Annotated in this window: 35 protein-coding genes (1 of these 35 cut by a window edge); 19 read left to right on the top strand and 16 right to left on the bottom strand. The window is 53.5% G+C overall.

Features of this window, described 5'->3' with window-relative positions; all coding sequences use genetic code 11:
- A partial coding sequence (lgt, locus tag QQ91_RS01090; RefSeq protein ID WP_166278945.1) for a prolipoprotein diacylglyceryl transferase occupies nucleotides 1-561 on the bottom strand: 561 nt, incomplete at its 3' end.
- Between the two features lie 83 nt (nucleotides 562-644).
- Between lgt and QQ91_RS01085 the strand changes: the two genes are divergently transcribed.
- The 3 genes from QQ91_RS01085 to QQ91_RS01075 all read left to right on the top strand — a co-directional run bounded on the left by QQ91_RS01085 (nucleotide 645) and on the right by QQ91_RS01075 (nucleotide 4547).
- Nucleotides 645-1787, top strand: coding sequence for an esterase-like activity of phytase family protein (locus QQ91_RS01085; protein ID WP_166278942.1), 1143 nt, complete (start codon nucleotides 645-647; stop codon nucleotides 1785-1787).
- A gap of 151 nt (nucleotides 1788-1938) precedes the next feature.
- The gene (locus QQ91_RS01080) at nucleotides 1939-3312 is read left to right on the top strand and encodes a hypothetical protein (RefSeq protein ID WP_166278939.1); all 1374 of its coding nucleotides are present in this window, start codon (nucleotides 1939-1941) and stop codon (nucleotides 3310-3312) included.
- Nucleotides 3313-3476: 164 nt separating this feature from the next.
- Nucleotides 3477-4547, top strand: coding sequence for a DUF3474 domain-containing protein (locus tag QQ91_RS01075; RefSeq protein ID WP_166278936.1), 1071 nt, complete (start codon nucleotides 3477-3479; stop codon nucleotides 4545-4547).
- Nucleotides 4548-4796: 249 nt separating this feature from the next.
- Here the strand turns inward: QQ91_RS01075 and QQ91_RS01070 are convergent, their stop codons facing one another.
- The 4 genes from QQ91_RS01070 to QQ91_RS01055 all read right to left on the bottom strand — a co-directional run bounded on the left by QQ91_RS01070 (nucleotide 4797) and on the right by QQ91_RS01055 (nucleotide 8598).
- Nucleotides 4797-5012, bottom strand: coding sequence for a hypothetical protein (locus QQ91_RS01070; RefSeq protein ID WP_166278933.1), 216 nt, complete (start codon nucleotides 5010-5012; stop codon nucleotides 4797-4799).
- A gap of 345 nt (nucleotides 5013-5357) precedes the next feature.
- Nucleotides 5358-7049, bottom strand: a complete 1692-nt coding sequence (locus QQ91_RS01065) for a M48 family metallopeptidase (RefSeq protein WP_166278927.1) — start codon at nucleotides 7047-7049, stop codon at nucleotides 5358-5360.
- Between the two features lie 192 nt (nucleotides 7050-7241).
- Nucleotides 7242-8072 carry a ribonuclease HI gene (gene rnhA / locus QQ91_RS01060; protein ID WP_166278924.1) on the bottom strand — a complete coding sequence of 277 codons (831 nt, stop codon included), beginning with the start codon at nucleotides 8070-8072 and terminating at the stop codon, nucleotides 7242-7244.
- A gap of 1 nt (nucleotide 8073) precedes the next feature.
- Nucleotides 8074-8598: a sterol desaturase family protein gene (locus QQ91_RS01055; RefSeq protein WP_166278921.1), complete on the bottom strand. Its 525-nt coding sequence runs from the start codon at nucleotides 8596-8598 to the stop codon at nucleotides 8074-8076.
- Nucleotides 8599-9146: 548 nt separating this feature from the next.
- On the opposite strand from QQ91_RS01055, the gene QQ91_RS01050 reads away from it, so the two are divergent.
- Nucleotides 9147-10427 (top strand): aminotransferase class I/II-fold pyridoxal phosphate-dependent enzyme, encoded by a 1281-nt coding sequence (locus QQ91_RS01050; RefSeq protein ID WP_166278918.1) that lies wholly within the window; start codon nucleotides 9147-9149, stop codon nucleotides 10425-10427.
- A 75-nt stretch (nucleotides 10428-10502) separates the two neighbouring features.
- Here the strand turns inward: QQ91_RS01050 and QQ91_RS01045 are convergent, their stop codons facing one another.
- Complete coding sequence (locus tag QQ91_RS01045) at nucleotides 10503-11117, bottom strand: alpha/beta hydrolase (protein ID WP_166278915.1); 615 nt, start codon at nucleotides 11115-11117, stop codon at nucleotides 10503-10505.
- 108 nt (nucleotides 11118-11225) lie between these two features.
- Between QQ91_RS01045 and QQ91_RS01040 the strand changes: the two genes are divergently transcribed.
- From QQ91_RS01040 to QQ91_RS01030, 3 genes are read left to right on the top strand one after another with little or no spacing between them, the layout of a single operon-like run.
- Nucleotides 11226-13226 (top strand): protein kinase domain-containing protein, encoded by a 2001-nt coding sequence (locus QQ91_RS01040; RefSeq protein WP_166278913.1) that lies wholly within the window; start codon nucleotides 11226-11228, stop codon nucleotides 13224-13226.
- Nucleotides 13226-14644, top strand: a complete 1419-nt coding sequence (locus QQ91_RS01035) for a cytochrome c biogenesis protein (protein ID WP_166278911.1) — start codon at nucleotides 13226-13228, stop codon at nucleotides 14642-14644. The genes QQ91_RS01040 and QQ91_RS01035 overlap by 1 nt, the downstream gene beginning before the upstream one ends.
- Complete coding sequence (locus tag QQ91_RS01030; RefSeq protein ID WP_166278908.1) at nucleotides 14641-14916, top strand: DUF3493 domain-containing protein; 276 nt, start codon at nucleotides 14641-14643, stop codon at nucleotides 14914-14916. Before QQ91_RS01035 ends, QQ91_RS01030 begins: the two co-directional genes overlap by 4 nt.
- A gap of 116 nt (nucleotides 14917-15032) precedes the next feature.
- Here QQ91_RS01030 and QQ91_RS01025 read toward each other — a convergent pair whose 3' ends face one another.
- The 3 genes from QQ91_RS01025 to QQ91_RS01015 all read right to left on the bottom strand — a co-directional run bounded on the left by QQ91_RS01025 (nucleotide 15033) and on the right by QQ91_RS01015 (nucleotide 18353).
- Nucleotides 15033-15683 (bottom strand): response regulator transcription factor, encoded by a 651-nt coding sequence (locus tag QQ91_RS01025; protein WP_166278905.1) that lies wholly within the window; start codon nucleotides 15681-15683, stop codon nucleotides 15033-15035.
- 49 nt (nucleotides 15684-15732) lie between these two features.
- Nucleotides 15733-16737: a GTPase ObgE gene (obgE, locus tag QQ91_RS01020; RefSeq protein ID WP_166278902.1), complete on the bottom strand. Its 1005-nt coding sequence runs from the start codon at nucleotides 16735-16737 to the stop codon at nucleotides 15733-15735.
- Nucleotides 16738-16910: 173 nt separating this feature from the next.
- A complete protein-coding gene (locus QQ91_RS01015) occupies nucleotides 16911-18353 on the bottom strand; it encodes a serine hydrolase (protein WP_250833219.1) in 1443 nt (480 codons plus the stop codon).
- Between the two features lie 433 nt (nucleotides 18354-18786).
- Here QQ91_RS01015 and murC point away from each other — a divergent pair, with 433 nt between their 5' ends.
- The 12 genes from murC (at nucleotide 18787) to QQ91_RS00955 (ending at nucleotide 31458) form a co-directional block, all read left to right on the top strand.
- Nucleotides 18787-20166 carry a UDP-N-acetylmuramate--L-alanine ligase gene (murC, locus tag QQ91_RS01010; RefSeq protein ID WP_250833218.1) on the top strand — a complete coding sequence of 460 codons (1380 nt, stop codon included), beginning with the start codon at nucleotides 18787-18789 and terminating at the stop codon, nucleotides 20164-20166.
- A gap of 5 nt (nucleotides 20167-20171) precedes the next feature.
- Nucleotides 20172-21104: a UDP-N-acetylmuramate dehydrogenase gene (gene murB, locus QQ91_RS01005; RefSeq protein ID WP_166278896.1), complete on the top strand. Its 933-nt coding sequence runs from the start codon at nucleotides 20172-20174 to the stop codon at nucleotides 21102-21104.
- Between the two features lie 286 nt (nucleotides 21105-21390).
- Entirely contained in the window at nucleotides 21391-21741 is a 351-nt protein-coding gene (locus tag QQ91_RS01000; protein ID WP_166278893.1) for a YbaB/EbfC family nucleoid-associated protein, read from the top strand.
- A gap of 261 nt (nucleotides 21742-22002) precedes the next feature.
- Nucleotides 22003-22377 (top strand): 30S ribosomal protein S12, encoded by a 375-nt coding sequence (gene rpsL / locus QQ91_RS00995; protein ID WP_166278890.1) that lies wholly within the window; start codon nucleotides 22003-22005, stop codon nucleotides 22375-22377.
- Between the two features lie 188 nt (nucleotides 22378-22565).
- Nucleotides 22566-23036: a 30S ribosomal protein S7 gene (gene rpsG, locus QQ91_RS00990; RefSeq protein ID WP_166278887.1), complete on the top strand. Its 471-nt coding sequence runs from the start codon at nucleotides 22566-22568 to the stop codon at nucleotides 23034-23036.
- 62 nt (nucleotides 23037-23098) lie between these two features.
- Nucleotides 23099-25174, top strand: a complete 2076-nt coding sequence (fusA, locus tag QQ91_RS00985) for an elongation factor G (protein WP_166278884.1) — start codon at nucleotides 23099-23101, stop codon at nucleotides 25172-25174.
- Nucleotides 25175-25197: 23 nt separating this feature from the next.
- Nucleotides 25198-26427, top strand: coding sequence for an elongation factor Tu (gene tuf / locus QQ91_RS00980; RefSeq protein ID WP_166278881.1), 1230 nt, complete (start codon nucleotides 25198-25200; stop codon nucleotides 26425-26427).
- Nucleotides 26428-26580: 153 nt separating this feature from the next.
- Entirely contained in the window at nucleotides 26581-26901 is a 321-nt protein-coding gene (gene rpsJ / locus QQ91_RS00975) for a 30S ribosomal protein S10 (protein ID WP_166278878.1), read from the top strand.
- Nucleotides 26902-27091: 190 nt separating this feature from the next.
- Nucleotides 27092-27745: an LON peptidase substrate-binding domain-containing protein gene (locus QQ91_RS00970; protein ID WP_166278875.1), complete on the top strand. Its 654-nt coding sequence runs from the start codon at nucleotides 27092-27094 to the stop codon at nucleotides 27743-27745.
- Between the two features lie 33 nt (nucleotides 27746-27778).
- The gene (locus QQ91_RS00965; RefSeq protein WP_166278872.1) at nucleotides 27779-29806 is read left to right on the top strand and encodes a lasso peptide isopeptide bond-forming cyclase; all 2028 of its coding nucleotides are present in this window, start codon (nucleotides 27779-27781) and stop codon (nucleotides 29804-29806) included.
- Between the two features lie 301 nt (nucleotides 29807-30107).
- Nucleotides 30108-30308, top strand: coding sequence for a lasso peptide (locus QQ91_RS00960; RefSeq protein WP_166278869.1), 201 nt, complete (start codon nucleotides 30108-30110; stop codon nucleotides 30306-30308).
- A 196-nt stretch (nucleotides 30309-30504) separates the two neighbouring features.
- Complete coding sequence (locus tag QQ91_RS00955; RefSeq protein WP_166278866.1) at nucleotides 30505-31458, top strand: phosphoenolpyruvate carboxykinase (ATP); 954 nt, start codon at nucleotides 30505-30507, stop codon at nucleotides 31456-31458.
- 4 nt (nucleotides 31459-31462) lie between these two features.
- Here QQ91_RS00955 and hemF read toward each other — a convergent pair whose 3' ends face one another.
- From hemF to QQ91_RS00920, 7 genes are all read right to left on the bottom strand, one after another.
- Nucleotides 31463-32479 (bottom strand): oxygen-dependent coproporphyrinogen oxidase, encoded by a 1017-nt coding sequence (gene hemF, locus QQ91_RS00950; RefSeq protein WP_166278863.1) that lies wholly within the window; start codon nucleotides 32477-32479, stop codon nucleotides 31463-31465.
- A gap of 137 nt (nucleotides 32480-32616) precedes the next feature.
- On the bottom strand, nucleotides 32617-34284 hold the full coding sequence (locus tag QQ91_RS00945) for a DUF3352 domain-containing protein (protein ID WP_166278860.1): 1668 nt from the start codon (nucleotides 34282-34284) through the stop codon (nucleotides 32617-32619).
- A gap of 73 nt (nucleotides 34285-34357) precedes the next feature.
- On the bottom strand, nucleotides 34358-35530 hold the full coding sequence (cofH, locus tag QQ91_RS00940; protein ID WP_166278857.1) for a 7,8-didemethyl-8-hydroxy-5-deazariboflavin synthase subunit CofH: 1173 nt from the start codon (nucleotides 35528-35530) through the stop codon (nucleotides 34358-34360).
- A 14-nt stretch (nucleotides 35531-35544) separates the two neighbouring features.
- On the bottom strand, nucleotides 35545-36066 hold the full coding sequence (locus QQ91_RS00935) for a hypothetical protein (protein ID WP_166278854.1): 522 nt from the start codon (nucleotides 36064-36066) through the stop codon (nucleotides 35545-35547).
- Between the two features lie 67 nt (nucleotides 36067-36133).
- On the bottom strand, nucleotides 36134-37084 hold the full coding sequence (gene sppA, locus QQ91_RS00930) for a signal peptide peptidase SppA (protein WP_166278851.1): 951 nt from the start codon (nucleotides 37082-37084) through the stop codon (nucleotides 36134-36136).
- A gap of 88 nt (nucleotides 37085-37172) precedes the next feature.
- Nucleotides 37173-38783 (bottom strand): murein biosynthesis integral membrane protein MurJ, encoded by a 1611-nt coding sequence (murJ, locus tag QQ91_RS00925; protein ID WP_166278848.1) that lies wholly within the window; start codon nucleotides 38781-38783, stop codon nucleotides 37173-37175.
- Nucleotides 38784-38848: 65 nt separating this feature from the next.
- Nucleotides 38849-40960, bottom strand: the 3' portion of a protein-coding gene (locus QQ91_RS00920; RefSeq protein WP_166278845.1) for an EAL domain-containing protein. The gene runs 576 nt beyond the window's last position; 2112 of the gene's 2688 nt are visible here — the last part of the coding sequence; the start codon falls outside the window, past its right edge — the gene reads right to left on this strand; it ends in the stop codon at nucleotides 38849-38851.

Here is a 40960-nt window from a genome sequence, read left to right as displayed (position 1 = left end):
CAGAAATGTGGGATGAAAGTAGGCCACATCCTTCAGGCCCCCTGGCCGTTGTGCTGTGGGAATAAAAAGCTTCCAGGGCAGATCTGTGGGAGCCCCGAAGGCCTCCGAGTTAAAAAAATTTCCCCAGCGACCGATAGCTTGGCCCAAAATCAAGGAGGGGGCAACGGTATCAGCCACTTGCCAAAAGGACAGCTGCTTGAGACGACAGAACAAAAAGGTTGCCAGCATACCTCCCAAAATTGCGCCGTGAATCGCAATTCCACCATGCCAAATGGCGATGATTTCACCGGGATTTTCGCGATAGTAGGGCCACTGAAACAGGACATAATAAAGCCGGGCTGCGGGAATGGCACCAATGACCAGCCAAATGGCCAAATCACTTATCAGATCGGGCTTAATGTGCTGACGCTGCGCAATTCGTTGGGCCAAGACCACGCCTAGGAGCACTGCGGATGCAATTAAAATGCCGTACCAGCGCAGAGAGATAGGCCCCAGCTGCAGTTCTGCACCGGGAGACTGCAAGGTAAACCCCAAAAGGCCTGAGAAAAGAGCCGTTACCATGGAATGCGTATGGAGAAATGCTAAGCTTCATCACTCTAGCAGTCCAGGCTTGAGTCTGGATACGTTTGAAGGTCTATTACTGTATGAACCGACTCGCTCTGAAAACTCTGATTCCAGTGCTCACGTTGATCTGTCTGTGGGGCTGTACCTTCCCGGAAATCAGCGCCGAAGCTCGCACCTTTTTGAATCTATCCATCGAGTACCTGGACCGCTACGAACTGCTGCAAACCACCGTGGAGGACACAACCCTGGGTGGGATCTCGGCGATTGCCTACGACCGGCAAACTCAAACCTACCTGGCGCTTGCTGATGCCAAGGAAAATCCGCGAATTTACCGTCTGGCTATCCCTCTCGAATCGACACAACCGCCCCAGTTTGGTCCGATTGCGGTGCAGAAGGTCATCCGACTCCAAGCCCCCCAAACCCAGGATGGCAGATCCATTACCCTGGATCCAGAAGGCCTTGCCCTGGGCTCCAATCAGTGGGTATATGTTGCCAGTGAAGGTTCAGGCTCAGACCACCCGGCTCTATTTGCGGCCTTTGATGCAAACAGTGGCAACCTGAAAACTACCCTCCCCACCCCTCAGCGGTTTCAAGCTATAGAACAGGATCAGCAAGCGGTGAGCGGTATCTATCCGAACCTGGGCTTTGAATCGCTCACGTTGACGCCAGAGGGCGATCGCCTGTTTTCCGCCACCGAAGCCCCCCTCGTGCAAGATGCCCCTCCCGACCCGAGCCAGCCGAGTCTGGGGGTGAGGCTGCTGCATTACTGGATTGGTGTGGGCGATCCCTATGTGGTAGCTGAGCATCTTTATCCCCTGGAACTTCCGCCCTTGGGCAGCCTGTTCAACGGTCTGAGTGAATTGTTGGCAATCGATTCCGGGGGACATTTTCTGTCCCTGGAGCGGGCTGTCAACCCAGTCAATCACAGTTTCAGTGCCCAGTTGTTTCAGAGTGCCGTCGCCATGGCTTCAGACATTCGCACCCTTGAGGCGCTGCCTGAAAAGCTAGGCAACCTGATTCCTATTCAAAAAAGGCTGCTGTTTAACTTCTCGACGCTGGACTTTCCCCTTGGAAACTTGGAGGGCATGACCTTCGGTCCCCTGCTCGCAGACGGCAGTCGATCTTTGATCTTAGTTAGCGACAACGGCTTTGATCCCAAGCTTCCATCTGAATTTCTCCTGTTTCGGGTCCGTCAATTGCCAGCCATGACGGCTCATCCCTAGGGCTGTCCGCTGAATGTAAACGCTGAATGTAAACAAAGAATTGCATCCCAGGCCGAAACCCAGGCCCGTTCAAACAAAGATGGTAGATTGGCTGTATGTGCCAGCACGATTGGCTTAGCTGGCTGGCTCGGTCCCCTATCTAAAGCTGCCCATGACTTCCGATCCCAACGCAACCCCTGAACAAGATCCCAATGGCGTCCCTGGGGATGATCCGACGTCTGGAGAAAAGCCTAAGTCCGGTGAGGCTAGATCCGAGGAAACCCCGGCCCCAGAAGCAGAAACAACGGCCAAGGAGAATCCTTCCCCGGCAACTGCCCAAACCCCAGCCCCCAAAACCTCAGCAACAGCCGCCGGCACCGCCCAATCCAATTTGGAGTCTCCTGCGGCTGCCGATCAAGCCAAGCAGGTAGCCAGAATCATGTGGGCCCAGGCTAAGCCCATTCTCCAAACAGTCGGCACCCAAATCCTGCTCCTGGGGAACCGCTGCACTGAGTTCATGCTAGATCGCGGGTTTCCCGTTGCCTGGAGCAAGTTTGTCCAGATCTTGCCCACGGACTTTAAGCACAAGGTTCAGCAAAGGGTCGATCCGATCAAGGCAAAGGTCGTTCCCCTCTGGCAAAGGATCCAGCCCTGGCTGCAGCGCCAGTTGGGTCCCCTGTGGGCAAAGGTGCTGGCCTTCCTACGTCGCAAGCTTCCCGAGGACTTGTCTGGACAACTGAGCGATCGCTTTCTCAATGTGGCAATCCTCACAACCCTATTGGCACTATGGTGGTGTTTCTCCTCCCTTACAAGTCCTGGCCAGGCCAAGGCGCCGCAGTCTGATCTAACCTTCCCGGAAGTCAAAAACAAACCCTCCCTGACCAGTCCTTCCCCTAAACCGGTTCCCACGCCCAAGGCCTCGCCAAGTCCCACCGCTGCCAGCTCACCCAAACCCCTTCCTTCTCCGACGCCAGCCCTAGCGCCAAAGCCCCTCCCGTCACCGCCACCGGGGACTCCCTCGACAGTCTCTAAACCGCTGTCCTCCCCGAAACCCGCAATTCCCATCCCCCCCAGCCCTGCGGGATCTCCAGGGATGCCGTCCGCCCCACAGATGTCTCCAGCCCCGGTTGTGCCAGCATCGGGCCCGGATCTCATCGCTCTGAAATCAGAACTGGTCGTGGCCAGCAACCGCGCCCTAGAGGACGGGGGTGCCTTAATACAGAAGGTGTCGGTGAATTCTCAGCGGGATCAGGTCACCGTGACTCTTAGCAATCGCTGGTATGGGCTGGACCGTAAGGTGCAGGATAAATTGGCCGCAAATTTGTTTTCTAAGATTGAACGCCTGGATTACGCCAACATTGACATCCGGGACGCCCAAAATGAACGGGTGGCCCGCAGCCCTTACCTGGGCCACGAAATGATTATTTTGAAGCGATCTAGCCCCACAGCCCAGAACTCCGAGAGTCCCGATCCAGAGTCTTCTCCAGAGTCCAGGTCCAGCGGAAATCCCCGTACCTCTTCCGGCTCTATCTCCCTGAGTTCTTAGGTAATCCCTAATGGCCCCAGTCAGGATTAGGGCTACCCATTGTGGGCCCAGACCGGAATTTAATGTTAAGAAATGTTTCTCGATCAGGGTAGAATAGCGGAAATCTACGCAGTGGATCTGTAGCCATATCTCTGCTGCCTTCTGTCCGTCTACCTAGAGGTTTCGTGCCAAATTCCCCTGTCCTTGAACCCACCGTGCCCAGGAATCCTTCCGGTCGGACGGTTGATCTGCCCTTCGACTTGCAAGATGTTCGTCAGGCCATTCCCGCCTTTTGTTTTCAATCTTCTCTGTGGCGATCCCTCGCCTATTTTTTTTGGGATGTGTTCGTCATTACAGGTCTGTTCATTCTGGCCGCAGTCATTGATGCCGGGTGGTTTTATCCAATTTACTGGTTTGCTCAGGGTACGATGTTCTGGGCGCTATTTGTCATTGGGCATGATTGTGGCCACGGCTCGTTTTCTAAATACCGCAGGTTCAATCATTTCATTGGACATCTAGCGCACACCTTTATTTTGGTGCCCTATCACGGTTGGCGGATTAGCCATCGCACCCACCATGCCAACACGGGCAACATCGATACCGATGAGAGCTGGTATCCTGTCCCCGAATCCAAATACGATGCGATGGACTGGCCTGAGAAGCTGGTGCGATTTTATCTGCTCCTGTTTGCCTATCCCCTCTATCTATTCAAGCGATCGCCAGGTCGGAAAGGATCTCACTTTCTTCCCAGCAGCGACCTGTTCCGGCCTTCAGAAAAGTGGGATGTGCTAACCAGCACTGCTCTCTGGGGCTTAATGGTGGTGGGTCTGATTCTTTTTGGGATTCAGTTTGGGTTTTTGAGCCTCTTAAAGTTCTATCTGGTTCCCTACTTCGTCTTCATCGTTTGGTTGGATTTGGTGACCTACTTGCACCATACCGAAACCGATATTCCCTGGTACCGAGGGAAGGACTGGTATTTTCTGAAGGGGGCACTCTCAACGATTGATCGCGACTACGGAATTTTTAATCCGATCCACCACAATATTGGCACCCACGTCGCGCATCATATTTTCCTAAGTATCCCTCACTATCACCTTAAAACGGCAACCGAGGCCATCAAGCCTGTCCTGGGAGAACATTATCGGGTTGCCAAAGATCCCATTTGGACCAGCTTTATTCGCTCCTTTTGGGACTGCCACTTTATTAGTGATGAGGGAACCAAGATTTACTATCAGCCTATCAAACGACGGACCTGAGGAACTGGTGCTGGCTCAGGGCACCCCCCCGCAGTCCCCCGACTCCAATCTCCAATTTCTCGTCTCAACAGGCGTGCGCCCTCCAGGACTATTCCTGAGGGCGTTTTGTCGGCTCCTAACCCTCCCTCCAGGGACGGGACGGGAATCCCCCACACTTTTTGGGCCGAAATACCCACCACAATTACCGCCTCTCCAACTTAAAATTGATGAGAACCATCAGAATAGGCCATACAGTTTAGGGTGCGATTATCAAGCTGGCCCCGAATCTTCCCACGGGTGGTTGCATCGAAGGGAACTTCCACCCAAGCAGTTCGACACAATCAGATCGTCGAATTCCATCGGACGGCTGGCCAGCTGTTGACGACGAAATAAGAGCCCCACCAGCACAATGAATAATCCGCAGATCACCCCCACGGCGATAGCGGTGACCATCCAGATTAAAAGTTGTTCTTGGGACCCTTGCACGTCCGTATTCCCAGGCAAATGTAGGTCTCAAGGGATGGATGAGAGGGCTTACGGGTTAGGTGGCCGTGCTTTATCCCCAAAGAGCCAGGCAAACACCATCAACAACAGTCCCCACCATAAAAGCTGCGGAATTTGAAGCCAGTGGGCTAGCTGGAACGGATAGACAACAAACAGCCTAACGATCCAAAGGCTCAAGATAACCGCTAGAAGAAAAACCGAAACCGCCACGATGCAAAAACCAATGCTTCCGCCTACTTTAGCGTGAATTAAACTCAGGCAGGTGAGGGTACACCCGCCGCCTGTCTGGCGAAAGGGATCTGGCGAAAAGGACAAATTAGGGGGAGTTTACGGTTCCAGCAGCTCGGTGCGATCGCCCTCTAGCTCTGCTTCTACCTTGACTTCCTCTGCTTCCTCCACCTCCTCTAGCGATCGCAGCGCCGATCGCACCCTGGCCTGCATGGCTTGATGGGGCGCTACCCCTTCATAGCTGTAGCGGTTATAGCCATTGCGATCAATGAATGCCGAGATGTACTCAATCCGATTCTCAGGCTCCGGATGGGTCGAGAGCCAAAATGCCCCTCGCCTTTCCGGTTTCTCCGCCGTCAACCGACGGGTCAGATTCTCTAGACCATCGGCGGCATAACCGGCATTGGCTAAAATACGCGTTCCCAACAAATCTGCCTGTTCTTCCATCTCTCGGCTGTACCGAGTGACAGCCACCTTCGAAAACAAACCTCCAAAGGGAACCAGTTGGGTTAGGCTCCCTGTGGCATTGGCATTGGTATAAACCTGAAATCCATGGGAAAGAACCGCATGGGATAGCTCATGGGCAATCAGTCCCGCTAGTTCTGCCTCAGACTGGCTCTTTAGAATTGCACCACTATGGATGAAAATTTTGCCGCCGGGAAGGGCAAAGGCATTGAGCTTTTCATCATTGACGACAAAAAACTCATAGTCCAGGTCTCGCCCAGACACCGCCGCAAGTTTCTGTCCAATGCGACTGATATAGTCATTAACCGCCTCATCTTCTAACATCTCCAACCGCTTTTGATAGGACTTTGCCGCAGAGGCACCGACACTATTTTCTCCTCGCAGCATCACCACAGCATTCTGAATTGGAGAGATCACCCCCAACGGGTTTCCTAGACCCACGTTCAAGGCTCCTGTCAAGACGCTACCGATGGTGTTACTGGTTATATCCTCCCGCAGGGTGGCTCTAAACTTTTGTTGATAGACCTCAGCTAGCTCGGCAAACTCGCTGGCACGTGGGTGATCGGGATTGAGCGCCGCAAACTGCCGGGCAGTGATTGCAGCTGGGAGCCAACGCATCATTGTTGCCTGCTGCTGCATTAACGCCTCCTGTAACTCTGGCACGTTAGGATAGGCGCTCGCCCCCCGCTCTAGGGCAGCTAGGGCGGCCTCAGGGCGCTGATAGTGATTGTGAGCCTCGGCAAGCTTGAGATGGCCAGGAATAAACTCTGGATATTTTTCCGTCAGGATGGTGAGGGGAACCACGGCCTTGCTCTCAAGCTGTTGTTCAAGTCCCACAGTTCCTTCTCGCCAGTAGACCTTAACCGCTGCACTGTAGTCTGGCGAAAACGTGGGATCCGGTCTTGAGGATCTCGAACTCACCGGAGCGGCAGCTTGCTTCGCCTGGCGGTACAATGCCATAGCACCTGACCGATCACCCGCTTCATAGAGCCCATCTCCCTGCTTCAGTAAGTCCAGGCGTGCCTGAGCTTCCGCGGACAACGCTAGGCCTAGGGAGGTTTCCTCTTCAAAGGGGTTCAACGAATCTGGCGGTTGAGCCCCAGAGAGATCGGACTCCGCCACCAGGGAGACTTGAGGCTCAGACGGTTCGCCAGGCCAAGCGGGCTGAGGCATGACCCAAGAAGCCGTTTGCCCCGATTCGCTCCAGTACAGTCCAGCTTCGGCCAACGCTGAAGCCTCCCAGAAACCAGAAAAAAGCAGGCCCACAGTGGTTAGGCCACCACTGCAAACCAGCAACAAAGAGGGAAAAAGTGATCGATCAGCCATGACTCTAACGTCCTACGGATTCAAGGGAAAAACGCAATGGGCACCCATGCCCCGCACCACAACACTAGGTAGGCCTACGCCTCACCGTCCGCATCCCAGGGGATTGCATGGGATGTCACTGTTGTTAAGATGACCGGTTCTATCCGAAATCTTTCACGTTTTGCCAATCCGTGCCATGGACAGCAACCCTGACTAGGGTTCCCCCCCCTCCTGAAGCTGCCAGAGGATTTGATTGCTTTCGCGACGCACCCGAGAAACTGTCCAATTGCGCCAGACCCACGCCTCGCCGCGACTCGTAACGGCACTGGGATGGACATGCATCAAATCGGCCAGCTCCGAACTGGTGATCAAAAAACCCGTTTGGGCAATGTCCTGGGCTATTTTCAGGGTCTCTAGTAAATGCTGAAGCCGCTGCATGCGGGCCTGGTCAGCCGAGATATCAACGGTATCATGATGGGAGTCGTGAGAGTGCATCATCGGCAATAGAGAGGAGTGAGATTGCGCGAGAACCGGCTGACTCGAGGGTGAAGTTTGAACCACCGACCCGCCAGCAGGCTGATTGAGGGGAAAGGTCTGATCCTGGGCAAAGCCGCGGGCAATTTGATCACATCGCTCATTTCCAGGATTGCCAGAATGACCCTTGACGTAAAACCAGTCCACTTGATCTCGCTGAACCCGATCTAGGGCCATCCACAGATCTTGATTGAGCACTGGCTTACCCTGAGCCGTTTTCCAGCTGCGACGCTTCCAGCCTTCCAGCCACTGGGTCGCCCCCTTTTTGACATATTCACTGTCGGTGTACAGTTCGACACGCTGAGCGCTCGGATGTTGGGCAATAAACTGCAGGGCCGCGATCGCCGCCTGTAGCTCCATCCGATTGTTGGTGGTTTCAGCCTCAAACCCACCCATTTCCTGCACAGAGCCATCTTCAAAGTACGCCACGACCGCCCAGCCGCCAGGGCCGGGATTACCCGAGCAGGCTCCATCGGTATAGACGCAATTAATCGCTACAACACCAGACAATCTACCACCACCGTAATTCCAGGTAACCTCGCGGAAGACGATTCATCTCATCTTCGGAGAGCCAATCGATGGCCTTGTAGGTTCCGAACACGTGATCCCACCAGTCCACAGCCAGTCCGAAGTTATGATGCCACATGCCGTACTTGTGGTGGACGTAGTGGACCGGCATCTTCATCCAAAAACACTTCCTTGGGTTTTCATGCTGAAGCTGATGGGCATAGGCTGAAAAGGCAGCATAGACTAGCGCGCCTGCAAGCCAACCGATGCCAGCACTCATGGAAACAAAAAACATGACTCCCATGGCCAGGGAACTTCCCAGCACGTAGTCCCTAAATTCTTTGATCACACCTTGGCCTTCATTGCGACGGTGATGATCCCGGTGCTTTGCACCAACGCGCACCGAGGCGTGCATTAACCGATGCATCCAATATTCTACAAAACTCGCAAAGACAAAGGCCGCCACAAAAAAGAGACTACCCATCAACCACGGGCTAGGCCAGCGACCAAATCCGATTTCTGCAACCATGCCGTCAATTCCTTACCCACATCTGTCTAGACAACGATCTTCACTATACCCTTCTAGTCGAAAAATCAATGGGTAGGCCAACGGCCTAGCCCATGAGCCAGGCACTGCGCCCCCATGGGAAAAAAAATTCGCCTTTGAAAATTCCACGACTACCCCAAAAAATGGTGTAATGTATATCGCAACAGATCTAGCTCTTCTGTGCTTTCCTGTTGTTTACCGCTTAAATGGTTTATTCTCGGAGGGATTCAATTTGACGCTGTGCAGATTGACCGACTTCTGAAGAAGATATTTCATTTGCTTGTCAGCAACAAATTCATGGCGTGGTTAGTCCTCCTATCTTAGGTGCGTGTTTGGGTTTCTCCTTCAGCGCACCGGTGCAAATGAGCTACGAAGGTCACCCTTCAAAATTTGTTAATATCCGTACTTGCGGGCATTCCGGACCCATTGAGGTCAAAGGTCTTTGCTGGGGAATGCTGGGGTTGGAAATTAGTAGACTAGTGAGCCATCGTGGTTAGGCTGATCACATATCGAGGTTTAGGGAGTTTGTAGTGCAAGTCGTAAAGGAATACGTTGAACGTTGGTATGCCAGTGGCCTAGACCCTGACGAGTACATTTGCCACCACAAAGAGGGCAACTTTGTCGACATTGAAGAGTCTGCAACAGGCAAGCGGCACCACGTTTTAACCTTTTGTACCAACGATGTGTTAGGGCTGGTGCAGGACCCTAAAGTTCAGCAAGCTGCCATTGATTCCATCCTGCGTTATGGAACCTCTAATAGCTCCTGCTCCGTACTCAGCGGTCGGATTGACTTGCATCGCCAGCTTGAGGATGAGATTTCTGAGTTTAAGCACTTAGCTCATACTCAACTTTTTCTCAATGCTTGGATGGCGATGCAGGCGCTGATGGACGCCTTTTGTCATTTGGCTATTCCGGTGCCAGGTTTCGAGCATACGCGCGAAACCTTGATTCTAACCGATGTTTTGAACCATGGCTGTATTGTTTCCGCCGTTGTCAATGCCGGCACCCGATCCGGAAAAGTGTTTGGATATAGCCCTCGAGTACGGGTGAAGGCCTATCGCCACTGCGACATGGAAGACCTGGCAAGAAAGCTCAAGCGCTATGCCAGGCCTGGCGATCGCATTTTGGTCGTCTCCGATGCCGTGTTCTCCATGGACGGAGACATTGCGCCCCTTCCTGAAATGATTGAGGCTTTACGCCCCTATCCCGACAGCGTACTGGTCATGGATGAAGCCCACGCAAGTGGGGCCATTGGTGCTACGGGACGGGGAATTTACGAACATTTTGGCCTAACTCCTCAGTATCCTGCTGATCGGGGAATCGTACCCCTGATCATGACCACCTTTTCCAAGTTTGCGGCATCTGCCGGAGCAGCAATCAGCAGTGACGTCAAAGAACTCAAGCCGCTGCTAAACGTTTCCCCCACCTCCATTGGCACCATTTCGCTCCCGCCTCCGCTCACCGCAGCGGCCTTGACCAGCATTCAGCAGGTCAAGGGGCGGCCAGAACTTGTGAAAAAACTGCAGGCCAACGCCAGGTATCTGCGATCGCAGCTGCGAGAGCATGGCTTTGAAGCAATTGGAGAAACCAATGTCGTCCCAGTTTTGCTGCCTTCTGAGATCAACCCCAAGGAATTTGGCCGCATTATGCTCGAAAAGCATGGCATTTGGATTTCGCCTATCTGGTTTATTGCGAAGCCAAGGATGCGAATTACAGCCAACGCTTTGCACAGCAAGGAAGAGATGGATCAGCTCGTCAGCGCCATGGTCGCCACGCGGAACGTTCTCTACCGTCCCACGGTGAGTGCCTAGGAATAGTGCCGAAGTATGATAGGGCCTCAGAGGCAAGGAGCATCAACGTCGAGCTTTTTAGGTTGATTTTCTCTACTACGGCCCTGACTGCTCCAGCACTCCCTGGATAAAGCGCCGAACTCCCGCAAGGGCCTGGGCATTAATTTCATGGGCCATCGGCAGTTCCAGGTATTCCACAGAAAATCCGGAGGATGCTAGCTGTTGTCGGGCTTGATGGGCCGCTTGAATAGGCACGACAGGATCTTGCTGACCATGGATCAACAGCACAGGCTTGGGCCAAGGCACCGGCGTAGACGCCGATGGATGCAGGTATCCACTCAGGCTGATTAGGCCCGCGAGGGGCAGGTCCCAGCCCACGGCCATGGCCATGGCTCCACCTTGGGAAAAGCCCCCTAGCATCAAATTCCTCAGGGGAAGCTTCAGGCGCTCCGCCAAAATCTGAAGCGCTTCTTCCAACTCACTGCAGGCAGTGTCAAAATGTTCTCCCGTTTCCAGGTCATACCACATCCGCCCTGCAAGAGAGTAGGGATGGGGAAGGGGGGCGTTGGGTAGAATAACCGTACAGGTTGACAGCGCCAGCATCTCAACTAGCGGAGCGAGATCCTGAGCATTGGCGCCCCATCCATGCAGCAAGACCAGCGCGTGCGAGGCCGGCTGAGGAGACGGAAAGGTTAGGTAGTCAAGGGTCAAGATATCCTCCCAAGGCGATGCGCCAAGTCACACATCCCTCTGTACAGGTGTGTCAAAATATTCGCAACCGGAGTACCATTTTATCGTCTTGCCATAGGGAGACTCTCAATGCTGGGCCAAAAACTTGCGGGTCGCTATCGACTTATCAAACAGTTAGGTCAAGGCGGATTTGGCCAAGCATACCTGGCCGAAGATGAACATTTGCCGGATGAATATCAATGCGTGGTCAAACGCTTCCACATGGGCACGCAGCAGCAAGATGACACTCTCCGAACCGCCAAGCGTCTCTTCGATGCAGAAGCAAAAGCCCTGCATCGACTGGGGCATCACGATCAGCTCCCTAAACTCCTCGCCCACTTTGAAGATGGAGGCGAGTTTTTCCTGGTAGAAGAGTATATTGCGGGCCACAGTCTAGAGGAAGAATTGCAGGCGGGAGCGCCGTTCACGGAGACTCAAGTCATGGATTTACTCCAGGATCTACTGACGATTCTGAGCTTTGTTCATGAAAATAACGTTATTCATCGAGATATAAAGCCCTCAAACATCATCCGCAGAGCTGCAGATGGGCGCTTAGTCTTGATTGATTTTGGGGCCGTCAAACAGGTGTCGACCCAAATCATGAGTACAACTTCTCTGAAGCCCAATACCGTGGTCATTGGGACTCCCGGTTACATGCCTAGCGAGCAGTTCCGAGGGAGTCCCCGCCCCAGCAGCGACGTCTACGCGGTGGGCATGATTGCGATTCAGGGACTCACAGGATTAAACCCCAGTTTGGGGGAACTGCCTGAGGATGAAACAACTGGGGAAATTTGCTGGCAGGATCAAACTTCCGTTTCGGTTGGTCTTGCCGCAATTCTCAACAAAATGGTGCTGTATGACTTCCGAGAGCGCTACCGCAATGCCTCGGAGGCCTTGGCAGATCTTCAGGCTTGGAGACAGTCACAGGCCGAGGAGATATTTCCCCCGAACGCCGGAGATTCTCTGGCAACGGATCTACGAGATCCCGATTCTAAGACTCCAGATCCGCTAACCGTCGCCCAGCCCACTCCTTCGATTCCCCCCACAGCCGTCTTCTCACCCGCAGCCCTCCCTGAACCCACCGTTGTTCAACAGGCTGGCCCGGTTCAGGGGAGTGAAGCAACGGTCTCCGCCAGTCTGCAATCTGGGTCAGAGGCTGAGCTATCCGCCGCCACCCAGATACTCGTGGGAAAAGCATCGGAACCTTCCAAACCCCAGTCAGGGTCCTTCGGATCCAGAAAGTTACGCTGGGTCTTGGGTGGTGGGTTGACGATCGCTCTATCCGGAACTGTCTTGGCTCTGGGGAGTCCCCACCTTCGGCCCCTCTGTTCAACCCTAGGCAACTGCTCTGCCTCAATTAAAGCCCGCTCCAGCTATGCAGAGGCCCTCCAAACCCTAGAAAAAATCAGTCTTCAGATTAAGTCGGCCCAGTCCATTGCTGATCTACGGAGTCTGAAAAATACGATGACGTCTGCGTTGCAAACCATTGAACAGGTTAGGAGTCGTTCCAATCAAGTCATAGCCGCTGAGGACCAGCCCCAGCTGGCCACCTATCAAGATCAGCTCACCGTGCTCAATCAAAAAATTGATCAGGAAGTCAAGGCTGAAAATCAGTATAGGCAAGGGATCGCCAAGGCCACCATCGCCTTTAAGGCTAAGGCTCAAGCCAAGACACTGGAGGCACTAGAGGAAAATCGCAACCAATGGCAGGCCGCCCTGAAATCTCTGGAAAGCGTTCCAAAGCCGTCCTTTGTTTTCACAAAGGCCCAAACAAAAATGAAGGATTACCAGGCCCACATCAAGAACATTAACCAGCAAATTGACGGTATTTTAGCAGAAGAGGAAGCTCGGCGGCAGCGATCTGCCGTTCGTCAATCAACCCCCGAACAGCCCGCTGCCCCACTGTACGATCCCCCTCCTTCCCAAGCAGCCGCTGCGCCTGAACCTTACTATCCTGAGGATAGGTCTTCCTATCAAGAACCCCCCCCCGCCTCCCCAGAGCCGGCCTATCAGGAACCGGCCCCGGCCCCGGCCAATCCAGAGCCACTTTGGGGCGGGTCCAACGATCCTCAATCTGACCCCCTTTGGTAATGACCCCCCTTTTCAATTCCGACCGCCTAGGTCTTCTCCATACGCTACGTAAAGGATTTCGGGAAAATGTGCTCCCAATTCTCGCAGATTTGCGCTTAGCCATTATTTTACTGCTGCTCATCGCCGGTTTTAGCATTACTGGCACCGTCATTGAGCAGGGCCAGTCCCTCACCTTTTACCAGGCCAATTATCCAGAGTCACCAGCCCTTTTTGGCTTCTTAACCTGGAAGGTCTTGGTGGGGATAGGCCTCGATCACGTCTATCGCACCTGGTGGTTTCTGGCCCTGTTAATCCTCTTTGGCGCCAGTTTAGTCGCCTGTACCTTTACTCATCAACTGCCGGCACTGACCTCCGCTCGCCGATGGAAGTTCTATCGCCAGCCCCGTCAGTTTGAGAAATTGGCCTTGAGCACTGTCCTGCCGACCCTGGATTTGTTCCACCTGCAGGCCCTATTACAGCAGCATCGTTATCGGGTCTATCAGGAGGGATCGGCCCTCTACGCCCGGAAGGGCATTGCAGGACGGGTTGGCCCTATCATTGTTCACATCAGCCTTTTGCTCATTTTGCTGAGCGGTATTGTAGGAGCCCTGGGAGGCTTCATGGCTCAGGAGATGGTTCCCAGCGGTCAGCAATTTCAAGTGCGCAACATTGTCCAGGCAGGTCCCTTTGCCCAAAGCCGAATTCCCCAGGACTGGGGCGTAAAGGTGAACCGCTTCTGGATTGACTATCTACCGGATGGATCGATCGATCAGTTTTACTCTGACCTATCGGTGATCGATTCCCAACAGCAGGAACTTAAGCACAAAACCATTCACGTGAATCAGCCGCTTTCCTATGGAGGTGTGACCTTTTATCAAACGGACTGGGCCATTGCTGCGGCCAAGGTTCGGGTGAACAACAGCCCCGTTTTTCAACTTCCCATGGCTTCTCTCAGCGCTCAAGGTCAGGACATCGGACGCATTTGGGGGACTTGGGTGCCCATTAAACCCGATATGAGCGCTGGGGTAACGCTCCTAGCCCGCGATCTCCAAGGTACGGTGATGGTTTACGATACTGCCGGAAACCTGGTGTCCTCAATCCGCACCGGGATTCCCCTAGAAATTGAGGGGATTCGACTCACCGTGGATGAGTTGGTGGGGAGTACGGGTTTACAAATTAAGTCAGATCCCGGTATTCCTTTGCTGTATCTAGGCTGTGGTCTGTTAATTCTCGGCGTCCTCATGAGCTATGTCTCCCACTCTCAAATTTGGGCCTTATCCGATGCCGGTCAACTGTACTTGGGGGGGCGAACCAACCGTGCCCAGCTCAGTTTCGAGCGTGAACTGGTAACTGTCATAGAAGCTTGTGAAGCAGCTGCCAAGACCTATGCTCCTCAGCCTGAGCCATCATCGCCTGAGACAGAGGCCCTTTTGCCATGATCAAACCTTCCCAGACACCTAAGTCAAGGCTCTCTGCGGAACAATTGCAGCGACTCCAGGCGGAGTTGCGATCGCCTTACAAACCCATCCGGCGTTTTTTCTATGCCGGTTTTGCCCTCTCTGGTGGTGTAGGGGCCTACATTTTTGCGGTCAAAATTCTAGCTGGAGACAGCAGCTCCAAAATGCTGCTAAACCTGTTACTCCAGATCGGCCTGGTTTTGTCCATGGGAGGGCTTTGGTGGTGGGAGCGTGACGACACGCCATCTGGCTGATCAGCAACCCTTAAAAAAGATGCCTTCCTCATTCCGCCTAGACTTTGCCCGGAACTGAGCACAAAATCGCTTGAACAGGACCCAAAGCTGTACCTGGGATCCAGGAGGGCTAATCCCTATAGCATTCGCTGCTCAATGGCCCAACGGGCTAGTTCAGTGCGATTACCCAGCCCCGTTTTGCCAAGCATGTTGCTGACGTGACTTTCAACGGTGCGCTGACTAACGCTAAGCTGGGCTGCAATCTCACGATTCGATAGCCCCTTCGCTACGTGCTGGATAACCTTTTTCTCCGTAGGCGTTAGTTCCACATCGAAGGGAACGTGGATAGAAACCTCTGGCCCTACCTCCGGTCCCTTAGCCTGCATCATTCGCGATGCCTGCTTCAGGGATGCCTCAATTTGAGCCACCAACTCATCCGGCTCAAAGGGCTTAACCATGTATACATCCGCTCCATGGTTAAGACCCATAACTCGGTCTTCTGTCTGCCCTTTAGCAGACAGAAAAATCAACGGTAAAAAGCTGGTATGAGGATTATCTCGAACCTTGCGGACGAAGGCATGGCCATCCATTTCCGGCATCATGACATCGCAGATAATTAGGTGAGGGTTCTCCTTTTCTAGGACGCGCAATGCTTCTAGGCCATTCGTGGCGGTGATCACATCATAGCCCCGTAGTTCCAGGTAATCCTTGACGAGCAACAGCAGATTCGAGTCATCATCAATCAGCAACAGCTTATTTTGATCCAACGTCATCGTTAAGTCCGCCATGATTTTGATCACTATTCGAAGGCTTCCGTTAGGATTAGTTTTCCCGATTTCAAGATTGAGCTAGCATTTTCTCTAAATTTTGCCATACTCGCTGAAGGAGTGGATCAAGCCCAATTTTCGCCACCGCAGAAATAATCAAAACCGATTGCTGCGTTTCTTGCTCCAAGCACTCCGCCCGCTGCTGCAAGCAGTCCGGATCCATTGCATCACATTTATTCAAAACCAGAAGTTGAGGCTTGCCGGATAAATCTGAGGGATGGGCCATCAGCTCCGATTGGATAATGCGGTAATGTTCCAAAAATGCATCGCTGGTGCCATCAATGAGATGAATTAACAGGCGAGTTCGTTCGATATGGCGCAGGAAATCATGACCTAATCCCACGCCTTGATGTGCTCCCTCAATCAACCCTGGAATATCCGCGAACACGACCCCATCGCCGCTAGGATGAGCAACCACTCCTAAATTAGGAATCAAGGTTGTAAACGGGTAGTCAGCAATCTTTGGTCGGGCGGCGGAGAGAACCGAAATCAGCGTGGACTTCCCAGCATTTGGCAAACCAATGATTCCCACATCAGCCAGAAGCTTGAGTTCTAGACGCAGGAGTCGCTCTTCCCCCGGCAAGCCGGGTAAGGCATGCTCCGGGGCGCGATTGCGATTGCTCAGGAAATGTTTATTCCCTAGCCCGCCTTTTCCTCCAGCGGCCACCAATAGGGTTTGTCCCGGCTGGGTTAAGTCCCCCAGCAGCTGACCAGAGAGGGCATCATAGACCGATGTTCCACAGGGAACCTCTACGCAGCGGTCTAAGCCCGCCGCCCCAGTCCGATTTTTCGGGCCGCCTCGCTGACCATTTTCAGCTTGAAAGACGTGAATATACTGAAAATCTAGTAGAGTTTGCAGTTCGGGATTGGCTTGCAGGATGACTGACCCGCCAGGGCCACCGTTCCCCCCGGCCGGCCCCCCGGCCGGTACATATTTTTCCCGGCGAAAGGCAACCATGCCGTCTCCCCCTTGGCCGCCTTGAACTTTAATTTCGACTTGATCGATAAAACGCATTCACACACCGGGGAAGATTCATTCAGCGCACCCGCCACGCTGCTCAAAACAGTATCCCCATTGTAGCGGTTTCGTTTTTCCAGCTTTGGAACCCCAGTAGTCCCACCTGTGTCCTGTCTTGGCTGCACAGGGACAAAAATTCAGTTTCAAGATGCCTGTCCAGATCAGGCGACTCAAGGCTGAGTTTTGCTAAAGGCTTGATAGGTCAGGCGAGAAATATTTCGGATCAGTTCCTGGGCGCGGGGGTCATTGTGAGGGCGCTTTACCATGATGCCAGCCACATAGCGTTGCCCATTGGGCATATCAATCAGTCCTGCATCTCCCACCGCCGATCCAATATCGCCAGTTTTATGAGCAATTTGTGCCCCTGGTTCAAGTCCCTGGGGCAGCAGGGTGTCGGTCACCGTATTGCGCAGGATCTCCAGGGCGCGATCGCGGCTGTGGGCCGTCAGAATGTCCCCCTGACTTACTTTCATCATCAAGATCGCTAAGTCTTTAGGGCTAATTGTATTTGTGCCCTCTAGATCTGGCAGGGGCTGATTAATGCGGGTTTGCTCTAGGCCCCAAGACTTAAATCGCTCATTGAGAACCTGGTTGCCTCCCAGGCGATCCATGATCATATTGGTGGCGGTGTTATCGCTAATGGTAATCATCATGTCGGCCGTCTCCAGGGCACTATATTTTGACCCCACCTCGCTATACTGCATCGATCCGGCTTCCCCAACCTTTAAGTCTTCCCGCATCACCAGCTGCTCATCAAGTTTCACCCTCCCAGCATCCACCTCTTGAAAAAAAGCAATCAAGATGGGCAACTTAATCGTGCTGGCCGCTGGGAAGGCCTCGCTTCCCCGAATTGACAAGTACTCTTGTGTTTCCGGGTTTAGGAAAAACAGCCCGGTCTCTAATCCCTCCTGAGCTTGGGCCAGAGCCTCCACTTCTTGTTTAACCTGACGCAGCTCTTTGCCCGGAGCTTCAAAGCTGACCTGGGGCATTGTCTCAGCTGTATTCTCCTGTTGACCTTGAGCTTGCCCCGCCGGAGCTTCCCCCTGGGAGAGGGATTGTACGGCCCCAAACTCAGCCTGAGTCATCACTGGCTCAGTTTCAGGATGAAAAATTGCAATGGCCGTTCCCGCAAGCAAGGCCACTCCCAGACCAGAGAGCAACAGTCGCAGGAGATGCAGCGGTCCGAGACGATGGCTCCCTCGGCGCGATCGCGGCATCGGACGAGCAGGTTTCGCAGATCGGTTGCCTTGGTAGCTTGAACGACGATGCTCTACAGGGCGCCGAGGACGCCGGGGTTGCGCAGCTCCCATCAAGACCGCCGAGCGCGGTTGGGCGGAGGCCGCGCTGCGAACTGACGGTCGCCCGTGGCGAGATTTAAGCTGTCGACGCTGTAGAGCAGCTCGACGCTTGTTAAATCGCTTCAAACGCTCTGTCCGCAGTTTCTCAGCCTCGGTTGTCGCGGACCGACCCTGGCGTTTAACGAGTCGACGACGCCTGCGTAAATATTGATGATTGTCAGGGCTGTTAGACACTGCGGTTTCCTTCACTAAATCATAGAGACAAACCAGAAAGACATTATCGGCCCCATTTACCCTCCTCTGCCCCTTGGACATTTTGAGAGATCAACGATGGGGCTTCATCCTTAAAAAACGCAGGATTTCAGTGAAACCACCGGTAAATTCTGCTTACCGTGAGAGCAAGTGAACATGAATTGGTGCTTATCCTACCAAATTAAAATTCATTTCAACAGTCTCAGCTAGGATCAGCCATTCCTGGGGGAAATCTTGTGGCCCGCCTGGGGCCCTTGGCCTTGCTAGGGGATCTGTGCTAGAGACACAGATTGTACAGAGGCTTTTCGTCCGAAGCGCTTTGTTGGGATCTGCATGGCTCCTAAAGCGGGTGGATTGTTGTGTCGAACGGAAAGCTTCCTGATATGATGTCGCGTGTAGAAAAGCGGTTTCAGTTGCAGTGGCAGAGCATAGCATGGAAAAGACGGTCAAATTGGACGGCCGCCCCTTTCATTTCGTCGGCATTGGTGGGATAGGAATGTCTGCGCTCGCCTATATTTTGGCGCAGCGGGGCATTCCTGTGTCCGGATCCGATGTTCGAGAAAATCGAGTCACTCAACAGTTGGAGACCCTGGGCATTCAAATTTTTCAGTCCCAAGTGGCCGAAAACCTGGATCACTTTCGGGACCTGTCCCCCCAAATTATCTGCTCGACGGCCATTAAAGCCACTAACCTGGAATATCAAGCCGCCGTTGCCCGGAACTATTCGATGTTTCATCGATCCGACCTATTAGCCGCATTTATCAAGGCGGCTAGCCGCAGTATTGCAGTGGCTGGCACCCATGGAAAAACCACCACAAGCAGCATCATTGGTCATCTTCTGGTCAAGGCAGACCTTGACCCCACCGTGATCATCGGTGGTGAGGTGGGTACATGGGGCGGCAATGCTCGCAGCGGCCACGGCCCATTTTTGGTAGCCGAAGCTGACGAATCTGACGGATCGCTGGTTAAGTTTCAGCCCTGGTTGAGTGTCATTACAAATATCGAACTCGATCATCCAGACCACTACCAATCTCTTGAGGAGGTGATCGAGACCTTCCAAGCACTAGTCGAACGATCCCACACCACACTGGTTTGTCTCGACTGCGAACGCATTCGCGATCGCCTTTTGCCCCAGTATCCTCATCATTCCTTTCTCACCTACGGCCTGAATCCGGACTTTGGTGCAGACTACACCGTGACCGACGTTACCTTTAATGCCCAGGGAACCTCTGCTCAGGTATGGGAACAGGGTCAGCCCCTTGGATACATTCAGGTCCCATTATTAGGACAGCACAATTTGGCCAACGCCCTGGCAGGGGTTGCCATTGCACGGCAGTGTGGCGTTAACTTTGAGAAGATCACAGCCGGTCTGACCAGTTTTGGAGGGGCCAAGCGCAGGTTTGAAATTCGGGGAGAGGCTGGGGGCATTCGTTTAGTTGATGATTACGCCCATCATCCCAGCGAAGTTGCCGCAACTCTGGCCTCAGCCAGGCTACAGGTCACCCACACTGATCAATGGAAGCGGGTTATTGCGGTGTTTCAGCCCCACCGATATAGCCGAATTTACACATTTTTGGAACAGTTTAGCCAATCCTTTCAAGATGCCGATCAAGTGATCGTCACCGATGTCTACAGCGCTGGAGAACCTAACACCGTCGGCATTACTCCCGCTGATATTCATCATGCTATCTCCCAACAGCATCCCAATGTCATCTACCAAGCTCGCCTGGAAGATGTTACAGAGTATCTCGCCAATCATGCGGAACCGGGCGATTTAATTCTCTTTCTAGGAGCCGGCAATTTGAATTCTGTCATACCCGGTCTTTTGGATGTTTTTGACAATCCATCTCACCTCTCCTCTGCTGTTCATCTCTAAGGTTCATGCAAGCCCCTGCATCCAATGTGATTACGCTTCCTGATAGCGGTGTTCTTCTGGAATCCAACGTTGCGCTAGCCCCCTACACCTCCTTTCGTGTGGGAGGGCCAGCGGATTGGTTGACCCAGCCCCATACCCTCGACCAGCTCCAAGAGGTGTATCAATGGGCTTTGGATCAAAAGATGCCGATCACCTTTCTCGGTGCTGGCTCTAATTTGTTAATTAGCGATCACGGTTTGCCGGGGCTTGTCATGATCACGAAGCATCTCAAGGCCCACAGCATCGATCCCAATACGGGCCTGATGATTGCAGAGGCAGGTAAAACCATCCCGCGACTGTCGACCCAAGCTGCCCAGCAAGGCTGCTCAGGCTTTGAGTGGGCAGTGGGCATTCCAGGGACGATTGGTGGAGCCGTCGTCATGAATGCAGGGGCGCATGGGGGTTGCGTTGCTGACAATCTCGAAGAAGTCCACATCTTAACCGGGGATGGCAACATCCAAATTCTCTCAAATTCCCAGCTGCACTACCATTACCGCTCGTCGATTTTGCAGACGCATCCCCAGCTGGTGGTTAAAGCCGTCTTTCGACTCCATCCAGGCCATGATCCCCAATCGGTCCTTCAGCAGACCCAGGCCCATCGGGACCACCGGCTAACCACCCAACCCTATGACTGGCCAAGCTGCGGCAGTGTGTTTCGCAATCCCCAACCCCAATCCGCTGGGTGGCTCATTGAACAGTCGGGACTGAAGGGCTATCAATTGGGCGGTGCCCAAATTTCCGAAAAACACGCTAACTTTATCCTTAACCTGGGGGAGGCGTCAGCCAGGGATATTTATCAGCTCATTCACTATATTCAAGAGGTGATTGATCGACAGTGGGGGCTTAAACTGCATCCGGAAGTTAAAATGTTGGGGGAGTTTCCCTCCTCCCTGGTGTAAAATCAGCCATCAGCCCCAGGGTGGTTTGCTTTTCTGAGAGATTCTGTCACACTCAGGTCAGGCAACTGCTATGGTGATCCCTGAAGCTCAGAAAACTTTGAGGTTTAGAAATCCTGAAGTTCGGGCACCCTGAATTCAAACCATTCAGGATCGGCGCATGGGGGCATCCCCTGTTGTATACCTCCTAGCCGCTCTCCGCGATCGCAGCAGGGTTCTAAATCCCAAGCTAACCCTCAGTTTCCACTCTCTTACAAATCATTTAGCGAATACTTATCGGCAAAAAAACATGGGACAAGGACAAGGATTTGGTTTTGGACTCGGCAAAATGAAAGAGCTAGCCGAAGCCATGAAGAAAGCACAGCAGGTTCAAGAGGGGGCAAAGCAGCTTCAGGAAGACCTGGAAAAAATGGAAATTGCCGGTCAGGCGGGCGGCGGGCTGGTTAAGGTTGTCATGAGCGGCAACCAGGAACCACTTCGGGTCGAGATTACCCAAGAAGCCTATGACGAAGGATTGGAAGTTTTGTCCGATCTGGTGTCTGCGGCCATGAAAGATGCTTACGTCCAGTCCACTTCAACCATGCGCGAACGCATGGAAGCGCTCACGGATGGCCTGAACCTTCCTGGTCTCGGGGGATAAACGGGCTACCGGTTGGAACTCAACGCACTTTTACTGCTGCAGCTTAGACTTTGTGCGCCTTAGGCTTTTGCGGCAAAGTGCTGGCACCACCCTTAAGCTCTAAAATTGAAATCCTTCTAGGGCGCGATGCTTCACGGGTGATCCAAATAGCCTTGAGTGAATTGTGCCACATGCTTTTTCATCCGAGCCTGGAGAGTCGTTGACAGCGATCGCCACCTATCGGTATGATTAGGATTTGTGTAAATAGATTCCAACCCATCCATGCCCACTATTCAGCAACTGATCCGCAACGAAAGAAGTAGCGCTCAGAAAAAGACGAAGTCACCAGCACTCAAGAGTTGCCCCCAGCGTCGCGGGGTTTGTACCAGGGTATACACCACCACCCCAAAGAAGCCCAATTCAGCCCTGAGGAAAGTTGCCCGGGTTCGTCTTACATCAGGATTTGAGGTGACAGCCTATATTCCTGGGATTGGTCACAACCTACAGGAGCATTCGGTGGTCATGATCCGCGGAGGTCGGGTTAAGGATCTACCTGGCGTTCGCTACCACATCATCCGTGGAACCCTGGACACCGCTGGTGTTAAAGACCGTCGACAGGGTCGTTCGAAGTACGGGGCGAAAAAGCCAAAGGCGTAACGTGCCAAACATGAGGGTCCAGTCTTGCTCATCATTCCTTAAGCGTTGCTGAATTGTGGTCGTGAGGTCTGTGGTGTTAGGCGTGTACTGTCAGGCCTTGTGAATGATGTGAGAGCTGAGCTACTGAATCATTAATTGCTACCCCGTTTACACCCATCCATCAATAACACAGTAAGGGAAGAATTTCTATGTCTCGTCGTGCTCGAATTCAAAAACGTCCTGTCCCTCCAGATCCGGTCTACAACAGTCGTCTGGTTAGCATGACCATTCGACGACTGATGAAAAGCGGGAAAAAATCCTTGGCAACTCGCATTTTGTATGGCTCGTTCAAGATTATTGAAGATCGAACCGGGCAGCCTCCCCTGGAGGTGTTTGAGCAAGCGGTGAGAAATGCAACTCCGCTGGTGGAAGTCAAGGCTCGTCGCGTTGGCGGCGCCACCTACCAAGTTCCCATGGAAGTCAGAACCGATCGAGGCATTGCACTGGCGCTGCGCTGGATTATTCAGTTTGCGCGGCAGCGTTCTGGCAAGTCCATGATTAGCAAGCTAGCCAACGAGCTAATGGATGCTGCTAACGAAACTGGAGGCTCGATCCGCAAGCGGGAGGAAACCCACCGCATGGCTGAAGCAAATAAGGCATTTGCTCACTATCGCTACTAAGCATCTGAACAGTTGAGAAGATTTTAGTTAGCTCGCAATATGCTGCTGTCAAGGAGGTAATTGTGGCCCGTTCCACACCGCTTGAATATGTCCGCAATATAGGAATTGCGGCTCATATTGATGCCGGAAAAACAACGACTACTGAGCGTATTCTTTTTTACTCTGGGCTGGTTCATAAGATTGGCGAAGTGCACGATGGGAATACCGTCACCGACTGGATGGCGCAGGAGCGTGAGCGGGGCATTACCATTACCGCCGCTGCAATTACGACCAGTTGGAAAAATCATCAAATCAACATTATTGATACCCCAGGTCATGTGGACTTCACCATAGAAGTGGAGCGCTCCATGCGGGTTCTAGATGGTGTGATCGCGGTCTTTTGCTCTGTGGGAGGCGTACAACCCCAGTCAGAAACCGTGTGGCGACAGGCCAATCGTTACCAAGTGCCTCGCATTGTTTTTGTCAACAAGATGGATCGAACCGGGGCAGACTTTTTCCGAGTGTATGGGCAGATCACCGAGCGACTCCAAGCCAACGCGGTGCCGCTGCAGTTACCCATTGGGAGTGAAGATGAGTTCTCCGGCGTCATTGACCTTGTCAAAATGAAGGCCATCCTTTATGGAAATGACCTTGGAACGGATATTCAAGAAACAGATATTCCCGCCGATCTGCTCGATCATGCTCAGGAGTTTCGCACCAAGCTCATAGAGGCTGTAGCTGAAACCGATGACGCCTTAGTGGAAAAATATCTGGACGGCGAACCTCTAAGCGAAGCTGAAATCCGTCAGGCGTTGCGCAAGGGGACCATTGCCGGCACCCTTGTGCCGATGCTCTGTGGATCTGCCTTTAAAAACAAGGGCGTACAGCTGCTACTGGATGCCGTCATTGACTATCTTCCGGCCCCCATTGATGTGCCTGCAATCCAGGGTGAGCGTCCCGATGGCTCGACCGTGGAACGACATGCAGATGATCAAGAACCGTTTTCAGCCCTTGCCTTCAAGATTATGTCCGATCCCTACGGTCGGCTAACCTTTTTGCGGGTTTACTCCGGAATTCTAAGAAAAGGCAGCTATATTCTCAACTCTACTAAGCAGAAGAAGGAGCGTATTTCTCGTCTGATTATTCTGAAGGCCGATGAGCGAATTGAGGTAGACGAACTGCGCGCTGGTGATTTAGGCGCGGCCCTAGGTCTTAAGGACACCTTTACCGGGGATACCCTCTGCGAGGAGTCTGACCCGGTGTTGCTAGAGTCGCTCTATATTCCTGAACCGGTAATTTCAGTTGCGGTGGAGCCCAAAACAAAACAGGACATGGAGAAGCTTGCCAAAGCCCTGCAGTCCCTCTCGGAGGAGGATCCAACCTTTCGAGTCAGCGTCAATCCTGAAACCAATCAAACGGTCATTGCCGGGATGGGAGAGCTGCATCTGGAAATTCTGGTCGATCGTATGCTGCGTGAGTTTAAGGTGGAGGCCAACGTTGGTGCTCCCCAAGTGGCATATCGTGAGACAATTCGGAAGCCCACCCAGGCTGAGGGCAAGTTTATTCGTCAAAGCGGAGGAAAGGGACAATATGGCCATGTTGTCCTGGAACTCAAGCCCGGTGATCCCGGCAGCGGCTTTGAGTTTGTGTCTAAAATTGTCGGTGGCACCATTCCAAAGGAGTTTATTGGTCCGGCTGAACAGGGCATTAAAGAGTCTTGCGAGACTGGTGTCCTAGCGGGTTATCCTTTAATTGATATCAAGGTAACCCTCGTTGATGGGTCTTATCATGATGTGGACTCCTCTGAAATGGCCTTTAAGATTGCTGGCTCCATGGCCTTAAAAGATGGAGTCATGAAAGCTTCTCCTGTCCTACTCGAGCCGAAGATGAAGGTCGAGGTAGAAGTTCCTGAGGAGTTTCTCGGGAGCGTCATGGGAGACCTGATCTCCCGTCGCGGCCATATTGAAGGCCAAGTCGTGGAGCAGGGAATCGCTAAGGTGACCACTCATGTCCCCTTAGCCACCATGTTTGGATATGCAACGGACGTTCGGTCCATGACCCAGGGCCGTGGCATATTCTCTATGGAGTTCAGCCATTACGATGAGGTTCCTCGCAGTGTGGCTGAACCAATCATCGCAAAAAACAAAGGGAACGCATAAATTCAAAGAGGAATTCTTGATCCATGGCACGTGCAAAATTTGAACGGAATAAACCCCACGTTAATATCGGTACCATCGGTCACGTTGACCATGGTAAAACCACTTTGACAGCGGCAATTACGATGTCCTTGGCGGCCCAAGGCAAAGCTGAGGCTCGTAAGTATGACGAAATTGATGCGGCTCCCGAAGAAAAAGCGCGCGGTATCACCATTAATACTGCTCACGTTGAGTATGAGACTGAGACTCGTCACTATGCTCACGTTGACTGTCCCGGTCACGCCGACTACGTGAAGAATATGATTACCGGCGCAGCTCAAATGGACGGTGCTATTCTCGTGGTCTCTGCTGCGGATGGTCCGATGCCCCAAACTCGGGAGCACATCTTGCTGGCAAAGCAGGTGGGTGTTCCCAACATCGTCGTGTTCATGAACAAGCAAGATCAAGTCGATGATGAGGAACTGCTTGAGCTTGTTGAGCTAGAAATTCGTGAGCTGTTAAGCAGCTATGATTTTCCAGGTGATGACATTCCCATCGTCGCGGGTTCGGCACTGTTGGCCGTTGAAGCGCTAGCGGAAAATGCCACCTTGAACCGGGGCGACAACGAGTGGGTTGACAAAATTCTCTCCCTGATGGATGAGGTGGATGCCTATATTCCGACACCTGAGCGGGATGTAGATAAGCCTTTTCTGATGGCGGTTGAGGACGTGTTCTCGATTACTGGTCGTGGAACTGTTGCCACAGGTCGGATTGAACGGGGGGTGGTCAAGGTTTCTGACGAAGTTGAAATTGTCGGTATCCGCGATACCCGCAAGAGCACCGTTACTGGCATTGAAATGTTCAAGAAGTCTCTGGATGAAGGGATGGCAGGAGACAATGCTGGAATTCTCCTTCGGGGTATTCAGAAGGAAGATATCGAGCGCGGGATGGTGCTGGCGAAGCCCGGAAGCATCACGCCTCACACTGAGTTTGAGTCTGAGGTCTATGTGCTCAAAAAAGATGAAGGGGGTCGCCACACTCCATTCTTCTCTGGCTACCGTCCTCAGTTCTATGTCCGAACCACGGATGTGACCGGAACCATTAGCCAATTTACGGCAGATGATGGCAGCGAAGCAGAAATGGTGATGCCCGGCGATCGTATTAAGATGACCGTACAGCTCATTAACCCGATTGCCATTGAGCAGGGAATGCGCTTTGCCATCCGCGAGGGAGGCCGCACGATCGGTGCGGGCGTGGTTTCTAAAATCCTCAAATAACTCCCTTCCAAAACAGTCTGGATCTTCAGTGAACTTGATCCAGACTGTTTTTATTGGTAATCCCTTACCGCACTCTATTTTTTTCATGCCAGCGCGATGGCGCTGTTCCGTAGCACCTCGACTGTTCCGTAGCACCTCGACAACTAAACTTTCATGACTACTACCTTAACCCAGCAAAAAATCCGGATTCGACTGAAGGCCTTTGACCATCGCCTGCTCGATACGTCCTGTGACAAAATTGTGGACACGGCCAAGCGCACCAATGCCTCGCCGGTGGGCCCTATTCCCCTTCCGACTCGTCGTAAAATTTATTGTGTCCTGCGATCGCCCCACGTTGACAAAGACTCCAGGGAGCATTTTGAGACTCGAACCCATCGTAGAATTATTGACATTTACCAGCCTTCCCCCAAAACCATCGATGCGCTGATGAAGCTGGACCTTCCCGCAGGGGTCGACATCGAAGTTAAGCTCTAACGGACTGGATCGAGAGGGCTGGGACAGCGGTGACATCACCGTACCGCTCCCTCCTTTCTGGATCGGATTGAGAAGCCCCCTATCTTGTGGATTTCACAGCCGGATCATTGCTGGGAGGTTCTGTTGGCCCCTGAGGAAATGGGCTAGAGTATGAAAAGCCCAAGCATCCTCATCTAGCACTAAACGGTTCATGGCTTTTCCTTCCTCTCTTGCGGTTCGAGAACTTCCAATTTTTCCCCTCCCTGAGCTGGTCTTATTCCCCCGGCGTCCCTTACCTCTTCATATTTTCGAGTTCCGCTATCGGATTATGATGAGCACAATTCTAGAGAGCGATCGCCGGTTTGGCGTATTAATGTGGGATCCGGTGGAGGGGCGTCCTGCGTCCGTGGGCTGCTGTGCTGAGGTTATCCGTCATGAGCGTCTCGAAGACGACCGGCTGTTAATTCTGTGTCTGGGTCAACAGCGCTTTCGAGTCCTCGACTACATTCGAGAAAAGCCCTATCGCGTCGGATTAGTGGAATGGATTGAAGATGGAAAACCCAAGCAAGATGTCCATCCCCTGGCGACTCAGGTCAAAGATTTATTGGAAGATGTTGTGCGTCTGTCCTCCAAGCTCTCCGATCAAGAGATTGAGCTACCGGAGGATATCCCCGATCTCCCCCTAGAATTTTCCTACTGGATTGCCAGCAATCTCTATGATGCCGCCCAGGAGCAGCAATCGCTGCTGGAGATGCAAGATACGGGAGCCCGACTCGAGCGGGAAGCAGAAATCCTCATGTCCACTCGAAATCATCTTGCTGCCAGAACCGTCCTCAAAGATACGTTTAATCCGGAAGGGCCATAGGCACCCCATTGATTTAGGGGCTGACGCAGCGTCATGAGTGGAATTGTTGGCCTGTGGTATTTTTCCTCCAGGTGTAATGCCGACGGCGTAGTCAAAGGTCTCTGGGATCTGCAGAGTGCTCTTAAGCACCGCGGGCCTGATGGGGGCGGTGTGTGGACTGAGGGGCCGGTGGGTCTTGGCCATCAGCTCTTGAAAACAACGCCAGAATCTTGTCATGAGCAATCTCCCCAAGGGTTGCCCGAGGCCCATTCCGTGATTACGGCTGATGTGCGTTTGGACAATCGTCTGGACCTGATCCGGCAGCTTGGACTCCCGGATTGCCCCTCGAGTTCACGGCCTTGGACCGATCCAGATCTCATTCTAAAGGCCTATGAGCGCTGGGACACGGCCTGTCCCCAGCATCTGCTGGGCGCCTATGCCTTTTTGATCTGGGATGCGCGTCGCCAGCGCATGTTTGGGGCCCGCGACCCGTTTGGCATTAAGCCCTTTTACTATTTTTATAGCCACGACCTGTTTGCCGTGGCCTCTGAAATTAAGGCCCTGCTGCGTTCGCCCCATATCCCAGCGCAATTAAACCCACTCCGAATTGCAGATTTACTGACCTCGAATTTGCAAGATCCAGTGGCCACCTCCTATCGCGATATTTTGCGATTGCCAGGGGCTCATCAGCTTCTAGTCAGTGCGGATCAGGGCCTCACCATTCAACGATACTGGCGTCTCGATCCCAGCAAAACCCTCCAACTGCCGAACGATCAGGCATACGCAGACGCTTTTCAGGAGATTTTTAAGCAAGCCGTGGACTGTCGGCTGCGCAGCGCCTACCCCATCGGAACTCAGTTAAGCGGCGGCATGGACTCCTCTGCTGTTAGTTGCATGGCACGACAGCGACTTCCGTCCCGTCAGCCGTTACCCACCTTTTCCGCCCGCTTTCCCCGCATTCCCAACTGCGATGAAATGGCTTACATTCAAGCCGTCCTTGACCAGGGAGGCTACGTGCCGCACTTTGTCTATGCCGATCGCACCGGTCCCCTGAGTCACTGGCAGGAGCTTTGGACCCACCTCGATGAGCCAGCTCTTGGGAATGGCTATTTAACCTGGTTGATTCACCAGGCGGCCCAACAGCAGGGAATTCGCGTCCTTCTCTCAGGATACGATGGCGATACCACCGTTGGGCATGGAACCGGCTATCCTGCGGAACTAGCCCGATCCGGTCGATGGAAACTGGCGATTGCCGAAATGCAGATGCTGATTCAACGCCTGGGACACCCCAGGCCTGTGGAGATGATGCGGCAGAAATTTTTTCCAATTCTGGCCACCCTCGCCCAGGAAGGACGCTGGCTGAGCCTGGCAAAGGCGATCGCGCCCCTTTCGAGGGCGGTGCAACTCCCCAGGCGGCGGTTATGGATTGACGGCTTTTTGATTCCCCTTTCCCAACACCTGCGGGGACAGATCCGCCGGAGGACTCGCCCCCTTCCGCGACCGGATCGAGGTCAAGCCTTTCCGTTTCTGAATCCAGACTTTCTCCATCACCCTGATATCGTCCACCATTTCGAGAGTCAGCCCCTGATTGCCGATGGCCATGAAACAGCCCAGTCGCAGCAGCTTCAGCTCTTGTGCTCTGGGATTATTAGCTTGCCCATGGAACTGGTGGACCTAATTTCTGCTCCCCTGGGAATTGAGCCACGCTATCCCTTTATGGATCAGCGTCTAGTAGAGTTTTGCCTCGCCCTCCCGCCCGATCAAAAGTTAAGGCAGGGCTGGTCCCGCTATATCCTCCGTCAGGCCATGGACGGCATTCTTCCCGATCAGGTGCAGTGGCGGGCCAGCAAAACCAGCCCGGCCCAAGCCTTTTACCGTGGATTTGATCAATACAATGCCCCGCTCGTTGAGGACCTGTTGGCGCACCCGCCACCGCCTCTCTTGGATTACATTAATCTTCCCCAGCTGAGGCAACTCTACGCCGACCACTACCGTTCTCCTGATCGGCTCAATCAGATTTGGCCTGCGATCACCTTAGGACTGTGGTTTAGACATCAGGAGTCTTCCCCCTACACCCCCTAAGGCGCTCCCCTCCAGCAAGCGCTAATCTACTCAACCGTCCCTAGCCCCGCGGAATAGTGCCTTCAGACCAGGGAGATGATTCTGCCCCCTGCCTGGCACTGGCGCATCAACTCGTCCAGGTATTTCTTTTCTAATAAAAAACTCTCTAGATCTGGCAAAAAAACCTGAGTCAGTCAATTTTTGCCATTGATGACTCTCGGATCCTATGCTAGCGTAGCTAAGAAGAATGGAAAAGTCTTCATTCATCACCAATGCGGGGGCAAATTGCAACAGTACGGCATGTGAGGAATTTTTTAATCCCATGAAATCAACCTATTCAAAACCCAAACTCCAGACGTTCGGGGATGTTGAGGTCCTAACCCAAGCCACTGGGGCTAGTTCCACAGATGACTTTGTCTTTTTTAACGGCAGTCCTCTCCCGTCTCCAGACGGCCAAGATGATGGTCGCTACTCCTATTTCTGTGGCGCTGACGGATGTACCGTTGGCCCCACAAAACGTTAGATTTTTTAGAGTCTGTCAAGATCCATCGAACGTTCAACCCCTAGCGGCAGTGTGTTGGTTGCAGGAGGATCATCGATGGAGCACTGTCCTTAAGACATTCTCATCAAACCTTTGACTGCTAGTTCTGCTAGTGAAAAACTGGGCAAGCGTCACCATAGAAGGAGCTTGTCCTTTTTTGTGGAGAAAAATAGGAGGCATGGCGCAGGATTCACCTCAATTTTGGGGCAAAGCATACGGCTATATCATTCAATCAGACAGTCCTTTGTTGCCACCGCTGGCCCGGTTAGATGGCAACGCAGATGTTCCCCTAGTGCCGGACATTTTAATCCACCAGGGGCAGCTGGGTGATTTAGCCACTTCTGGCTCAGCAGATCAGATCATTAGCGCGAAGATCCCTGGTTTTGGCAAGTTTTGGATGATTGAGGGTCGAGAGCTGGTGGTCGATCCCGAGGCGCCTCGATCCCTGGCCGATTTGCGCCCCATCATTTTAGGCTCAGCGATGGCTGTGCTGCTGCAGCAGCGTCAGCAGCTGGTGCTGCATGCCAGCTGCATTGGAATCGGGGGACAGGCCATTGCATTTTTAGGGAATTCTGGCTGGGGGAAGTCTACGCTGGCATCGGTTTTGCATAGCAAAGGCTATGATTTTGTGACCGATGATGTGCTGGCGATCAACGTCCAGTCGACTCCTCCCAAGGCGGTCTCAAGCTACCCAGAGGTGCGACTGCTTCCCGATACCCTGGAAGCCCTCGGCCACACCTTAGAGCTTGAGGAAACGGATCAATCGTTTCACTGGAAGCAGGAAAAGCGTGTCTCCTCGCGGATTTCGGAGCAGCCGCTGCCGCTGTTGTGCCTGTACGTTTTGGCCGGAGGGAGCACCCTGGAAGCGGAAGCCATAGCCCCCCCATCTGCATTTTTAGAACTTTCCCATCATTCTCGGGCCATTCGCGTCGTCAACAGTCTGCATGTTCCTAGCCTGAGGGCCAGGCACTTTCAACAGTGCATGACACTTGTGCAAAAGGTGCCGCTATTTTATCTGCGAAGACGGCGATCGCTGGCTGAGCTATCCCAAGTGGTCACGTTCCTGGAATCTCATGTTGCACAGCTCTTGGACCAAGAAAGAACTAGATCTACCTTCAGTGGTGAGGGGTGACGGATTATTTCAGCCAATCCTGGGGTTTAAGATAGGTTTCATAGAGTTCTGCTTCTGGACTGTTGGGGTCAGGATGATAGTCGTATTCCCAGCGCACCAGGGGCGGTAAAGACATCAAAATGGATTCGGTGCGACCGTTGGTTTGCAATCCAAAGATGGTGCCCCGGTCATACACTAGGTTAAATTCAACGTATCGACCGCGTCGATAGAGTTGAAACTCACGCTCACGTTCGCCGTATTCCTGGCTGCGCCGCCGCTCCACAATTGGAACATAGGCCGGCAAGAAGGCCTGACCACAGGCTTGGGCAAAGCTAAACAGCGACTCCCAATCGCGAGGGGGCACCTCTCCAACGCTGCGGCTATGCTGGGCCGCGGGTCCTTGGGCATCGGGACCGCGGTAAAGCTCTCCTTGACCATCTTGGTAATCAAAGAAGATACCGCCCACCCCGCGTGTTTCCTGGCGATGCTTTAGATAAAAATACTCGTCACACCATTTTTTAAACGTCGGATAATATTCGGGATGAAAGCGATCGCAGGCATCCTTCAGGGTTTGATGCAGATGCACCACATCCTCCCGAAATGGGTAGTAGGGGGTTAAATCCAGCCCTCCTCCAAACCACCAGACCGGGCCAGCTTCAAAGTAGCGATAGTTGAGATGAACCGTGGGAATGTAGGGATTGCGAGGATGCAAAACCATGGATGTCCCCGTGGCATAAAACCGATGTCCTTCAGCCTCAGGGCGCTGTTTAACAATGGAGGGAGGCAGGCGATCGCCCCAAACCTCCGAAAAATTCACCCCGCCTTGCTCAAAAATATCGCCCGCCTTCATCACCCGCGATCGCCCGCCTCCCCCCTCAGGACGATCCCAGGTATCCTCTTGGAAGGTGCCGGCGCCGTCAACCTCTGCCAACTTGCTACAAATTTGGTCCTGCAGCGCCTTCATAAACTGGCTGACCCGTTCTTTAGAGTCAGCTGGCGGAGCGGTTGTGTTTGCAACAGGAACAGAAGAAGGAGCAACCATAAAGTTTTGTACGCGACCACGATACACAGCCTATCGTGAATTGCGATCCAAGGTCTCACCCGTGGCCCCTTGGCTTCCCGGATCGTTGCAATTATTTACGTCTCATCGCTTTCCGTTTCAACGCACGGTTTATTTGCTTATTTGCGCCGAAACTGGATGTGGATGTCGTAGCGATTACTCCACCGATTCGGTGTTGCGCTCGTGCCGCCCACTGCCTCAAATTCCTGAGCATATTTTTGGTAGCCTGGGGCCAGCTTAGGCAGAAACTGGCTGGTCTGCATCAAGGTCGCTAGCCGCGGCACATCGATAAAAAATTTGCCGCTCTGGGGATTTAAATCGGACTGGGTTACTGCCTGAAAGCGGGACAGCGCCGCGAGGGAGTTTTGATCTGGATCGGTCAGGCGTTCTGTCAAGGGCGTAAAAACGCTGAAAAACAACACCTTGTCCGCCAGCCAACCCCGACTGGCAAAGGGCAGGTTCGGCGGAACGCGCCAGATTACCACAGGGCGATCGTTCACTCGCGTCTCACTCATTTGTAGGGCATAGCGGCTGCGCATCTCTGATTCCAGCGATCGCAGAGCCTGATCTGCCGCGGTCTGGTCTCGGGTCTTGGTTAGGAAAACAAAGCCTGCACTTTGATCATTTTCCTGGGACTGCGGCACAATGGCACTGGCAAAGTCCCCCGTCATCCAGGGTAAAAACTGCTGCTCAAAGTTTAGACCCGTCAAGCGCTGAAATTCAGCTTGTAATCCCTTCGGTGAAAACGGGAGCAGTAGCTGGGTTTCTACTCCCTGCTGATAGTCTTTCCAGACCTGCTGAAAACTATCGCCTGCCATCATCAAAATCGTGTCTTCAGGCAACAGCTTTGCTGCCTCGCTGGGGTTGCTGCTAACGTTTAGCCGATCCTCCGTTTCCGTTTTTAGCCAGGAAATGCTGGTTAATTGTATCCCGCGATCATCAAGGGTTATGGTTGATCCTATCCCCTGAAACTCCTGCAGCCGATCGAGGGTTGCCTGGTCAATTTGTCGTCCCTCCTGCTCAAAAATTTGGGAAGTGTTCGCTGGCAGATTGATGTAAAGCTGGGCGAAAGGATTGGGCCGCTGAATTTGCGCCATCGCCTGCTGAAATCGTTCCTGGGCCGCCAGCGTTTTTTGAGTTTGAATAGTGTCGATCATCTCCCGCATGGAGGGAATGTCATTGGTCGCAATCAAAAATTCTGGATCAAAGAGAGCCAGAGTCAACGCGTCGGGCGTTCCGGCCTTTGAGGTCCACATTTCAATGCCCTGGTGAACCACCGGCTCTAGGCCCTCAGTGCTGGCACGGTCGGTTAAAAATTTCTGTGCTTGACGTAAGTCACGCAGGGGGAGAATCCACACCTGAGACTGATCGGCAAGAATATCCTCCTCCCGGACTGGAGGCGACAAAATTGCCGTGGTCATTTCGCGCTTTAGCCAGGGCTGGAGATCGGTCGCAAAATTTAGATTATGGGGGGCGAGGACCTCAGTCTGAAACGAGGTGAGCAACTGCTCCATCGCCTTGCGGGTTTCTGGAATATCAAATTCTTCCAGACGATCCCAGGCGTCGGATTCCGTGGTCAGGGTCAGGCTGAAGCTGGTATCTTCCGGCAGCAGAGTGCTTCCTAAAGGTAAGGGGCCAGAGTTCTTGGTGTTTTGAAATAGAAGGTAGGCTAACCCACCCCCGACGATCAGCAACGCTGTGACTCCCAAGGTTAGCGCCAAGGAGCGAGGCGATCGCTTCTGGTGCGCAGGCCGACGTTGGGCGTTGGAGGTGCGAGATGGAGTCATGAATAGGAGCGCTCTAGGGCTGATCAGCTTCAGAGGTCAAGTATGCACAAATTGTTTCCACAGGTAAAGCCCTCTAGCCTAAGAGGACCTGCGGCTGATCCCTCAACCGTTGATAGAGAGTCGTCCGCTGCTGCCAGGGGCGGCCTAGGGCCGCGATCGCTTGTTGGATCTGTGGCACGCTCAGACCGGTTCCTCCCTGGGCACCGGCACTGGTGGTAATGTGCTCCTCCATCAACGTGCCGCCCAGATCATTACAGCCCCACTCCAGGGCTCTTTGTGCCCCAGTTAACCCTAACTTCACCCAGCTTGGCTGGTGATTCACAATGGCAGTCCCCAAATAAAGGCGCGCCACCGCCGTAAGCTTGAGCACCTCATCCAGCCGGGGCTGGTCATGACCGACGCGGCGGCGCAGGGCTGCTGGAGCCATCTCTCCCACGTAGGGCAAGAGAATAAATTCGGTGATGCCAACGCCCCAGCGGTCTAGAGAGTCGGCCTGCAGCCGTCGTAGTTGGGCCAGATGCTGGACCTGCTGCTCTGGCATCTCCACATGACCGCAGAGCATGGTGCTGGTGGTGGGCAGCCCCGCACGGTGCGCCGCTGACACAATGTTGAGCCAGGTTTGGCTGGTGATTTTTTCGGGACAAATGACGCGGCGCACGGCGTCATCGAGCACTTCGGCAGCGGTGCCGGGCAAGGAATCTACACCTGCTTGCCGAAGCGCCTTGAGTACCTCATCAACGGTCAAGTCATCTTCGCGGGCAATAAACTCGATCTCCTGAGGCGAAAAGGCATGGAGATGCAGCGTTGGGAATCGGGATTTGAGGGCGTCAATCAAGTGAAGATAGTAGTCCAGCGACGATCCTGGACTCGTTTTGGCCCAGGATCCCGGACGTTTTGCCTGCGGGTTAAGTCCTCCCTGAAGACAGAGCTCCGTGGCCTTCGCCTGGAGGGCTTCCCGGGCCTTCTGGATTATCATTGCCTCATCCAACCAGTAAGCCTCTGCATCGCCTGCATCCCGACGGAATGCGCAGAAACCACAGTGCTGCTCGCAAATATTCGTAAAATTAATGTTGCGATTGATCACATAGGTCACGGTCTCACCACAGAGCTGAGACCGTAAGGCGTCCGCCGCCGCGCGAATCTGGGCAATGGCCTCAGGGTCAGTTTGCCGAAGCAGCCAGACGGCATCTGCCTCTGAAAGCGGGTGGTGCGCTAAGGTTCGATCTAAGAGGGTGATCAGTCCCATGGCAATGGCTTTTCCTACAGTCCCCAAAACAGCATAATGGGCCAAACGATCAATCCCCCTAAACTCGCAAGGGAAAGTCCCAAGGCAGCAGTGATCGCCACCAGGACTTTCAATCGGGGAATAGTCTGTGTCTGGGCGATCGCCAGGGTCAAGGTTGCGAGAGTGCCTAGGGCAATCACAGCGCTCCATAGCCCCCCCAACGCTGGAGTCCAACGCTGCATTGCCAGGGCACAACCACTCAGCAGCAGCGGCCAAAGTCCGGTGACGATTCCCACCCACAGCTGACCTGGGTCCGGCGTTTCCCCCAGTAATCGTAACAGCATCCCCAGAGAGGCACTGAGCCAGAACAGCCCCAGCAGGCTTGCCAGACCGAATAGGATAAACAGCAGCAATAGTCCCTGGCTCCCCATGCGTAATGATCCCCCGGCATTGAGGGTGATCACCAACAGCACCAAGCCGCCAATGAGCAGCGCCCCGGGCAGGGACGGCGGTGCCTCCTGGGGCTGGAACAGTTGGCGGTAGAACGTCTCTAACATCTTGGATAAGGGAGGGTAAAATCAGCCAGCATCAATCACCGTACGAATCGCCGCACACATCACCGAACTAGTAGTCCCACAGCATGAGCGGTAGTCCGCGGGATTTCGCCGCAAACTGAACCTGCTGATACCCTGGAACCAGAGATTCCACCGTAGAGGTGAATAAATCCCCCAGGCGACCTGGAAAGCGATTGGGCGGATAGAGGTCCACCTTGGGGTTTTCCGCCTTGATGCCCGCCAACTCGCGCACGACATCGATGGCATCGTAGTAGTTGCCTAGAGAATCCACGAGATTTGCAGCCAGGGCCTGGCTCCCCGAAAAAATCCGGCCATCGGCATAGGGTTTGATTTTATCCAGGGGCATCTCCCGACCCGTGGCGATGGCCTCTAGGAACTGCTGGTAAGACTCATCCACCAGGGTTTGCAAAATTTGTTTTTCAGCCGGGGTCGAGGGACGATAGGGGGAGAGAATATCTTTAAACTCTCCACTTTTGAAATTCCCACTTTCGATACCCACCTTGTCCAGGAGAGAGGCCACGTTTTGGGTGCGAATAATAACACCGATGGACCCGGTTAAGGTATCGGGATTGGCCACGATATGCTCGGCGGCGGTTGCCACATAGTAGCCTCCCGAGGCCGCCACATCTCCCAAGAGTGCGACCACCTTTGTCTGACTCGTTTGGCGCGTGCGCATCAGCTCCCGATGAATCGCGAGGGATGCTGATGCCGTGCCGCCGGGACTATTGATCTGCAGTAAAATCGCCTTGGCTTTATCCTGACGGGCCTGACGAATGGCCTTCACAATTCGAGTACTCCCGGTATCTCCCGACTGAAAAATCCCGCCCTCTGCTCCCTCCGCAATGGGTCCGGAAATCTTGATCAGGGCAATCTCTGGACCGCTTGCCGGAGCCGAGGTCAGAGGGCGTCGGGGGATCAGGGTAGACAGCCAGTTTCCCAAGGAGGCTACTAAGCAAAGCACAATCAGAACAAGCGCAAAAATTCGATCAGGACGCCGCATACCCTAGCTCTCAAAAATTTTTGGCGATCGCGCCGGGCTAGGTCAAGACCTGCGCAGCCTGACACATTCTAGCGTAGGGAGGCCGCTCTCACTCTGGAGGATTGTTGGCGGCAGGAGACCGAAGAAACGGGAGCCGTTGCCGCAGACGCTGTCCAAAAAAACTAACCTCTGGCAGCTTCAGCATCCAGACAGCCAGAGCAAAGACCAAACTCCCAACGACCCCAGCCACGGTCAACTCAACCAGCTGAATCAGCAGCCCCTCCGTCCCCAACAGATGCTGAACGCCCTTGAGGGTCGCCCAGCTAGCGGCTCCACACAGCAAGCTGCCCAGGCCAATACCCAAAATCGGGCCTCCGATGCTGCGCCAGGGCAACCCATTCAAACGGCGACTCACCAATCCCAGGAGAATGAACATTGACACCGTATTGACCCCCACGGTGGACATGGCCAATCCCTGGGCCCCGAAGGCCTGGGTAAAGAAGTAACAGAAGAGGAGGTTAAACCCCAGGCCCAGCAGGGTGATCGCCAGAGGCGTCCGACCATCCCCTAGGCCGTAAAACACCCGCACCAGCACATCTCGCGCCAGATAGAAAAACATGCCAATTGCATAAACCAGCAGCAGCGACGAGACAAGATTCGACGCCTGGGTGTCAAACTGTCCGCGTTCGTACACCACCCGCACCGCTGGCAGAGCCAGCGCGGCCATCAACGCTCCTACCGGCATCATGCTCATCGCCGTCAGCACCAGGCTTTGCCGAATTCGCTCCTTGAGTGCTGGCCAGTGGGGGGGTGCTGCCAACTTAGAGAAAATCGGCATGTAGGGCACCAGGATTACATTCGAGAGTATTCCCAGCGGTGTCAGAAACAGCAGCTGAGCATAGCCCAAGGCCGAGGCCGCCCCGACTGGCAGTTGGGACGCAAACACCGTGGTGATGTAAACGCTAATCAGGAGCATGCCCGAAGAAAGGGTTGCTGGCCCCATTAAGCGGTAAATTTCCTGCACGGCTGGTTCGCCAAAATCAAACCGCAGGCGTAAGGTGCCCATGCCTGATTTCCACTGGGCAGGAATCTGAGCAAACCATTGTAAAAAACCCCCGGCCAGGGTTCCCCAGGCCAAGACTGCCGGCCCAAACTCATCGGACAGGAACCAAACGCCCAAAATCACCGTAATGCTGGAAAGCAGGGGACTAATGGAGGGCAGCCAGTATTGGTCGGAGGCATTCAGGGTTCCAAACCCAATCCCAATCAGGCCTGAGAGCACCGCCAGGGGAGCCATGATCTGAAATTGCTCCACCGCGATTCGATGCACCTCTGGGGGGGCACCGGGGGCAATGAGCTGCAGCAGGGGATCCGCCAGCACCATGAGTACAACGGTCACGATCAGGAGTAACCCGCCCACCAGAGTATTGATGGTCTCAATGAGGGCCGCAGCTTCCTCCGAGCGGCGCTTGGCCAATACGCTAATAATTGAGCTATGGAACGGGCCGTTAATCCCGCCTAGCAAAATAAACAAAAAGCCAGGAATGATGTAGGCATACTGATAGGCGTCGACCGCAGCTCCAGCGCCAAATTCAGCAGCGATCGCCTGTTGCCGTACTAGACCGGCTAGTTTACTGATTAAGGTTGCGATGGCCACAATAGTGGCAATACTGGCCAGGGATCGACCGGGCTTTTGAGATGAGGGGGAGGACTCGCTCACAAAATTTTGAAGGAATGCTAAACAGAACTAAAGTAAACACTTTAGCCCTAAATCCTCCTTTAAACTCAGGGAGTCAGGGCAGAGGAAACCAGATCTTCATCCAAGTTTGGCCTGCTGTGAAGTCTCAAGGTCGCCATTTCCACTGACACGCCAGGTCCAATCAAATTTCCCTGAAAATAATCGCAATCGAAGGCGGCCAAAATATTGAAGTCGGCTGATTTTTCCACCCCGGTCGCCGTTACGTCGAGCCCCAGATGCTGGGCTAGGGCCATAATTCCCCGAATCACCGCTGTTGCCTTGCGATCGCGTTGCACGACCCGCACCAGTTGGGAAGAAAGCCTCACGCCATCTAGGGGCAGTTGCGTCAGATGGGTTAGAGCGGCATCTCCTGCTCCCAGATCATCAAGGACCACCTGAGCGCCCACAGCCTTAAACTTCAGCAGGATTTCTTGGCTATAGGCAAGATTATCAAAGGCCAGGGCCTCAGAGATTTCAATGACAAAGGGCTGATGCGCTTCCCGATACTCCGCCAGAATCTGTCCAATGCGATCGGCAAAATGGGGCTGTCTAAATTGGGTGGGAGAAAGCCGCAAAGCCAGACGAAGGCCTCCAAACCCCATCTGATTCCACTGCTGCCCCTGCAGACAGACCTGGCGAGCCATCCATTCTCCCAGTTCCAGCATAATGCCCGCTTCCTCTGCCAGAGGCAAAAAGCGATCTGAACCCATTAAGCCATAGGTAGGATGATTCCAGAGAATCAAGGCCTCCATTCCCGAAATCTTGCCCGATTTTAGATGATATTCCGGTTGGTAATGTAGGATAAACTCCTGCTCACTGATGCCTTGCTTTAATCGGCGATGGAGATCGAAAATTTCTGGAACCTCTGCATCGATGCCCTGGCCATACAGCTGATAAGTCCCCCGACCGCGATCTTTCGATTGGTAAAGAGCAATATCAGCATTACGCACCAGAACCTCTGCCTCTAGTGCATCATTGGGATACAGAGCAATGCCAATACTGGTGTTGATGAGCAGCGTATGGGACTCAATTTGACACACCTCACGAAAGGTGCTCAGAATCCGTCGCGCCGTTGCAACCGCATCCTCACTCGTCTGCATATTGGGCATTAAAATTGTAAACTCATCCCCCCCCCAACGCGCCACCGTATCCGAGGCTCGCACACACTGGCGCAGACGACGGGCCACCTCTTGCAATAACCCATCCCCCACCGAATGTCCCAGGGTATCATTAATGACCTTGAACTTATCCAAATCCAGGAACATGACCCCCACTTGATGGTGGCATAGCTGGGCCTCGGCGATCGCCGCTTCCAGTCGCTTGTGAAACAAGAGCCGATTGGGAAGCCCCGTCAGGGCATCGTGAAAGGCTTGATGCTGAATGCGCTGATCTTGATGCTGACGCTGGAGGGCCGCCCCAATGCTCGCAGCCAGTGCCCGCACGCTCGCTACGTCACTGGCTGCCCACTGATACTCCTGAGTGCAGTGGTCGAGCTCTAAAAATCCCCAAAACGAATTGTGAACATTAATAGGCACCACCAAAATAGATAAAATGCCATCGCGAAACAGAATATTTCGCTCATGTTCCGGTAAAGATGTTCTCAGTGCACTGAGAATTCCATCCTCTGCGAGCAGCGCATACCAACGACGCAGGTAAGACTGGCAGTACACTTGGTTTTGCCGATGGGGCTGATCCAGAACCGGATCAACCCCAGGCTTCACCCATTCATATCTCAGGCTGGTGGCCGCTTGCTCCTGATCCCCCCAGGAGTGGTTTTGGCTAATGCAGATGCGATCGACCCCAATATCTTGGCCAAACATCTCCAGGGCCACATCCACCACCGAATCTTGATTCAAGCTGGTTAACAGATGGGTAGTCACCTCTGCCACACTTTGGGAAAGCCGATCACGGCGTCTTAACTCTGCCTCTGCCTGTTTGCGCTGGGTGATGTCAAACAAGCAGCAGCGGATCAAGCTATTTTCAGGAATATAGTGAATCGACTGCTCAAAAATTTTTGCCCCAATTTGAACTTCCCGACTGAGAATTTTCTTCTGGGTCATCGCAATTTTGTTCATTAAGCCCGCGAGCGCGGGGTGCTCCAATCCCGCCACGGACAAATCTGGAAAGGCCTGATGTGCCGCAGGATTCAGGTAGGTCAA

It is taken from the genome of Lyngbya confervoides BDU141951 (assembly GCF_000817775.3).
Taxonomy (GTDB): Bacteria; Cyanobacteriota; Cyanobacteriia; order Thermosynechococcales; family Thermosynechococcaceae; genus Lyngbya; species Lyngbya confervoides.
The sequence above is the reverse complement of the archived record's forward strand: the minus strand, read 5'-3'. Positions and strand labels throughout refer to the sequence as shown.

Excerpts from the sequence above, each read along its gene's own strand:
- murC (WP_250833218.1), top strand. The coding sequence starts at position 18,787 with ATGTCTGCGCTCGCCTATATTTTGGCGCAGCGGGGCATTCCTGTGTCC.
- cofH (WP_166278857.1), bottom strand. The coding sequence starts at position 35,530 with ATGGGACTGATCACCCTCTTAGATCGAACCTTAGCGCACCACCCGCTT.
- sppA (WP_166278851.1), bottom strand. The coding sequence starts at position 37,084 with ATGCGGCGTCCTGATCGAATTTTTGCGCTTGTTCTGATTGTGCTTTGC.
- QQ91_RS00960 (WP_166278869.1), top strand. The coding sequence starts at position 30,108 with ATGAAATCAACCTATTCAAAACCCAAACTCCAGACGTTCGGGGATGTT.
- QQ91_RS00965 (WP_166278872.1), top strand. The coding sequence starts at position 27,779 with ATGAGTGGAATTGTTGGCCTGTGGTATTTTTCCTCCAGGTGTAATGCC.
- QQ91_RS00945 (WP_166278860.1), bottom strand. The coding sequence starts at position 34,284 with ATGACTCCATCTCGCACCTCCAACGCCCAACGTCGGCCTGCGCACCAG.
- QQ91_RS00955 (WP_166278866.1), top strand. The coding sequence starts at position 30,505 with ATGGCGCAGGATTCACCTCAATTTTGGGGCAAAGCATACGGCTATATC.
- QQ91_RS00970 (WP_166278875.1), top strand. The coding sequence starts at position 27,092 with ATGGCTTTTCCTTCCTCTCTTGCGGTTCGAGAACTTCCAATTTTTCCC.
- rpsG (WP_166278887.1), top strand. The coding sequence starts at position 22,566 with ATGTCTCGTCGTGCTCGAATTCAAAAACGTCCTGTCCCTCCAGATCCG.
- QQ91_RS01040 (WP_166278913.1), top strand. The coding sequence starts at position 11,226 with ATGCTGGGCCAAAAACTTGCGGGTCGCTATCGACTTATCAAACAGTTA.
- murB (WP_166278896.1), top strand. The coding sequence starts at position 20,172 with ATGCAAGCCCCTGCATCCAATGTGATTACGCTTCCTGATAGCGGTGTT.
- rpsL (WP_166278890.1), top strand. The coding sequence starts at position 22,003 with ATGCCCACTATTCAGCAACTGATCCGCAACGAAAGAAGTAGCGCTCAG.
- QQ91_RS01035 (WP_166278911.1), top strand. The coding sequence starts at position 13,226 with ATGACCCCCCTTTTCAATTCCGACCGCCTAGGTCTTCTCCATACGCTA.
- QQ91_RS01085 (WP_166278942.1), top strand. The coding sequence starts at position 645 with ATGAACCGACTCGCTCTGAAAACTCTGATTCCAGTGCTCACGTTGATC.
- QQ91_RS01015 (WP_250833219.1), bottom strand. The coding sequence starts at position 18,353 with ATGTCCAAGGGGCAGAGGAGGGTAAATGGGGCCGATAATGTCTTTCTG.
- hemF (WP_166278863.1), bottom strand. The coding sequence starts at position 32,479 with ATGGTTGCTCCTTCTTCTGTTCCTGTTGCAAACACAACCGCTCCGCCA.
- QQ91_RS00935 (WP_166278854.1), bottom strand. The coding sequence starts at position 36,066 with ATGTTAGAGACGTTCTACCGCCAACTGTTCCAGCCCCAGGAGGCACCG.
- QQ91_RS01055 (WP_166278921.1), bottom strand. The coding sequence starts at position 8,598 with ATGGTTGCAGAAATCGGATTTGGTCGCTGGCCTAGCCCGTGGTTGATG.
- obgE (WP_166278902.1), bottom strand. The coding sequence starts at position 16,737 with ATGCGTTTTATCGATCAAGTCGAAATTAAAGTTCAAGGCGGCCAAGGG.
- QQ91_RS01080 (WP_166278939.1), top strand. The coding sequence starts at position 1,939 with ATGACTTCCGATCCCAACGCAACCCCTGAACAAGATCCCAATGGCGTC.
- QQ91_RS01000 (WP_166278893.1), top strand. The coding sequence starts at position 21,391 with ATGGGACAAGGACAAGGATTTGGTTTTGGACTCGGCAAAATGAAAGAG.
- tuf (WP_166278881.1), top strand. The coding sequence starts at position 25,198 with ATGGCACGTGCAAAATTTGAACGGAATAAACCCCACGTTAATATCGGT.
- QQ91_RS01065 (WP_166278927.1), bottom strand. The coding sequence starts at position 7,049 with ATGGCTGATCGATCACTTTTTCCCTCTTTGTTGCTGGTTTGCAGTGGT.
- rpsJ (WP_166278878.1), top strand. The coding sequence starts at position 26,581 with ATGACTACTACCTTAACCCAGCAAAAAATCCGGATTCGACTGAAGGCC.
- QQ91_RS01030 (WP_166278908.1), top strand. The coding sequence starts at position 14,641 with ATGATCAAACCTTCCCAGACACCTAAGTCAAGGCTCTCTGCGGAACAA.
- QQ91_RS01025 (WP_166278905.1), bottom strand. The coding sequence starts at position 15,683 with ATGGCGGACTTAACGATGACGTTGGATCAAAATAAGCTGTTGCTGATT.